The organism is Streptosporangium sp. NPDC023963 (genome assembly GCF_040639135.1).
Classification (GTDB): Bacteria; Actinomycetota; Actinomycetes; order Streptosporangiales; family Streptosporangiaceae; genus Streptosporangium.
Window position 1 is genome coordinate 1 of record NZ_JBEZZK010000007.1, and the last position, 57012, is coordinate 57012.

51 protein-coding genes, 2 tRNA genes and 1 riboswitch (1 of these 54 only partly in view) are annotated in these 57012 nt (G+C 70.3%); of the genes, 26 read left to right on the forward strand and 27 right to left on the reverse strand.

The window, feature by feature from the left end:
- Nucleotides 1-379: 379 nt before the first annotated feature.
- The 6 genes from AB0F88_RS21835 to AB0F88_RS21860 form a co-directional block, all read right to left on the reverse strand.
- The gene (locus AB0F88_RS21835; protein ID WP_362686766.1) at nt 380-2965 is read right to left on the reverse strand and encodes a valine--tRNA ligase; all 2586 of its coding nucleotides are present in this window, start codon (nt 2963-2965) and stop codon (nt 380-382) included.
- A 277-nt stretch (nt 2966-3242) separates the two neighbouring features.
- Entirely contained in the window at nt 3243-4523 is a 1281-nt protein-coding gene (clpX, locus tag AB0F88_RS21840) for an ATP-dependent Clp protease ATP-binding subunit ClpX (protein ID WP_329084422.1), read from the reverse strand.
- 192 nt (nt 4524-4715) lie between these two features.
- Nucleotides 4716-5360 (reverse strand): ATP-dependent Clp protease proteolytic subunit, encoded by a 645-nt coding sequence (locus AB0F88_RS21845; protein ID WP_326642780.1) that lies wholly within the window; start codon nt 5358-5360, stop codon nt 4716-4718.
- A gap of 11 nt (nt 5361-5371) precedes the next feature.
- Nucleotides 5372-5965, reverse strand: coding sequence for an ATP-dependent Clp protease proteolytic subunit (locus AB0F88_RS21850; RefSeq protein ID WP_344749077.1), 594 nt, complete (start codon nt 5963-5965; stop codon nt 5372-5374).
- 571 nt (nt 5966-6536) lie between these two features.
- On the reverse strand, nt 6537-7922 hold the full coding sequence (gene tig / locus AB0F88_RS21855) for a trigger factor (protein ID WP_362686771.1): 1386 nt from the start codon (nt 7920-7922) through the stop codon (nt 6537-6539).
- 209 nt (nt 7923-8131) lie between these two features.
- The gene (locus AB0F88_RS21860; RefSeq protein ID WP_362686774.1) at nt 8132-8998 is read right to left on the reverse strand and encodes a helix-turn-helix transcriptional regulator; all 867 of its coding nucleotides are present in this window, start codon (nt 8996-8998) and stop codon (nt 8132-8134) included.
- Between the two features lie 243 nt (nt 8999-9241).
- On the opposite strand from AB0F88_RS21860, the gene AB0F88_RS21865 reads away from it, so the two are divergent.
- Complete coding sequence (locus AB0F88_RS21865; RefSeq protein ID WP_362686777.1) at nt 9242-9751, forward strand: ATP-binding protein; 510 nt, start codon at nt 9242-9244, stop codon at nt 9749-9751.
- A 244-nt stretch (nt 9752-9995) separates the two neighbouring features.
- Here AB0F88_RS21865 and AB0F88_RS21870 read toward each other — a convergent pair.
- A tRNA-Pro gene (locus tag AB0F88_RS21870) sits at nt 9996-10069 on the reverse strand.
- A gap of 89 nt (nt 10070-10158) precedes the next feature.
- On the opposite strand from AB0F88_RS21870, the gene AB0F88_RS21875 reads away from it, so the two are divergent.
- Nucleotides 10159-10229, forward strand: a tRNA-Gly gene (locus AB0F88_RS21875).
- A gap of 403 nt (nt 10230-10632) precedes the next feature.
- Here AB0F88_RS21875 and AB0F88_RS21880 read toward each other — a convergent pair.
- Nucleotides 10633-11019, reverse strand: a complete 387-nt coding sequence (locus tag AB0F88_RS21880; protein WP_362686780.1) for a RidA family protein — start codon at nt 11017-11019, stop codon at nt 10633-10635.
- A 339-nt stretch (nt 11020-11358) separates the two neighbouring features.
- On the opposite strand from AB0F88_RS21880, the gene AB0F88_RS21885 reads away from it, so the two are divergent.
- On the forward strand, nt 11359-11751 hold the full coding sequence (locus AB0F88_RS21885; RefSeq protein WP_362686783.1) for an AraC family transcriptional regulator: 393 nt from the start codon (nt 11359-11361) through the stop codon (nt 11749-11751).
- A gap of 81 nt (nt 11752-11832) precedes the next feature.
- Nucleotides 11833-12243, forward strand: coding sequence for a VOC family protein (locus AB0F88_RS21890; protein WP_362686786.1), 411 nt, complete (start codon nt 11833-11835; stop codon nt 12241-12243).
- Between the two features lie 176 nt (nt 12244-12419).
- Here the strand turns inward: AB0F88_RS21890 and AB0F88_RS21895 are convergent, their stop codons facing one another.
- Nucleotides 12420-13775: an NAD(P)/FAD-dependent oxidoreductase gene (locus AB0F88_RS21895; RefSeq protein WP_362686789.1), complete on the reverse strand. Its 1356-nt coding sequence runs from the start codon at nt 13773-13775 to the stop codon at nt 12420-12422.
- A gap of 86 nt (nt 13776-13861) precedes the next feature.
- On the opposite strand from AB0F88_RS21895, the gene AB0F88_RS21900 reads away from it, so the two are divergent.
- The 3 genes from AB0F88_RS21900 to AB0F88_RS21910 all read left to right on the forward strand — a co-directional run bounded on the left by AB0F88_RS21900 (nt 13862) and on the right by AB0F88_RS21910 (nt 17888).
- Nucleotides 13862-14479, forward strand: a complete 618-nt coding sequence (locus tag AB0F88_RS21900; protein ID WP_362686792.1) for a TetR family transcriptional regulator — start codon at nt 13862-13864, stop codon at nt 14477-14479.
- Between the two features lie 104 nt (nt 14480-14583).
- On the forward strand, nt 14584-16170 hold the full coding sequence (locus AB0F88_RS21905) for an NAD(P)/FAD-dependent oxidoreductase (protein ID WP_362686795.1): 1587 nt from the start codon (nt 14584-14586) through the stop codon (nt 16168-16170).
- A 44-nt stretch (nt 16171-16214) separates the two neighbouring features.
- Nucleotides 16215-17888 carry a SpoIIE family protein phosphatase gene (locus tag AB0F88_RS21910; protein ID WP_362686798.1) on the forward strand — a complete coding sequence of 558 codons (1674 nt, stop codon included), beginning with the start codon at nt 16215-16217 and terminating at the stop codon, nt 17886-17888.
- Between the two features lie 217 nt (nt 17889-18105).
- Here AB0F88_RS21910 and AB0F88_RS21915 read toward each other — a convergent pair whose 3' ends face one another.
- Nucleotides 18106-19650, reverse strand: a complete 1545-nt coding sequence (locus AB0F88_RS21915; RefSeq protein ID WP_362686801.1) for a choice-of-anchor I family protein — start codon at nt 19648-19650, stop codon at nt 18106-18108.
- Between the two features lie 210 nt (nt 19651-19860).
- Here AB0F88_RS21915 and AB0F88_RS21920 point away from each other — a divergent pair, with 210 nt between their 5' ends.
- A complete protein-coding gene (locus AB0F88_RS21920) occupies nt 19861-20430 on the forward strand; it encodes a TIGR03086 family metal-binding protein (RefSeq protein WP_362686804.1) in 570 nt (189 codons plus the stop codon).
- Between the two features lie 51 nt (nt 20431-20481).
- On the opposite strand, the gene AB0F88_RS21925 is transcribed toward AB0F88_RS21920, so the two are convergent.
- Entirely contained in the window at nt 20482-20643 is a 162-nt protein-coding gene (locus AB0F88_RS21925) for a hypothetical protein (RefSeq protein WP_362686807.1), read from the reverse strand.
- A 201-nt stretch (nt 20644-20844) separates the two neighbouring features.
- Between AB0F88_RS21925 and AB0F88_RS21930 the strand changes: the two genes are divergently transcribed.
- The 4 genes from AB0F88_RS21930 to AB0F88_RS21945 all read left to right on the forward strand — a co-directional run bounded on the left by AB0F88_RS21930 (nt 20845) and on the right by AB0F88_RS21945 (nt 24601).
- A complete protein-coding gene (locus tag AB0F88_RS21930) occupies nt 20845-21441 on the forward strand; it encodes a metal-dependent phosphohydrolase (RefSeq protein ID WP_362686810.1) in 597 nt (198 codons plus the stop codon).
- Nucleotides 21442-21534: 93 nt separating this feature from the next.
- Nucleotides 21535-22335 (forward strand): DeoR/GlpR family DNA-binding transcription regulator, encoded by an 801-nt coding sequence (locus AB0F88_RS21935; protein WP_362686813.1) that lies wholly within the window; start codon nt 21535-21537, stop codon nt 22333-22335.
- The gene (gene galT, locus AB0F88_RS21940) at nt 22332-23411 is read left to right on the forward strand and encodes a galactose-1-phosphate uridylyltransferase (protein ID WP_362686816.1); all 1080 of its coding nucleotides are present in this window, start codon (nt 22332-22334) and stop codon (nt 23409-23411) included. The genes AB0F88_RS21935 and galT overlap by 4 nt, the downstream gene beginning before the upstream one ends.
- A gap of 72 nt (nt 23412-23483) precedes the next feature.
- Nucleotides 23484-23620: riboswitch (cyclic di-AMP (ydaO/yuaA leader) on the forward strand.
- Between the two features lie 42 nt (nt 23621-23662).
- Nucleotides 23663-24601 (forward strand): hypothetical protein, encoded by a 939-nt coding sequence (locus AB0F88_RS21945; RefSeq protein ID WP_362686819.1) that lies wholly within the window; start codon nt 23663-23665, stop codon nt 24599-24601.
- A 294-nt stretch (nt 24602-24895) separates the two neighbouring features.
- Here AB0F88_RS21945 and AB0F88_RS21950 read toward each other — a convergent pair whose 3' ends face one another.
- Entirely contained in the window at nt 24896-27079 is a 2184-nt protein-coding gene (locus AB0F88_RS21950) for an MMPL family transporter (protein WP_362686822.1), read from the reverse strand.
- A gap of 75 nt (nt 27080-27154) precedes the next feature.
- Here AB0F88_RS21950 and AB0F88_RS21955 point away from each other — a divergent pair, with 75 nt between their 5' ends.
- Complete coding sequence (locus AB0F88_RS21955; protein WP_362686825.1) at nt 27155-27823, forward strand: response regulator transcription factor; 669 nt, start codon at nt 27155-27157, stop codon at nt 27821-27823.
- Nucleotides 27820-29223: a HAMP domain-containing sensor histidine kinase gene (locus tag AB0F88_RS21960; RefSeq protein WP_362686828.1), complete on the forward strand. Its 1404-nt coding sequence runs from the start codon at nt 27820-27822 to the stop codon at nt 29221-29223. Before AB0F88_RS21955 ends, AB0F88_RS21960 begins: the two co-directional genes overlap by 4 nt.
- Nucleotides 29224-29510: 287 nt before the next feature.
- Here the strand turns inward: AB0F88_RS21960 and AB0F88_RS21965 are convergent, their stop codons facing one another.
- The 3 genes from AB0F88_RS21965 to AB0F88_RS21975 form a co-directional block, all read right to left on the reverse strand.
- Nucleotides 29511-29873 (reverse strand): nuclear transport factor 2 family protein, encoded by a 363-nt coding sequence (locus AB0F88_RS21965; protein WP_362686831.1) that lies wholly within the window; start codon nt 29871-29873, stop codon nt 29511-29513.
- Between the two features lie 171 nt (nt 29874-30044).
- Complete coding sequence (locus tag AB0F88_RS21970; RefSeq protein ID WP_362686834.1) at nt 30045-30845, reverse strand: L,D-transpeptidase family protein; 801 nt, start codon at nt 30843-30845, stop codon at nt 30045-30047.
- Between the two features lie 172 nt (nt 30846-31017).
- Nucleotides 31018-32163 carry an FAD-dependent oxidoreductase gene (locus AB0F88_RS21975; protein ID WP_362686836.1) on the reverse strand — a complete coding sequence of 382 codons (1146 nt, stop codon included), beginning with the start codon at nt 32161-32163 and terminating at the stop codon, nt 31018-31020.
- A 605-nt stretch (nt 32164-32768) separates the two neighbouring features.
- Between AB0F88_RS21975 and AB0F88_RS21980 the strand changes: the two genes are divergently transcribed.
- Nucleotides 32769-33275 (forward strand): DinB family protein, encoded by a 507-nt coding sequence (locus AB0F88_RS21980; protein WP_362686839.1) that lies wholly within the window; start codon nt 32769-32771, stop codon nt 33273-33275.
- Nucleotides 33276-33508: 233 nt separating this feature from the next.
- Here AB0F88_RS21980 and AB0F88_RS21985 read toward each other — a convergent pair whose 3' ends face one another.
- The gene (locus AB0F88_RS21985) at nt 33509-34030 is read right to left on the reverse strand and encodes a MarR family transcriptional regulator (RefSeq protein WP_362686842.1); all 522 of its coding nucleotides are present in this window, start codon (nt 34028-34030) and stop codon (nt 33509-33511) included.
- Between the two features lie 194 nt (nt 34031-34224).
- Nucleotides 34225-35541, reverse strand: a complete 1317-nt coding sequence (locus AB0F88_RS21990) for a site-2 protease family protein (RefSeq protein WP_362686845.1) — start codon at nt 35539-35541, stop codon at nt 34225-34227.
- 203 nt (nt 35542-35744) lie between these two features.
- On the opposite strand from AB0F88_RS21990, the gene AB0F88_RS21995 reads away from it, so the two are divergent.
- Complete coding sequence (locus AB0F88_RS21995; RefSeq protein ID WP_362686848.1) at nt 35745-36350, forward strand: response regulator transcription factor; 606 nt, start codon at nt 35745-35747, stop codon at nt 36348-36350.
- Between the two features lie 82 nt (nt 36351-36432).
- On the opposite strand, the gene AB0F88_RS22000 is transcribed toward AB0F88_RS21995, so the two are convergent.
- Complete coding sequence (locus AB0F88_RS22000; RefSeq protein WP_362686851.1) at nt 36433-37548, reverse strand: PP2C family protein-serine/threonine phosphatase; 1116 nt, start codon at nt 37546-37548, stop codon at nt 36433-36435.
- Between the two features lie 119 nt (nt 37549-37667).
- Here AB0F88_RS22000 and AB0F88_RS22005 point away from each other — a divergent pair, with 119 nt between their 5' ends.
- Nucleotides 37668-38897 (forward strand): GNAT family N-acetyltransferase, encoded by a 1230-nt coding sequence (locus tag AB0F88_RS22005; RefSeq protein ID WP_362686854.1) that lies wholly within the window; start codon nt 37668-37670, stop codon nt 38895-38897.
- Nucleotides 38898-39105: 208 nt separating this feature from the next.
- The gene (locus AB0F88_RS22010; protein WP_362686857.1) at nt 39106-39303 is read left to right on the forward strand and encodes a hypothetical protein; all 198 of its coding nucleotides are present in this window, start codon (nt 39106-39108) and stop codon (nt 39301-39303) included.
- 43 nt (nt 39304-39346) lie between these two features.
- On the opposite strand, the gene AB0F88_RS22015 is transcribed toward AB0F88_RS22010, so the two are convergent.
- Nucleotides 39347-39814, reverse strand: a complete 468-nt coding sequence (locus tag AB0F88_RS22015; protein ID WP_362686860.1) for a ribose-5-phosphate isomerase — start codon at nt 39812-39814, stop codon at nt 39347-39349.
- Nucleotides 39815-39912: 98 nt separating this feature from the next.
- Between AB0F88_RS22015 and def the strand changes: the two genes are divergently transcribed.
- Nucleotides 39913-40401: a peptide deformylase gene (gene def / locus AB0F88_RS22020; protein ID WP_362686863.1), complete on the forward strand. Its 489-nt coding sequence runs from the start codon at nt 39913-39915 to the stop codon at nt 40399-40401.
- 24 nt (nt 40402-40425) lie between these two features.
- Here the strand turns inward: def and AB0F88_RS22025 are convergent, their stop codons facing one another.
- Together AB0F88_RS22025 and AB0F88_RS22030 are read right to left on the reverse strand one after the other, a co-directional pair.
- Complete coding sequence (locus tag AB0F88_RS22025) at nt 40426-41835, reverse strand: aldehyde dehydrogenase family protein (RefSeq protein ID WP_362686866.1); 1410 nt, start codon at nt 41833-41835, stop codon at nt 40426-40428.
- A 180-nt stretch (nt 41836-42015) separates the two neighbouring features.
- Nucleotides 42016-42636 carry a disulfide bond formation protein DsbA gene (locus AB0F88_RS22030; protein ID WP_362686868.1) on the reverse strand — a complete coding sequence of 207 codons (621 nt, stop codon included), beginning with the start codon at nt 42634-42636 and terminating at the stop codon, nt 42016-42018.
- A 220-nt stretch (nt 42637-42856) separates the two neighbouring features.
- On the opposite strand from AB0F88_RS22030, the gene pepN reads away from it, so the two are divergent.
- Together pepN and AB0F88_RS22040 are read left to right on the forward strand one after the other, a co-directional pair.
- Complete coding sequence (pepN, locus tag AB0F88_RS22035; protein WP_362686871.1) at nt 42857-45424, forward strand: aminopeptidase N; 2568 nt, start codon at nt 42857-42859, stop codon at nt 45422-45424.
- A gap of 191 nt (nt 45425-45615) precedes the next feature.
- Nucleotides 45616-46578, forward strand: coding sequence for a hypothetical protein (locus AB0F88_RS22040; protein ID WP_362686874.1), 963 nt, complete (start codon nt 45616-45618; stop codon nt 46576-46578).
- A gap of 39 nt (nt 46579-46617) precedes the next feature.
- Here AB0F88_RS22040 and AB0F88_RS22045 read toward each other — a convergent pair whose 3' ends face one another.
- From AB0F88_RS22045 to AB0F88_RS22055, 3 genes are all read right to left on the reverse strand, one after another.
- Nucleotides 46618-47211 carry a hypothetical protein gene (locus AB0F88_RS22045; protein ID WP_362686877.1) on the reverse strand — a complete coding sequence of 198 codons (594 nt, stop codon included), beginning with the start codon at nt 47209-47211 and terminating at the stop codon, nt 46618-46620.
- A gap of 81 nt (nt 47212-47292) precedes the next feature.
- Nucleotides 47293-47655: a DUF5130 family protein gene (locus tag AB0F88_RS22050; RefSeq protein ID WP_362686880.1), complete on the reverse strand. Its 363-nt coding sequence runs from the start codon at nt 47653-47655 to the stop codon at nt 47293-47295.
- A gap of 72 nt (nt 47656-47727) precedes the next feature.
- Nucleotides 47728-48027, reverse strand: coding sequence for a hypothetical protein (locus AB0F88_RS22055; RefSeq protein WP_362686883.1), 300 nt, complete (start codon nt 48025-48027; stop codon nt 47728-47730).
- 529 nt (nt 48028-48556) lie between these two features.
- Here AB0F88_RS22055 and AB0F88_RS22060 point away from each other — a divergent pair.
- From AB0F88_RS22060 to AB0F88_RS22070, 3 genes are all read left to right on the forward strand, one after another.
- Nucleotides 48557-49198: an NERD domain-containing protein gene (locus tag AB0F88_RS22060; RefSeq protein WP_362686886.1), complete on the forward strand. Its 642-nt coding sequence runs from the start codon at nt 48557-48559 to the stop codon at nt 49196-49198.
- A 491-nt stretch (nt 49199-49689) separates the two neighbouring features.
- Complete coding sequence (gene ilvD, locus AB0F88_RS22065) at nt 49690-51528, forward strand: dihydroxy-acid dehydratase (RefSeq protein WP_362686889.1); 1839 nt, start codon at nt 49690-49692, stop codon at nt 51526-51528.
- A gap of 81 nt (nt 51529-51609) precedes the next feature.
- Nucleotides 51610-52092, forward strand: a complete 483-nt coding sequence (locus AB0F88_RS22070) for a WYL domain-containing protein (protein WP_362686892.1) — start codon at nt 51610-51612, stop codon at nt 52090-52092.
- Nucleotides 52093-52253: 161 nt separating this feature from the next.
- Here AB0F88_RS22070 and AB0F88_RS22075 read toward each other — a convergent pair whose 3' ends face one another.
- The 3 genes from AB0F88_RS22075 to AB0F88_RS22085 form a co-directional block, all read right to left on the reverse strand.
- Nucleotides 52254-52481 carry a zinc ribbon domain-containing protein gene (locus AB0F88_RS22075; protein ID WP_362686895.1) on the reverse strand — a complete coding sequence of 76 codons (228 nt, stop codon included), beginning with the start codon at nt 52479-52481 and terminating at the stop codon, nt 52254-52256.
- A 32-nt stretch (nt 52482-52513) separates the two neighbouring features.
- The gene (locus AB0F88_RS22080) at nt 52514-53335 is read right to left on the reverse strand and encodes a GNAT family N-acetyltransferase (protein ID WP_362686898.1); all 822 of its coding nucleotides are present in this window, start codon (nt 53333-53335) and stop codon (nt 52514-52516) included.
- Between the two features lie 135 nt (nt 53336-53470).
- Entirely contained in the window at nt 53471-53980 is a 510-nt protein-coding gene (locus AB0F88_RS22085) for an HNH endonuclease (protein ID WP_329084484.1), read from the reverse strand.
- 318 nt (nt 53981-54298) lie between these two features.
- On the opposite strand from AB0F88_RS22085, the gene AB0F88_RS22090 reads away from it, so the two are divergent.
- Both AB0F88_RS22090 and AB0F88_RS22095 read left to right on the forward strand, forming a co-directional pair.
- The gene (locus AB0F88_RS22090) at nt 54299-56371 is read left to right on the forward strand and encodes a prolyl oligopeptidase family serine peptidase (RefSeq protein WP_362686901.1); all 2073 of its coding nucleotides are present in this window, start codon (nt 54299-54301) and stop codon (nt 56369-56371) included.
- 212 nt (nt 56372-56583) lie between these two features.
- Nucleotides 56584-57012 carry the 5' portion of a helix-turn-helix domain-containing protein gene (locus AB0F88_RS22095; protein ID WP_362686903.1) on the forward strand. The gene runs 378 nt beyond the window's last position, so only the first 429 of its 807 coding nucleotides appear in the window; the start codon lies at nt 56584-56586; its stop codon lies beyond the right edge, outside the window.

Here is a 57012-nt window from a genome sequence, read left to right on the forward strand (position 1 = left end):
AGGATTGCGACTGCCCCGTTTCCAGGGCAACCCCTCTAACTTACTCCAACATCCGGTCGTTGTCCAATCGTACGGACACGCCCGATTTGCCGGGAGTTTTGGAAGGGGGTGCAGGACGTTGCCCTGCATGAAGAACTCTAGCAGTCCCTCAGGGCTGTAATGGCCAACTTCCCGGTAAGAACTAGGTCTTCCCTGGGACGCCAGCCCTCAAACACGAGAACCCAGGGTCAAGAGACCCTGGGTTCTCGTCAAAGCGGCTACCGGTCCGGAGCCGTCCTCTACCCGGTGCTCAGACCGGTCCCTGCCTGTGAGGGCAAAGTCCCCGCCCGTCTCACGACCGTCAGGGCAAGGCCCTGTCGTGGGCTCGCACCACCGGAAGTCAGCCGGCCGGCAGCGACGCCAGCTGGGCGAGCAACCGCTCGATGTCCTGGTCAGCCTGTGCCGCCCGGGAGCGCACCTTGGCCACCACATCGTCGGGCGCCTTGGCCATGAACTGCTCGTTGCCGAGCTTGGCCGCGACCTGGGCCGCCTCCTTGCGCGCCACCGCGAGATCCTTCTCCAGGCGTTTGCGCTCGGCGGCCACGTCGATCGTCCCGGCCGTGTCGATCTCCACGGCGATGCCGCCCACGTCAAGGCTGGCGGTCGCGGCGAACGACTCGGACGGCTGGTCGAGCCGGAGCAACGACCGGATCGCCCCTTCGTGGGAGGCGAGTGCCGTACCGGCGAGTGAAAGCCGTGCGGCGACCCGCTGGCCCGGCTTGAGGCCCTGGTCGGAACGGAACCTGCGCACCTCGGTGATCAGCCCCTGCATGGCGAGGATCTCCTCCTCCGCCGAGGGATCACGCAGCGACTCATCGACCGTCGGCCAGGGGGCGACCACGATCGACTCGCGCCCGGTGACCGCACGCCACAGTTCCTCGGTGACGAAAGGCACCAGAGGGTGGAGCAGGCGAAGCAGCGAGTCGAAGACGTGTCCCAGCACGAGCCGGGTGTGCTCCTGCCCGGAAGCGATCTGGATCTTGGCGAGTTCCACGTACCAGTCGCAGACCTCGTCCCAGGCGAAGTGGTAGAGCAGGTCCGAGATCTTGGCGAACTCGAAGCTTTCGAACGCGGTGTCCACCGACGCGACGATCTCCTGGAGCCGGGAGAGGATCCAGCGGTCCGCGGCGGTCAGCTCCTCGGTGGGGAGCTCGCCTGTCACGGCGCCGTTCATCAGCGCGAAGCGGGTGGCGTTCCAGATCTTGTTGCAGAAGTTGCGTGAGCCTCCGGCCCATTCCTCACTGATCGCCACATCGGAGCCGGGGTTGGCGCCGCGCAGCAGCGTGAAGCGGGTGGCGTCGGCACCGAAGCGCTCGATCCAGTCGAGCGGGTCGACGACGTTGCCGAACGACTTCGACATCTTCTTGCCGTACTGGTCGCGGACCATGCCGTGCAGCGCCACGGTCTTGAACGGCGGTTCCCCGTCCATGGCGTAGATGCCGAACATCATCATCCGGGCCACCCAGAAGAACAGGATGTCGTAGCCGGTCACCAGGACGGAGGTCGGGTAGAACCTGGCCAGCTCCGGCGTCTTGTCCGGCCAGCCGAGGGTGGAGAACGGCCAGAGCCCGGAGGAGAACCAGGTGTCGAGGACGTCGGGGTCCTGGACGTAGCCCTCGGGCGCCTGCTCGTCGGGGCCGACGCAGACGGCCTCTCCGTCCGGGCCGTACCAGACCGGGATGCGGTGTCCCCACCACAGCTGCCGGGAGATGCACCAGTCGTGCATGTCGTCGACCCAGTCGAAGTAGCGCTTGGCCAGCTCCGGCGGGTGGATCTTCGTCCGGCCGTCGCGGACCGCGTCGCCCGCCGCCTTCGCCAGGGGGGAGACGTTGACGAACCACTGGAGCGAGAGCCGGGGCTCGACCACGGTCTTGCAGCGTGAGCAGTGCCCGACCGAGTGGAGGTAGGGACGCTTCTCCGCGACGATCCGGCCCTCCGCGCGGAGCGCGGCCACCACCGCGGGCCTGGCCTCGAAGCGGTCGAGACCCTGGAACGGGCCGTGCGCGGTGACCACTCCCCGCTCATCCATGATCGTCATGGACGGCAACGAGTGGCGTCGCCCGATCTCGAAGTCGTTCGGATCGTGCGCCGGGGTGACCTTGACCGCCCCGGTGCCGAAGGAGGGGTCGACGTGCTCGTCGGCGACGATCGGGATGCGACGCCCGGTGAGCGGCAACTCCACCTCGCGGCCGATCAGGTGCGCGTAGCGCTCGTCGGAGGGGTGCACGGCCACGGCGGTGTCGCCGAGCATCGTCTCGGCCCGGGTGGTCGCGACCACGATGGAGTCGTCGCCGTCGCCGTAGCGGATCGAGACGAGCTCACCCTCGTCCTCGCTGTGCTCGACCTCGATGTCCGACAGCGCGGTCAGGCAGCGCGGGCACCAGTTGATGATGCGCTCGGCGCGGTAGATGAGCCCGTCGTCGAAGAGCTTCTTGAAGATCGTTTGGACGGCCCGGGAGAGGCCCGGGTCCATGGTGAAGCGCTCCCGCGACCAGTCGACACCGTCGCCGAGCTTCTTCATCTGGCCGAGGATCCGGCCCCCGGACTCCTCCTTCCACTGCCAGACGCGCTCGACGAACGCCTCGCGGCCGAGGTCGTGCCGGGACAGGCCGTCCTTGGCGATCTCCCGCTCGACGACGTTCTGGGTGGCGATGCCGGCGTGGTCCATGCCGGGCAGCCAGAGCGTCTCCTGGCCTCGCATGCGGGCGCGGCGGGTCAGCGCGTCCTGGATGGAGTGGTCGAGGGCGTGGCCGATGTGCAGGACACCGGTCACGTTCGGCGGAGGCAGGACGATGCTGTACGGCTCGCGCTCGCTGCTCGGGTCGGCGGTGAAGTGTCCCTCCGATACCCAGCGCTCGTAGCTCCGGGTCTCCACGTCGGCGGGTGCGTACTGGGTGGGCAGCTCTGGCGTCGTCACGATGCCCAAGTCTAGGGATGTCCGCGTGCTCCCCGTCCCACGGACCGCCATACGGGCCGCTTCTCCCCGTGTTCTCCCCGTGTTCTCCCCGTGGCTTCCGCCGGTCGGCGAGATGATCCCCCGTCAACGAACACCCGCGGACGCCGGACGAAGGGCGACGAGGGCACCGGCCGGCCGCGAGTATGCCACTGGCAGGAACCGGACAGCCGAAAACGGCGGCGCCCCCCGCGGGAGAACCCGCGGGGGGCGCCGATCGTGCGAACCAGGAAGGGTTCGCGCGGGCTTTCTAGGCCGACTTCTCGCGCGGCGGCCGCTGCTGCTTGTTGAGCTGGTCGCGCGGGACGAGCGTGGGGTTGACGTGCTCCAGAACCGACTCGCGGGTGATGACCACACGTGCCACGTCCTGCCGCGACGGCACCTCGTACATCACCGAGAGGAGGACCTCCTCCAGGATCGCCCGCAGGCCGCGGGCGCCGGTGCCGCGCAGGATCGCCTGGTCGGCGATGGCCTCCAGCGCGTCGTCGGTGAACTCGAGTTCGACGTTGTCCAGCTCGAACAGACGGCGGTACTGCTTGACGAGGGCGTTGCGCGGCTCGGTGAGGATCTGGATGAGCGCCTCACGGTCGAGGTTGTGCACGCTCGTGATGACCGGGAGCCGGCCGACGAACTCGGGGATCATGCCGAACTTCAGCAGGTCCTCGGGCATGACGTTCTCGAAGATGTCGGCGCCGTCGATGTCTTCCTTGGAGCGGATGATCGCGTTGAAACCGATCCCCTTGCGGCCGACCCGGGACTCGATGATCTTCTCGAGACCGGCGAAGGCCCCACCACAGATGAACAGCACGTTGGTGGTGTCGATCTGGATGAACTCCTGGTGCGGGTGCTTGCGGCCGCCCTGCGGCGGCACGCTCGCGGTCGTGCCCTCCAGGATCTTCAGCAGGGCCTGCTGCACGCCCTCGCCGGAGACGTCCCTGGTGATCGACGGGTTCTCGCTCTTACGGGCGATCTTGTCGACCTCGTCGATGTAGATGATGCCGGTCTCGGCCTTCTTGACGTCGTAGTCGGCGGCCTGGATCAGCTTGAGCAGTATGTTCTCGACGTCCTCGCCCACGTAGCCCGCCTCCGTCAGGGCGGTGGCGTCGGCGATGGCGAACGGAACGTTCAGCATCTTCGCCAACGTCTGGGCGAGCAGTGTCTTGCCGGAACCGGTGGGGCCCAGGAGCAGGATGTTGGACTTGGACAGCTCGATGCCGTCGTCACGTCCGCGCTCGCCGGACTGCACCCGCTTGTAGTGGTTGTAGACCGCCACGGAGAGAGCCTTCTTCGCCTGGTCCTGACCGATGACGTAGGCGTCGAGGAATTCGTAGATCTCCCTCGGCTTGGGAAGGCTGTCCCATTTGAGCTCAGAGGACTCGCTGAGCTCCTCCTCGATGATCTCGTTGCAGAGGTCGATGCACTCGTCGCAGATGTATACGCCGGGTCCGGCGATGAGCTTCTTGACTTGCTTCTGGCTCTTTCCACAGAAAGAGCACTTCAGCAGGTCTCCCCCGTCGCCGATGCGTGCCACCCCAGATACTCCTTTGCGTGGGACCGCCCTGGCTGCCGCGGTCCGTTTCTTCCGACCGGCCCGATACCCGATCGAAAAGTCATCCCGCTTAGGTTTCGACGTTACCGTCTTCTGAGCCCTCAGTGAGCCCCCTAGCGGCGAGTCGCACCGGAACGTGCCTGATTCGGCACGGTTCCGGTGCGATATGCCTCGTTAGGAGGCTACGGCCTTCGCGAGTTTCTTGCGGGACGGAATGATGTCGTCGATCAGTCCGTACTCCTTGGCCTCGACGGCGTCAAGGATCTTGTCCCGCTCGATGTCCTTGCGGACCGCCTCCGGCGCCCTGCCCGAGTGCTGAGCGATGATCGTCTCCATCTGCGCGCGCATCCTGAGGATCTCGCGCGCCTGGATCTCGATGTCGCTTCCCTGGCCGCCGCCCTCGGTGGACGGCTGGTGGATCAGCATGCGGGCGTTCGGCAGAGCGAAGCGCTTGCCGGGCGTGCCGCCGGCCAGCAGGACCGCCGCCGCCGAGGCCGCCTGGCCCAGGCAGACCGTCTGGATCTCCGGCCGGACGAACTGCATCGTGTCGTAGATCGCCGTCATGGCGGTGAAAGAACCGCCCGGCGAGTTGATGTAGATGCTGATGTCGCGGTCGGGGTCGAGCGACTCCAGAGTCAGCAACTGCGCCATGACGTCGTTGGCTGACGCGTCGTCCACCTGCACGCCGAGGAAGATGATGCGGTCCTCGAAGAGCTTGGCGTACGGGTTCATCTCCCGCATGCCGTAGGACGTGCGCTCGGTGAAGGACGGAAGAACGTAGCGGCCGTTGATGTCTCCCGGCCGGATCAACTCACTCACCTTGTGCCCCTTCAGGAGACGGCGCCCGTGGAGGGCACCTGTCGAGCGCTGCGCACGACCTGGTCGATGAAGCCGTAGTTCTTGGCCTCCTCGGCCGTGAACCAGCGGTCCCGGTCGGAGTCGGCCTCGATCTGCTCGATGTTCTGACCGGTGTGGAACGCGATGCGCTCGGCGAGGGTCTTCTTGACGTAGAGCATCTGCTCCGCCTGGATGGCGATGTCGGCGGCGGTGCCGCCGATGCCACCGGAAGGCTGGTGCATCATGATGCGGGCGTGCGGCAGGGCGTATCGCTTGCCCCGCTCGCCGGCGCAGAGGAGGAACTGGCCCATGGAAGCGGCCAGACCCATCGCGACGGTGCACACATCGTTAGGGACATATTCCATCATGTCGTAAATCGCCATACCAGCGGTTACGGAACCGCCTGGCGAGTTGATGTAGAGCCAGATATCGCGTTCCGAGTCGTCCGCGGCGAGCAGGAGCAGCTCGGCGCAGATCCGGTTGGCGATCTCGTCGTTGACCTGGGTGCCCAGCACGATGATGCGCTCACGCAGCAGCCGCTGGTAGAGCTGGTCTTCGAGCCTGAACGAGCCGTTCGGCTGGCTCATCGACTCGGGCCCGGAGCCGGTCGGCTGGTAGAAGGTCGGCGGGCTGGTCACAGCGTCACCTTCCGATGCGTCGTAATCGATTGGCTTTGCTTGTGACCTTAACGCGCGCCACCTACCGGACATGCCTCCTCAACGCACTGTTCGCTGACGGCGCATGCTGCCCGCCGCCTTCCCACCACGTCCGCGACCCCCCGCCGCGTACCCCGGTGGAGGCTCCGAGGCCAGAGCCCGTACGGCGTGTCGCGATCGCCGAGGGGCGGAAAAGGAGGGCCGCGGAGGAGAGCGGTGCGGCGGTGCCGCCCCCGGGAGAGAGGCCGACGGCGCTCAGAGGGCTCAGAAGCCCGCGAGGTGCCTCATGGGACGGAAGGCCGGGCAGGGAGGCCGGGGCCCGGAGGCGCCGCTCTGCGGCACGCTCGGCACCCGGAGACCGGGGGCACGCTCACCACGCGGAAGACAAGGACACTCCCGCACACCACCCGTCAGACGAAGACGCCCCCGTCGCGCGGAACGCGGCGGGGGCGTCGGGCGGTGGAGGCGTCGGGCGGGCCCGGTGCCTCCACTCGGCCGGGGACTACTTGGCGGCCTCGACCTCGTCGGCCTGGGCGGCCTCGTCGGTGTCCGAGGCCTCCTCGCCGTTGATCTCGGTGTAGATGGCCTTGAGGTCGACCTCGTTGCCGGCCTCGTCGACCACCTTGGCGGCGTCGCCGATGACGCTCTTGGCCTTGTCACGGACGATCTCGACCATGGCCAGCGTGAGCTGGTCGTTGTCGGCCAGGTGCTGGGCCAGCGTGTTGGGCGCGACGTTCATCTGCATGGCGCGGCGCACCACGAAGTTGGTCAGTTCCTGCTCGCTGACGCCGAGGTCCTCGCTCTTGACGATCTTGTCAAGGACGAAGCCCGTCTTGAGGGCCTTGGCGGCGCTCTCGTCGAACTCCGCGAGGCGCTCCTCCTCGGTGGTCTGGTAGAGGCGGAAGTACGCCTCCTTGCTCAGGCCACTGTCGGCGATCTGGTGCTCGAGGTTGTGCTTGCGGTTGTCGACCTCGGCCTTGAGCGCGCTCTCGGGCAGCGGGATGTCGATCTTGTCGAGCAGGGCGTCGAGGGCGTTCTCGCGAGCCTGGACGACCTGGTCGATCAGCTTGTTGCGGCGGGCCGTCTCGCTGATGCTCGCCTTGAGCTCGTCAAGGGTGTCGAACTCGCTGGCGAGCTGGGCGAACTCGTCGTCCAGCTCGGGGAGGACCTTCTCCTTGACGCTCTTGACGGTGATGGTGACCACGGCCTCCTCGCCGGCGTTCTCGCCGCCGACCAGGTTGGTGGTGAACTCCTTGGTCTCACCGGCGGACAGGCCGACCAGGGCGTCGTCCAGGCCCTGCAGCACCGAGCCGGCGCCGACCTCGTAGGAGACGTCGTTGGCCTGCTGCTCCTCGATGTTGACGCCGTCGATCGCGGCGGCCAGGTCCATGACGACGAAGTCGCCGGAGGCCGCGGGGCGCTCGACGCCGGTCAGGGTGGCGAAGCGCTGGCGCAGGCCGTCCAGCTGGTCGTCGATGTCCTTGTCGGAGACCTCGGAGACCGGGACGGTCACCTCGATGCCCTGGTAGTCGGGGACGTCGAAGCCGGGGCGGACGTCCACCTCGGCGGTGAACTCGACCTGCTGGCCGTCCTCGATCTTGGTGACCTCGATCTCCGGCTGGCTGACCGGGAAGATCTCGCTCTCGTCGACGGCCCGGCCGTACAGCTTGGGCACCGCGTCGTTGAGGGTCTCCTCCAGCACCACGGCGCGGCCGAACCGCTGCTCGATGATGCGGGCCGGAACCTTGCCGGGGCGGAACCCGGGGACGCGCACCTGCTGCGCGACCTTCTTGTACGCCGCCTGCAGGCTCTCGCCGAGCTCCTCGAACGGCACCTCGACGGTAAGCCTCACCCGGGTCGGGCTGAGCTCCTCCACAGCGGTCTTCACGGGGTCGTCTCCTTGATCAAGCTTTGAGTGATCGCGGGCGCGTCAAGTCGTAACGGCTACCGCGGCAAGCTCGCGCGCCGCGCCCACATGAGCGGCACCTGGCACAGCCGTCGAGACACGCGAGATCAGGGCATGCTCCACAGCGGCGGGTGTTCAGCGCCGCTGGCCAGTCTAGGGCAGAGCGACACCATCGAGCGACCAATGGCCGCTCAGTCCTCCTTGATGATCCGCCTCAGGATGTCATTCGTCTCCCCTGGCGTGGTGCTGACCGCGCACAACCGCTCCATGACCTCGCTGTAGCGGTCGACGTCCTCGCGCTTGTCCAGGTAGAGGGCGCTGGCCAGTTGCTCGACGTAGACGACGTCGGGGAGCTCGTGGTCGTTGAAGCGGAGCACGCTGAAGGCCCCGCCCTCCGCGCTGTGGCCGCCGAAGCTGAAGGGCATGACCTGGATGGTGATGTTCGGCTGCCGCATGAGGTCGAGCAGGTGCTCCAGCTGGGCTCGCATGACGTCCGCGCCGCCGATGGGACGCCGTAGCGCGGCCTCGTCGATGACGGCCCAGAAGAACGGGCCGTCGGGCCGCCCGAGCACCTGCTGGCGCTGCATCCGCAGGTCGACGCGGCGGGCGATCTCCTCGGGCGCGAGGCCGGCGCTCCCCGCGGTGATGACCGCCCTGGCGTACTCCTTCGTCTGCAGGAGGCCGGGCACGAACTGCACCTCGTAGGTGCGGATCCGGGAGGCCGCCTCCTCGAGGCCGACGTACGTCTGGAACCACGAGGGCAGCAGGTCGTTGAAGCGGTGCCACCAGCCGGGCTCGTTGGCCCGCAGCAGCAGGTCCATGACCGCAGACCGGGCCTGCTCGTCCTCCACCCCGTAGAAGGTGAGCAGATCCGCCACGTCGCGTTCCCTCAGGCCTACCCGGCCGAGCTCCATCCTGCTGATCTTGGATTCGGATCCGCGGATCAGATGGCCCGCCTCCTCGCGCGAGAGCCCCTTGGCCTCGCGCAGGCGACGCAGTTGGGAGCCTAAGAGGATACGCAGAGCTGTGGGACCCGATCCCGGTTGAACCTGCGTCACTTCGCCTCCCTCTGTACTTGGGCCAGCGCACACAGTGTCACTACTTCCGGCCGCTATGACAAGGTCTCAACTCCCTGCCCGATTCGCCAAGTCGCCGCCTTAACCGCCCATGCGGCTGCACACTGCAACTGCACGTGCATTTGGGTCTTGCAGCAGACGTTCCGGTGACCCATGATGGCTTAGTGCATATTGGGCTTATGGTGCACAAGCTCTGAAAACTCTCAAGTGGTACGGAGACTCACGATGACAGCGGGAGGTACCGGCAGGATGGTGGAGGAGCCAAAATCGGCTGCCGACTACCTGCAGGCGACCCGCCAGGTGGGCTTTGACGAGCTACTGGGGGCCAACCACTCCGGCGCGACCGCGTGTCCCCTGCCCAGCCAGGCCGACTCGGTGAAGACCGCCCGGGACGTGACACGCTCGACGCTCCACGACTGGGGACTGGCGGAGCTCAGCGATGACGCAGCGCTAGTGGTTTCGGAACTCGTCACCAACGCGGTCCGTTACGCGCTGTGTCCGCCCACCCAGACGGAGATCACTCCGATCACGCTCGTCCTGGTGCACCTCTCCCCCCATGTGCTCCTGGCCGTGACGGACCCGAGCGACGAGGTCCCGACCCCCAAGGAGCCCGACTTCATCTCGGAGAACGGCCGGGGCCTCTACATCGTGGAGACCTACAGCCAGGGGTGGGGCTGGGACCACCTCAACTGCGGCGGCAAGGCCGTCTGGGCCTTCTTCAGCCCCCGTCCCTGACCTTCCCCGGCTCTCACCGCCCGGTCCCTGATCTTCCTCGGCCTCCGCCGCCCGCGTTCCCGGCACGGCGGGACCGGTCGCGTACGGCAAGGATCGGCCGCGTACGGCACCTCTCGGCTTACCTCTCGGATTCCACCCAGCGCGTCGGCCCGCGCGGCGTCGCCCGCGCGTCCCGGGCGGCGAAGAGCTCTTGACCCCGTATACGAGGAACCGGGCATCGGTCGGAACCGATGCCCGGCATACGTCGGGGTGACAGGATTTGAACCTGCGGCCCCCTGCTCCCAAAGCAGGTGCGCTACCAAACTGCGCCACACCCCGGTACGTCGAGTGCGCGCATGCTCCGGAACTCCGGTACGCTTACGCCCTGACGAACGGATGAAGTCTAGACCAGACTGACGCCGGCTCGCGCGGACGTAGCTCAATGGTAGAGCCCCAGTCTTCCAAACTGGCTACGCGGGTTCGATTCCCGTCGTCCGCTCAGATGGTGAAAGGCCAGGTCAGCCCATATGCGGCGACCTGGCCTTTCATCTTTTGGCCAAAACTTCAGGAACTTCCGTGTTCATTGCCGGCCCGATGGTTTTCTGACCCGTTTTCCCGGACTTTCTTGAATGCCTTCCCGAGCGCCCGCGCGATGACCTGGTCACGTTCCTGCCCGCGTGCCGGCAGGTGGGCGCCGCCCGAGCGGAGAAGGGCCCGAAACGGGACATCGGCTCCCCGGGACCCGTCCCGCCCTCCGATGCCAAGGTGTTACCGACCTGCCGGAGATCAACGGGGCGCGGGACGGATGACGTCTCCGGCGCAGGAGTGCCTCCGCGCGGGGTTCCCGGCTCGTTTTGCGGCCTGCGCGGCTGTCTCCGGGGGCCTTGCCGGACCAGGCGCCGTCAGCCCGCGGCGATCACCTCGATCTCGACGAGCCAGTCGCTGACGAGCGTCTCGGCGACGATCGCCGTGGTAGGGACGGCGCGGCCACCCAGGGCCGCCACCCGGGCCTTCGCGTTCTCCTCGGCGTAGGACGCGTCCCGCAGGTAGGTGGTGAGCCGCACGATGTTGTCGACGGTCATACCGGCGGAGGCGAGAACGGCCCGAAGGTTCGACCAGATGAGTTCGAGCTGCTCCGCGAGCGTCGCTCCGGGGACTCCCGCGGGATCGAGCCCCATCGTCCCGGCGACGAACAGCAGGCGCTCGGCGCCACGCACCTCGATCGCGTGCACGTAGTCGCCGGTTGCGGCGTAGACGCCCTCGGTCGGGTTGTGTGTCACGGTCTCCATGAAAGTTCCTTCTCGATCGCGCCGGACGGCGGGACGCCCCCGGTGGGATCGGGTGTCGCTGAAGATCGCTACCGAGGCTGTGACGACGAGTCTGACGAACGAACAGGACCGTGTCGACGCGCCCGATGGGTCGTCCCGGCTCCGTACCGGCTTCCGCGGCCGCCCGTCCGCCCGCGCCGGCGCGATGTTCGATCTCGCTCCCCTGTCCCGGATCCGGGGGGATTCCGGATGTCCCGGCGCTCCACCCCCGGTCAGGTGGGGATCCGCCCGATGCGCCGGCAGGGTGGATCGGGCGCCGGAGCCGTCATGGGCGGCGGGAAACCGTGGTGTGATGGCGTCGTGAGCCGCGCCGTCGAAGAGACCAACCGCCGCATGCTACGGGCACGGGACGCGATGGACCGCGCCTACGCGCAGCCGCTGGACGTTCCGGCCCTGGCCCGGATCGCCCATGTGTCTGAGGCTCACTTCACGCGTACCTTCCGGGCCACGTTCGGCGAGACGCCGCACCGCTACCTGCAGCGCCGCCGGGTCGAGCGTGCGATGTCCCTGCTGCGGGACACCGACCGCAGCGTGACGGACATCTGCTTCCAGGTCGGCTTCGGCAGCCCGGGGACCTTCAGCCGCACGTTCCGCGACATCGTCGGCCGGTCGCCGAGGACGTACCGCAAGGAGGCGACGGCCGTGGGCGTACCGACGTGTTTCACGATGGCCTGGACGCGGCCGAACGGCTGACCGCCCGCCCTGCCCGCGCCCTCCGCCAACTCAGCAGTTTTGGATAAGTTTCCCTCCGGCCCGCCCAGTAGCGTGATTCGCATGTTCAACGCCATCACGCACTCGCAGATATACGTCCTCGACCAGGACGAGGCCCTCGACTTCTATGTGGGCAAGCTTGGCCTGGAGGTCAACGCCGACGTCGACATGGGCTTCATGCGCTGGCTGACCGTCAGCGTCCCCGGCCACCCGGAGCGCCAGATCCTGCTGGAGAAGCCGGGGGGGCCGATGATGTCCGCGGAGACGGCGCAGCAGGTTCGCGAGCTGGTGACCAAGGGCGCGACGGGCGGCCAGCTCATCTTCAGCACCGACGACTGCCACAAGACGTACGAGACGCTGCGGGGCCGGGGCGTCGAGTTCACCGAGGAGCCCACCGAGCGCCCGTACGGAATCGACTGCGGCCTCCGCGACCCCTTCGGCAACCGCCTCCGCTTCACCCAGCTGAAGGCCTAGCCCCGTGACCGGCGGGGTCCGCCGGTCCGGCCGTCAGCGCGACCGGCGCCGGCGTGACCGGCCGGACCTGGCCGGTGGTGGCGTCCTGGTGGCGTCCTGCCCACGGGCGCGGGGCGGCCGCGGCCCGGCCACGGTGTGGACGGGGGCGGGCCGGGCCGGGCGAAGGCCGTCCCGGCTCACGAGAAGACCCTGTGCCGCAGGGCCGGGAGGCGCTGGGCGGTGCGCAGGAAGGTCCTGAAGCCGGCCCGGGCCACCGGGTTCTCGTCCACGAACTGCCGGGCCGCCCTGAGGGAGTCGCGCACGGCCGCGAAACCGTACTCGCGCATCTCCGCCTCGTAGGCGGCGATGGCCGCGACGGGGTCGCCTCCGCCGCCGAGGGCGCCGGTGAGAGCCCGGCAGAGTGACCGGGCGTCGCGCAGGGCGACGTTGGCGCCGATGCCCCGCATCGGGGTCATGCTGTGGATCGCGTCGCCGAGCAGGGTGATGTTCGTGGCGGGCCAGGGGCCGATCGGCACCGAGGTGCGGATCGGCAGCAGCGAGACGGTGGCGGGGTCGGAGGTGGTGACCAGCGTGCGCAGGTCCGGGTGCCAGCCGGTGATCATCCGGGCCACGGTGTCCCTGAGCCGCTCACCGTCCATCGCGGCGAGGTCGCCGGGAAAGCGGCCGGTCGCGGCGCCGAAGGCCCACATGACGTAGCCGGCGGTGTTGTCGAACAGGGCGCCCTCCCGTTCGGTCCTGCCGATCCCCGACGGCAGGACCGTGCTTCCTGCGTTCCCTGTGTTCCCTGTGTTCCCTGTGTTCCCTGTGTTCCCTGCGTTTCCGGCGTTTCCGGCGCCTCCGAGGTCGTGCGGCGCGGTGAACATGCCGAGACCCCTCGGTGGGATGATCATGTTGACGGCCTCGTACAGGGCGGGATCGACCAGGGCCCGGGTGGCGGCGGTGAGCGGGAACTTGCCCGCGACCGTGACGATGCCGGTGTCGACGCGCCGCGCGTGCGGCAGGTACCGGTGCCTGACGCGGGAGTTGCCGCCGTCGGCGGCGACCACGATGTCGGCGGTCTCGGTGGTGCCGTCGGCGAAGCGCAGGGTGACGGTGCCGCCGGGGGCGGCGGGGGCGCGACTGTAGCTCTCGAAGGTCTTGCCGAACCGGACGACGCCGGAGGGCCCGTCGAGCCCGGACAGCAGGACCTGCCGCAGGGTGATCCGGCTGACCGAGTGGTGGGCGTCCACCGGGTCGGCCACGGGCCGGCTCTCCAGGGTCAGCAGCGGCCTCATCCGGTGGTCGAGGAAGCGGAAGTCCTGGGCGCCACGGCCGGAGGTCGCCAGGAACGCCTCCCACAGCTCGGGCGGCAGGCAGTCGCGCAGGGCCCGGGAGCCGTCGGGGTCGATGTGGACGCGGTAGCCCTGGAGCCGGTCGGAGGGGGTGCGGTCGCGCTCGTAGACCGTCACGTCGACACCCGCGCCGCGCAGCCCTTGCGCCAGGCAGAGGCCGCCGATCCCGCCTCCGACGACGGCAACTCTCGAATTCGTCATGGCACCACTATCATCCAGTTGGATGAAATTATCAACCACACGGTTGATAGATTCATCCCGCTGGTTGGCCGGTGTTACCGTGAGGCATGGACAAAACCCCTCGCCGCGCCCCCGCCGAGCGCAGGCGCGATCCCGAGCGCACCAGGAGGCGCATCGTCGAGGCGGCCAAGGCGGAGTTCTCCGCCAAGGGATTCGCCGGGACGAGGGTGAGCGAGATAGCCGCCAGGGCCGGGGTGAACAAGCAGCTCATCTCCTATTACTTCGGCGGGAAGGAAGGGCTGCTCAAGGCGCTCACGGCGGAGTGGCAGAGCAAGGAGAGCGCCTTCGCCGGGACGTCACCGCCGCCGTCGCTGCCCGAGCTGGTGCGCGGCTACGTCACCGGGACCGTGCGCGAGCGCGACCTCACCAGGATCCTCATCTGGGGCGGGCTGCAGGACGACGGCGAGGAGGACTCCTCGCTGGTCAAGCAGATGCGGAGCGACGTCGAGGACCTGCGCAGGCGGCAGGCGGAGGGAGAGTTCCCCGACGACCTGGACCCCGCCTGCCTGCTCCTGATGCTCTTCGCCGCGGCCGCCGCCGGGGCGATCTTCCCCCAGCTGGTCCGCGCGCTCTGCGGGCAGGATCCGGCGTCCGAGGAGTTCGGGGAGCGGTACGGGGAGCAATTGGCGCGGTTGCTCGGCCATCTCGGCACCGCGAAGTCCTAGTTCGTCTGGAAATATCTACAAATCTCTGTTAAACACGAGGTTCGTATATAGATCATTCTTTACAATCCTCCATACCAGCAGTCAGAGTGCCCCCTGGAGGGAAAGTGGCGGAGTTCGACGGCGTCATCGTGGGCGGGGGCCATAACGGCCTCACGTGTGCCGCCTACCTCGCGAAGGCGGGGTTGTCGGTCGCGGTCGTCGAGCGCAACGATGTCGCGGGCGGCGGTTGCAGCACCCAGGAACTCACGCTGCCCGGGTTCCGGCACAACACCCACAGCAGCTACCACTTCCTGGAGGAGGGCCCGGTCCCCGCCGACCTGGAGCTCCAGCGTTACGGCCTGCGCTACATCTACCCCGAGACCCAGCACGCCACGGTCTTCAGGGACGGCCGGGCGATCACGGTCTACACCGACCCCAAGCGCACCGCCGAGTCCTTCGCCCGGTTCTCCAAGGCCGACGCCGCGCGCTGGTTGGAGCTGTACGAGCGCTACGCCGAGGCCGCCAGGGGCCTGATGAACGGCTTCCTGTACTCCAGGCCGCTGCCGCCGCCGGTGCTCGCCGAGCGCGTCGGGGGCGACCTCGGCCGCGACATGATGAGCTACATGCCGCTGTCGCTGTACGAGGCAGTCGACAGGAACTTCGAGAGCGACCAGGTCAGGGTGCTGTTCAAGTCCTTCCTGCACGCGATCTCCATCGAGAACGTGCCCGGCACCGGCGGTTTCTTCCCCCGGCTGCTGTCGCGCATCGCCAGGCTCGGGGTGCCCGTGGGCGGCGCGGGCAACGTCGCGAGCGCGCTGCGCGCCGTCGTCGAGGAGCACGGCGGCACCGTGGTCACCGGCGCCCACGTCGAGCGGATCCTGGTCGACGACGGGCGGGCCACCGGGGTGCGGCTCGCCACCGGCGACGTGCTCACCGCCCGCCGGTTCGTGGCCAGCGCGGTGGACGCCCCGCAGACCGTGCGGCTGGCGGGCCCGGAGAACTTCGGCGCGGAGATCGCGGCCAAGGTCGAGGGCTACAAATGGGCCGGGCACAGTCTCGTCACCCTCCACCTGGCGCTCGACGAGGCGCCGCGCTACCGGGCCGCCGAGTTCGAGCCCGACGTGGACCGGGCCTTCCTCGTGGTGCTCGGCGCCGACGACAGCGAACAGCTCGGCCGCACCTTCGACCAGATCCACCAGGGACGGCTGCCCGACCGGCTGGCCGGCAACGGCGCGTGCCCCTCGCTGTTCGACCCCTCGTACGCGCCGGACGGCAAACACGTGGCGTTCTGGTGGCCGTGGGCCCCGTACGACCTCGGCGGCGACCCGGCGAGCTGGGACGCGCGGCGCGAGGAGGTCGGGGAGCGGCTGCTCGCCGAGTGGGCCGAGTACGCCCCCAACCTGGCCGGCGGCGCCGTCCTGGGGAAACGGGTCTTCACACCGCTCGACATCGAGCGGCACTGCGTCAACATGGTGCGCGGCAGCCACCACGTGGGGGCCTACGAGCCGTCCCAGCTGGGCGGCAACCGGCCGGTCCCCGAGATGGGCCAGTACCGCACCCCCGTCGACGGCCTCTACCTCTGCGGCGCCAGCAGCCACCCGGGCGGCTCGGTCTCCGCGGCGCCCGGATACAACGGCGCCAACGCCATCGCAGAAGACCTCGAACTGGAAACCTGGTGGACGCCGGTTCCCGCACCCCGGTGGAGCGAGTGAAGTCCCGTTTCGTCACCAAGAATCCAGCGACGCCAGGGTTCAGGATGGGCAGTCCCGCATCCATGCACGAGCAGCTGTCCCTGCTCAACGCCGCCAGCAAACGCATCGGCAGCACGCTGGACATGTTCGAGACCGGCAGGGAGCTGATGGACGTCGCCGTGCCGCGCTTCGCGGACGCGGCGGGCATCCTCGTCCAGGACCGGCTGGTGACCGAGGGGGAGTTCCCCCAGGAGACCACCGACGGCTCGGCGCTGGTGCGGCGGATCGCGGTCGGCGTGGCCGACCCCTCCCCCGACGAGTACGCCAAGGCGTTCCCCGTGGACGAGGTGGCTGTCTACGAGGCCTGGACCCCCTACGCCCGGTGCATGGCCACCGGCAACCCGATCCTCTACCCCCGCCTGGGACGCAGGACCGCCGAGGAGATCGGGCGGTTCTGGAAGCGTGACTCGGTGTCGAAGGTGCTGGAGGACAGCTCGTTCCTGGTGGTCCCGCTCAAGGCGCGCGGCCGGGTGCTGGGCTTCGTCATCTTCACCCGCAGGCCGACCAGCCAGCCCTTCGACGAGCAGGACGTCAACCTGGCCGAGGAGCTGGCGGCCAGGACCGGCGTCTGCCTCGACAACGCGCGGCTCTACAACCGCGAGCGCCGCACCGCGCTCACCCTGCAGAGCAGCCTGCTGCCCGTCGACCTCTCCCAGCCGCTGGGCCTGACGATCGCCTCCCGCTACCTGCCGGCCAGCGACCTGGTCGGGGTGGGCGGCGACTGGTACGACGTGATCCCGCTGCCCGGCTGCCGGGTCGCCCTCGTCGTCGGCGACGTGATGGGGCACGGCATCAGGGCCGCCGCCACCATGGGCCAGCTGCGCACGGCCGCGCGCACGCTGGCCAGCCTGGACCTGAGCCCGGCCGACGTGCTGTTCCGGCTCAACCTGATGAGCCAGGACCTGGACGCCAGCCAGATCGCCACGTGCGTGTACGCCACCTACGATCCGGTCACCCGGCGGTGCGCGATGGCCTGCGCCGGGCACGTGCCGCCGATCCTGGTGCGGCCCGGCGGCGAGACCGAGCTGCTGGAGCTGCCGCCGGGGCTCCCCCTGGGCATCGGCAACGAGCCTGCCGAGATGCGGGAGTTCACACTTCCCGGCGGGACCGTGCTCGCCTTCTACACCGACGGCCTGGTGGAGAGCCGCGACCGGGACATCGAGGAGGGGATCGGCGCGCTGCGCGGCCTGCTCTCCGGCCCCGACCACGATCTGGAGGAGGTCTGCGACCTCACGATCAGGGCCCAGCGGCCCGGGCACGAGCGTGACGACATCGCCCTCCTGCTGGCCAGGGTGTCGGAGCTGACGGAGAACGAGTTCGTCGAGACGTCGCTGCCCTCCGACCGCCGCTCCGCCTCCCAGGCCCGCCGTTTCGTCCGGGACACGCTCGACAAGTGGGAGCTGTCCTCGCTCTGCGACAACACCGAGCTCATGGTCAGCGAGCTGGTCGCCAACGCGGTCGAGCACGGTCAGGGCGAGGTCGAGCTGCGGCTGCTGCGCGGGCCCACGCTGGTCTGCGAGGTGTCCGACAGCTCCGCGTCCGAGCCGGTCATGCGGGAGGCGTCCACCACCAGCGACACCGGCCGCGGCCTGCATCTCATCAACTGGCTCGCCCACCGCTGGGGGTCCCGCCTCACCCCGAAAGGCAAGATCGTCTGGGTCGAGCAGCGGCTGCCCTAGCCCGGCGACCCTGCCGGGCCGTCCGTACGGGCCGCGGTGCCGCCTCCCGCGTCATCGCGGCCGCACGGGGCCTTGCGCCTCACGCGCCCTCGGATCCCGTACGGCCAGGCCCCGTCCCTCGCCCCGTCCCCGCTTCGTCCGGGCCCGTACGCGACGAAGCCCCACGCCGCGCGGGTTCTCGCGGCGTGGGGCAGGCGTGCCGGGGTCCGGCGGAGGTTCAGCGGATCTCGTAGACGGCGGTGGTACCGCTGATCTCGTTGCCGACCACCAGGAGCGGGCGGCGGGTGGGGCTGTCGGAGGCGGGGACGAACAGCACGCCCTCGGGGCCGACGTCCCCGGCGGTGCCCTCCTCGATGGAGCCGCTGAGGTCACGGGTGTTGACGTACCCGGCCAGGCGCGGCGCCCGCGGGTCGCCCAGGTCGTAGGCGACGATCCCGCCGACCCGCTCCAGCCCGGCGAAGGCGTAGGTCCGGCCGCGCACCTCGCCGACCGCGACCCCCTCGGGCTCGGGGCCCTTGTTGTCGCTGCGGCTGTCGAAGGAGTCGTCCTCCTCGTTGTCGGCGTTGAAGGCGTCGGGCAGCTCCTTGGCGACGAGCCGCTCCAGCTGGTCGCCGGAGTCCCAGACGAGCGCTCCCGAGGTGGACCTGATCGAGATCGAGCGGGCGCCGAACGCGTGCAGCTCGGTGTAGGCGCCGCTCGCGTCCCTGGGAGAGTCGGCGGCCACGTTCAGCCGGCCGAGCTCGGTGTCCTTCTTGAGGTTCGCGGCGTCGGGCAGCGCGAGGTCCAGGTCCTTGACCCTGACCTCGTCGGCGTGGCAGTCCCAGTCGCGCCCGTCGCCCTCGTTGGCGGTGACCAGGTAGGTCCGCCCGCGGTCGCGGAAGTGCGCGATCGCGTCGGGCTGGTACATGCCCTTCACCGGCCGGGGCCTGATGTCGATCTTCCCGTCCTTGTCCGAGGCGTCGAAGCCGGTCTTCGACCAGTCCTTCAGCCCCAGCGGGACGACGTCGCGGACCGCCGCCCGGTCCAGGTCGACGATCGCGAGCGCGTTGTTCTCCTGGAGGGTCACGTAGGCGGTGTCGCCCTCGACGGTGACGTACTCCGGCTCCAGGTCCCGGGCGGCGGTGGCCCCGGGTCCGGTGATCCGCACGCCCCCGGCCCGCAGCCGCTCCGCGTCGAACCTCGCGAACCCCGCGGTCCGCACCGTCCAGCGCTTCAGGTCGACGACGCTCACCGAACCCTCGGGGTCGGCCACCTCGCCCTCGCAGTAGGAGGACGGCTCCCCCTCGTTGGCCACGACCACCCGATTGCCGTCCGGGGTGAAGGTCAGCATGTCGGGCAGCGCGCCCACGGTCACCTGCCTGAGCTTGCGCCCGCTCCTGGCGTCGAAGAAGGCGACGGTGCCCGGGTCGGTCTTGACCGCGGCCTGCTGGGCCACGGCGACCAGGCCGCGGCGCACCGCGACGCTGTTGGCGCCGGGGGTGGCCAGGGTGGCGACCTTGCGCGGCTTGCGCGGGTCGCGGATGTCGAGCACGTCGACGGTGCCGGCCTGCGCGTTCACCACGAAGACCCGGCGGGTCGAGGCGTCGTACGCGGTGATCTCCGAGGCGCCGGCGGCGACGGTACCGGTGGTGTAACGACCGAGGAAGGTCAGCTTGACGCCCCCGTGGCCGGACTCGGCGGCGGCCGGGACCGCGGAGACGGGCATGAGGAGCAGGCCGGTGACCGCCGCGGCGGCCGCCCGGGTGAAAGTCGTGGTGCGCATGAGACGAATTTTCACGAAATATCGTGACTTCAACCTGACGCCGAGATGACCGCGGGATGAAGCCCCACGGTCAGGTGTACCCGGACCGATCCCCTAGGCAACCCCGGGCATGCCGGTCATGTCCGTTGACGCGATGACTACTGGCGGTTCAGGGGTTACGGTCGAGATGAGAGCCGGGAGGAAACCCGGGAGGGCATCGGGAGGGGCATGATGACCATCGACATACCCGAGGCTTACCAGCGCGCGCTGGACGACTTCGGCGCTCTCGTCCACCGGGTCGGCCCCGACCAGTGGGAGAACCCGACGCCGTGCGTCGACTGGAGCGTGCACGCCCTGGTCAACCACGTGGTCGGCGAGAACCTGTGGGCCCCCGTGCTGCTCGCCGGGGGGACCTCCGCGGAGGTCGGCGACGCCTTCGAGGGGGACCTGCTCGGCGACGACCCCATCAAGGCGTTCGACACCTCGGCCATGCCCGCCATCCAGGCGGCGACGGACGTCCACGCCCTCGACCGCCTCGTCCACCTGCCGTTCGGCGACGTGCCCGGCCGGGAGTACGTCACCGAGCTGTTCGCCGACGCGCTCATCCACACGTGGGACCTGGCCCGCGCCATCGGCGCCGACGAACGGCTCGATCCCGAGCTGGTCGAGGCCTGCGCCGCCTGGTTCAGCCACGCGGAGCCCGGCTACCGGCAGGCCGCGCCCCCCAGAGGGCACCGGGAGACGCCCTCCGGCGCCGACGCGCAGACCCGGCTGCTGGCCTCCTGGGGCCGTCGCGCCTGACCGTCCGCTCCCCGGGCGCTCCCGCCCGGCTCACGGGGGAGGTCCGGGCCGCTAGGCCGGCCGCTTGCCGTGATTGGCCTTGCGCTTCTTGCGGGCCTTGGCCTTACGCGCTCGCCTGCCCATGCCGACCACCCCTTCACTGAGGTTCTCCGAGGTCCCGCCGAGTCCCGCGAGGTCTGGCCCCTCCCGGGGCCGTACGGGGCTCGATCTCACCGGCTCAGACCTTCACATTCCTCCCGGAACGCCGGTCGCACAAGGCCCGGACGACGATCCGTCCAACTCCGGTGGACCGCGTTCCCCCGGATTTCCCCGGCCTTTTCCTTGTCCTGACGTTCCGCCCGGCACGTGGACGCGTGATCGATTCCGCGCCCCGTCCCTCCGGCCCGGCACCGGCCGGGTTCTAGGCTCCGTCCCATGAGCGAGAAGCTGATGGCCCGCTGGCGATCCCTGGCCGGCCTCGGGGCCGATCCCCTCGGCGGCGAACTGATCACCCGGTACGACGAGCCGCACCGCAGATATCACACGACCGCCCACCTGGAGGCCGTACTCGACCACGTCGACGCCCTGGCCGGCCACGCCGAGCATCCGGACCTCGTACGGCTGGCGGCCTGGTTCCACGACGCCGTCTACGACCCCCGGCGCGGCGACAACGAGGAGCGGAGCGCGGGGCTGGCCGAGCGCGCGCTGCCGGAGATGGGACTGTCCGCGGAGGCCGTGGCGACGGTCGCCCGGCTGGTCAGGCTGACCGTCACGCACGACCCCGCGCCCGGCGACGCGGACGGGGCCGTGCTGTCCGACGCGGACCTGGCGATCCTGGGCGCGTCCCCGGAGGTCTACGCCGGCTACGCGGCGGCCGTGCGCGAGGAGTACGGCTTCGTCCCCGACGACGCGTTCAGGGCAGGGCGGGCCGCCGTGCTGCGCTCGCTGCTCGACCTCCCGGCGATCTTCCGCGTCGCCGATCTGGAGGAGGCGGCGAGAGCGAACATCGCGGCGGAGCTTGAGCGACTGTGAGCGGTTAGCCACCAATACTCAACAACGTATCCTGGTAATGCCGTAGTATTTTGGTGGAATCTGGTGGATTCAGGGGAGCGAGGGGAGCGAGGCATGCTTGCCCAGCAGCGGCAGCAGGCGATCCTGGAAAGGGTGCGCAGTAGCGGCGGGGTCAGGGTCGCCGATCTCGTCCGGGAGCTCGGCGTGTCCGACATGACGATCCGGCGTGACCTTGAGGTGCTCTCCGAGCGCGGCCTGGTGGAGAAGGTCCACGGCGGCGCCACCGCCGCCGGGCCCGGCTCGACCGAGGAACCGGGCTTCGCCGCCAAGTCGGCGCGCCAGCAGGCGGAGAAGGAGACGATCGCCCAGCACGCCGCCGGGCTCGTCCGGCCCGCCACGGCGATCACGCTCTCCGCGGGGACCACGACCTGGACGCTCGCCCACCACCTGGTCGACGTGCCCGAGCTGACCGTGATCACCAACTCGATCCGGATCGCCGACGTCTTCCACCGCTCCCCCAGGGCCGACCGCACGGTCGTGCTCACCGGCGGGATCCGCACCCCCTCCGACGCCCTGGTCGGCCCGGTCGCGGTCTCGGCGATCCGCGGGCTCCACGTCGACACCCTCTTCCTCGGCGTGCACGGGATGAGCGCCCGCGCCGGGTTCACCACCCCCAACCTGCTGGAGGCCGAGACCAACCGCGAACTGGTCGCCTCCGCGCACCGCCTGGTGGTGCTCGCCGACCACACCAAGTGGGGCACGGTCGGCATCAGCACCATCGCCCAGCTGGCCGAGGCCCACATCGTGGTCACCGACTCCGGCCTGGCCGGGGAGGCCCGCGAGGAGCTCGCCGCCTCGGTGGGCGAACTGATCATCACGGAACCCCAGTCAGAGAGCGAGATCGCCGGCCGATGAAACGCACGATCACCCACCTGGCCGACGGCCGGGAGCTCATCTACTTCGACCGGCGCGACGACGCCGACCGCGGAGCGGTCGACCGGCGCGACCTGCTGCCCCGCCCCGCCGCCTCCGAGCTGCGCTACGACCCGCTCACCGAGGAGTGGATCGCGGTGGCCGGGCACCGCCAGGGCCGCACCTTCCTGCCCCCGGCCAGCGAGTGCCCGCTCTGCCCCTCCACCCCCGGCAACCTCACCGAGGTGCCCGCCGCCGACTACGACGTGGTGGTCTTCGAGAACCGGTTCCCGTCGTTCTCCGCCCAGCCGGGCGAGCACCGGGAGATCGGCGGGCTGAGCGAGGTCCGGCCGGGGATCGGCAGGTGCGAGGTGGTCTGCTTCACCTCCGAGCACGACTCCTCATTCTCGCGGCTCTCCCCCGAGCAGGTCGAGCTGGTCATGGAGGCCTGGGTCGACCGTACGGCGGAGCTGTCGGCGACGCCGGGCGTGGAGCAGGTGTTCTGCTTCGAGAACCGGGGAGCGGAGATCGGCATCACCCTGGCCCACCCGCACGGCCAGATCTACGCCTACCCCTACGTGACCCCGCGTACCAGGCTGACCCTCGGGGCGGCCGAGCGCCACCGGGCGCGGACCGGCGGCAACCTGTTCGCCGACGTCCTGGCCGCGGAGCGGGAGGCCGGGATCCGGGTGGTGGGCTCGAACGAGCACTGGACGGCCTTCGTACCGGCCGCGGCGCGCTGGCCGGTGGAGGTCCACCTCTACCCGCACCGCCAGGTCCCCGACCTGGTCGCGCTGGAGGCCGAGGAGCGCGCGGCGTTCGGCCCCCTCTACACCGACGTGCTCCGCCGCCTCGACGGGCTGTTCGGCGTGCCCATGCCGTACATCGCGGCCTGGCACCAGGCGCCGGTCTCCACCGGCCGCGATCTGTCGTACGCGCACATGGAGCTGTTCAGCATCCGCCGCGCGCCGGACAAGCTGAAATACCTTGCCGGGTCGGAGTCGGCCATGGGCGCCTTCGTGAACGACGTGTCCCCCGAGGCGACAGCACAACTTCTGCGCTCTGTTGTCACGAACTGATTACCGCTCGGTCTCGTCTTGAGGTCGCATGACCTGCTGTTTACCACTACTATCCTTCCCACATCGGCTGTAAACGCTGATTTGCCTAATCCTGGGCGCCTCGCTCAGGAACCGGGGAACCACCGCACCTGGGGTGAAACCACTTCGGTGGAAGGGCTTCCTCCAGCCCGAACCCGTCAGCTAACCCGGTAGGCGGAAGGAGAGGAGAGTTCGTGGCGGCTTCGTCCCCCACGTTCCGTCGGCATGCCGCTGTGGTCCTCTGTCTGAGCTCGATCGCGGCGTTCACCATCGGTACTCCCACCGCGGGAAGCGCGGAACCCAAACCGACCGAGGCCAAGCTCCGTGCCGACCTGGCCAAACTCGGCAAGAAACTCGACGGGCTGATCGAGACCTACGCGGCCAAACGCGAGTCCCTCAAGAAGGCGCAGAAGGCCGAGGCCGTCGCCAAGCAGAACCTGGGCAAGGCCGAGGAGGTCTACGTCGAGGCCAAGAGGCAGGTCGACTCCATCGTCCAGCTCCGCTACCAGACCAGCAGCAGCGGAGGGCTGCCCGCGCTGATGTTCTCCGGCGACATGGGCGCCGCCGCGGTGATGGAACAGCTCACCGCCCAGCAGAGCGCCTATCTGGAGGGCTTCGCCGGCAGCCTCGAGCGCAGGAAGAAGGCGTCGGAGACGGCATCCAGGCTCACCGACGAGATCCGCGAGGAGGCCAAGGAGGTGGAGGGGCGGCGCGAGGAGGCCGAGGACGTGATCCGCGACGTCAAGGACAAGCTCGACCGGCTCGCCCCCACCGGTTCCGGCCGCCGCTCCGACGGCAGCTGGGCCCCGCAGCTCCCCACCGGTGCCGACAACATCACCGACCGCACCCGGATCATGCGCGACGCCGTCATGCGGCGCTTCAGCCTCCCGTACTCCGTGGGCTGCTACCGGTCCGCCAACGACGGCGGCGAGCACCCCCTGGGCCGCGCCTGCGACTTCATGATGAGCACCGGCGGCACGATGCCCTCGGCCGCCAACCTCGCGCTGGGCGACGAGATCGCCGCCTGGGCCCTCAAGAACAGGACCAGACTCGGCGTGAAGTACGTGATCTGGCGCCAGCGCATCAACCACGGCTCCGGCTGGCGCTTCATGTCCAACCGCGGCGGCATCACGGCCAACCACTTCGACCACCCGCACATCTCGATGTACTAGGACCCGTACGGACTTCGGATCTTCAGATGGGTTGATGGCGCTGCGGAGACGAAGACCGGCGAGGTGGCTCTCGGGAGTCATGCCGAAGCTGCTCGCCGAGCGGCCGTCCACGGCCGGGGCAGATGACCGGCGCGTGCTGATCCGATGCCAGACCGGGGGCGGCGCGGTCATCGAGGATCCTCCTTCGTCCAGGAGGCACATCACCGAACGCCGCGCACGCTCCGCCTCCGGGATCTTGCTGACACCAGGTCCTGCCGTACGGACTGCAGGCGACCCCGGCACCGCGCCGCCGGCCTACTCGTGGACCCGTCGGCCCTGCCCCGCGGGATCGGGCTCAGGCTGCGGTCCAGGCGTACGAACCGGGACCGGAATGTCCGGCCTCCGACCGGCGAGCACCCGTACGAGCAGGGCCGGCCGGCCGGGCAGCCACCAGTTCCATCGGCCCATCACCGCGACGAACGCCGGCAGCAGCAGCGCCCTGATCACGGTCGCGTCCAGCAGCACGCCCAGCCCGAGCCCCGTCGCGAACATCTTGATCTCCGGCTGCGGGGCCGCCGCCAGTGACCCGAACGCCAGGAACAGGATCAGCGCCGCGCTGGTGACCAGCCGTCCGGTCCGCCCCAGGCCCTCGACGACCGCCTCGTCGGTGGAGCCGGTCCGGTCATACGCCTCCCGCATCCTGGCCAGGATGAACACCTCGTAGTCCATCGACAGCCCGTACAGGAACGCGAAGATCATGACCGGGATGAACTCGGCGATGGAGCCCGTGCCGGCCAGCCCCCAGATCGGCTCGGAGCCGTAGCCGTACTGCCAGACGAGCACCACCGCGCCCATGGTGGCGCCGAGGGGGAGCACGTTGAGCACGATCGCCTTGACCGCCAGCAGCAGCGAGCGGAAAGCCCGTACGAGCAGCAGGAACGTCAGGACGGAGATGAGTGCGAGCACGGCGGGGAAGCCGCCGTAGACCGCGGCCACGAAGTCGAGGCTCTGCGGCCCCTCACCGGAGACCTGGGCGCCCGCGGGCACGGCCGCGCGGACCCGGGCGATCGTGGCCCGGCCCGCCTCCGTGCCCGTCTCGTCCGAGGGGACGACCGTGATCAGCGACGTTCCGCCGCTCCGCCAGCCGGGCGGGGCCACCGCCGTGCGCACGCCGGGCAGCTCCGCCAGGCGCGCCGCCCGCACGGCGGGATCGTCGCCGGGGGGAAGGATCACGTCGAGCGGGGTGAGCACCCCGGAGGGAATGCCCGCCCGCCGCAGCTCGGACAGCCCCTCGTAGGCGGGGCCGGTGCGGGGCAGGGAGTCGCTCACCGGCTGGCCGAGCTGAAGCGAGAACGCCGCGTAGCCGAGCGCGGCGAGCAGCGCGCCGGAGGCGGCCAGCCCGGCCCAGCGGAACCGGACCACGCCCCGGGCCCAGGCCTGCCACCGGCCGGTTTCTGCGGGGAGCCGACGGCGGGGCCAGTCGAGTCGCGCCCCGCCCTTGGCCAGCAGGACGGGCAGCAGGGTCAGTACGGCCGGCACGCTGACGAGCGGCACCATGATGCCGCCGTACCCGACGCTGCGCAGGAACGGCACCGGGATGACCACCATGGCCAGCAGGCCGATGCCCACGGTGACCCCGCTGACCACCACGGAGCGGCCCGCCGTCGCCATGGCGCGCTCGACGGCCGCCTCGCCCTCGTACCCGAGCGCGCGCTCCTCCCGCCAGCGGGTGATGAGCAGCAGCGAGTAGTCGATGGCCACGCCCAGCCCCACGAGGGAGACGATGAATTGCACGATCGTGTGCACGTCCGTCACACCGGTCAGGCCGTACACAGCCAGGAAGGTGACGGGGATCGACACGGCCGCCACCAGGAGGGGCACCAGCGCGAGCACCGAGCCGAACACGAACGCGAGCACGACCAGCGCCCCCACCCCGCCGATGAGCGTCTCGGCGAGCACGTCGACGCCCTTCGCCTCGGCTTCGGCCAAGGCCTCCATGCCGGTGACGCGCAGCGTCGCGCCCGGCATCAACGCCGGCCGTAACGCCTTCTCTAGCGGCTCGCTCAGGTCGGCGTTCATCCCGCGCGTGGGTTCGGTGAACACCAGCCCGTACGTGGTCCGCCCGTCGTCGCCGACGAATCGCGGGTCGGCCGTGTCGGCGTACGACACGACGCGCACGTCCATGGCCGAGACGGCGGCCGAGAACAGTCTGCCGATCTCCGCGCGCTGCCGGGCCGCCGTGCCGCCCTCCGGCAATGTGACGACGACGACGAGGGGCGGGTCGTCGCCGCCGGTTCCGTAGAGCCGGTGCATGGCCTGGTTGGCCTCGTACCCAAGTTGCCCGGGCTGGGCGAAGTCCTCCGTCAGCCGGTCGCCCACGGCGACGGTCGCGAACACTCCCGCTACCGTGACCGTCAGCCAGGCCAGCACCACCACCAGCTTGTGCCGCAGCACGAACCGTCCGAGCCGCGCGGTGAACCGGTCATCCAGATGATTCATGCGCCCAGTGCAGCAGCGTACTCTTCAGTTCCTCTGTGACAGAGTTCCTTGAGAACTCCACGGCAGACTGGCCGGATGAACGCTCGCATCCTTGTCGTGGACGACGACCCCCATCTCGCCGACCTCGTGGTGATGGCCATGCGTTACGAGGGCTTCGAGGCGGAGGCCGCGGGATCGGGGGGCGAGGCGGTCTCCCGGGTGGCCGTGAACACGCCGGATCTGCTCGTCCTGGACATCGGGCTACCCGACGGCTCCGGGCTGGACACCTGCAGGCGGCTGCGGCGGCTGGGACATCGGTTCCCGATCATCTTCCTGACCGCGATGGGCCGTACCGAGGACAGGATCGCCGGTCTCAGGTCGGGCGGGGACGACTACCTGACCAAGCCGTTCAGCCTGGAGGAGCTGATCGTGCGGACCCATGTCGTCCTGCGCCGCACGATGTCCGCCGACCGGCTCTCCTACGCGGGCCTGGAGATCGACGACGGCCCCCGCGAGGTACGCCGCGAGGGCCGCCTGATCGAGCTGAGTCCGAAGGAGTACGCGCTGCTGCGCTACCTGCTGGTCAACGCCGGGCGGGTGCTCACCAAACAGCAGATACTCGACCACGTCTGGGAGTCCGAGAACGGCGGCAGCGAGGGCCTCGTCCACACATACGTGAGCTACCTGCGCAGGAAGATCGGCGACCCGCCGCTCATTCACAACGTCCCGCGCGTCGGCTACATGCTGCGCCTGCCGCGATCGTGATCCGCACGCGGTCGCTGCGGGCGCGCCTGACCCTCACCGTGCTCGCCCTGCTGACGACGGGACTCATCGGCGTGCCTCTGGTGACGTGGGGCATCACCAGAGACGCCGGCGCGGAACGCGCCCGCGACCGGCTCGACCGCTTCGCCGCGGCCGTCACCCCGTTCCTCGCCGAGGACCGCTCGCCGGACGAGGGGACGGCCCGGTTGTTCTCCGCCGCGACGACCCCGGTCCTTCTCCAGGTGCGGGACACCCGCGGCAACGTGATCAGGACTGTTCTCTCCGCCGACGTGCACATCGGCGCCACCTCGCCCCGCCGCCCGACCGCCGCCGACCCGGACGGGGCCGTCTATGTACGCGAGGACGCCGCCCCCGACCTGGGCGGTCCTTTCGCGAGCGAGGACCAGTGGTGGCTGCGCCACTCCTGGCTGCCGGACGGCCGGATCCTGGTCACCGGGATCCGCACGACCGAGTACGACGCCGTCACGAAGCGGCTGACCGGCGTCTTCGCGGCCATCACGCTGCTCGTGCTCTGCGTGCTCGCCCTTGTCGCCTTTCGAGCGATCCGCCACGCGCTGCGCCCCCTGGACGACATCGCCGAGACCGCCCAGGCCATCGGCGGCGGCGATCTCACCCGGCGGGTCGAGCCGGCCGAGCCGCACACCGAGGCGGGCAGGCTCGGGCTGGCACTGAACGCGATGCTCGGCCAGATCGAGGCCGCCTTCCGCGAGCGCACCGCCTCGGAGGAACGGCTGCGCCGCTTCATCGCCGACGCCTCGCACGAGCTGCGCACGCCCGTGGCCTCCGTACGGGGGTACGCGGAGCTGTTCCGGCGGGGCGCCGCGAACCGCCCCGGTGACCTGGCCAAGACCATGGCCAGGATCGAGGCCGAGGCCGAGCACATGGGCGTCCTCGTGCACGAGCTCCTCCTGCTGGCCGAGCTCGACGAGCGGCGCCCGCTGGAACGAGAGCCGGTCGACCTCGCGGATCTCGCCGCCGAGGCCGTCGCCGCCTCCGCGGCCGTGGACCTCGGCCGTCCTCTCACCCTCCGGGCGACCGGACCCGTCCTCATCCGCGGCGACCGCACGCGCCTGCGCCAGGCCCTGGACAACCTGCTGGTCAATGTACGCGCGCACACCCCGGCGGGCACGGCGGCGACGGTGACCGTCCGGGCGGAGGGCGACGACGCGGTCGTCGAGGTGCGCGACGAAGGTCCGGGGCTGAGCGCCGTGCAGGCGGTGCGCGCCTTCGAGCGTTTCTACCGCGCCGACCCCGCCCGCCGCTCCGGCACCGGCCTGGGGCTCGCCATCGTCGCGGCTGTCGCCGCCGCGCACCACGGGCACGCCCGAGCCCTGCCGTCCGACTCGGGCGCCGTGTTCGAACTCCGGCTCCCGCGCGGGTGACCACCGAACCGGGCCGGCTCCACTGCCCCTGTTTCGTGGCCGCCCGTGGGAGCGCCGGAACCAGGTCACGTCCAGCGAGATGTCCGCGCGCTTCGCGGGCTTCCCGCTCGATGGTCTTCGGCCGGTACGCGATGGAAGGTGGGGCGGGCGTGTGCCCGGAGAACTGCGGTTGACGTGGCCTTCGACCGGGCCGGAGCTCCAGGGCACGGTGAGACCGGCGGTGACGGCGTCCTGGTCGCGGCGCAGGCGGCGAGCGTGAGACCTGCGGATACGGTCTCGCCGGAGCCTCAGACCGCGTAGACGGGTGCGAGGTCGACGAATATGCGGTAGTCCGAGATCAGGCCGTCGTCACGGGTGCGCCAGATCGACACGGCCACGACACCGGCGTCCTTGCCGTCGAGCCGCCGGTAGGTCACCTCGGTCTCGGCGATGATGTCGGCGTCCACCTGCCAGTTCCTGACGATCCGGTGCCGCAGGCCGCCGATGGTGGAGAAGAACGCCTGCAACCCGGCGGCGATGGTCTCACGTCCCTTCATCGGCTCGCCGTTGCCGAACACCAGCGTGGCGTCCTCGGCCAGCAACCGCACGAACTCGTCGGGGTCGAACGAGTCGACCGCCTGGAAAACGCGTCGCACCACGTCGTCGGTCATGCCGATCTTTCCTCACGCGGTCGGGATCACTGGTGGGGACGATACGGGGCGAAGAACGACGCGCAACTATCTCGAAGGTGGGTATCTCATCGCCGAAGGCTCGAATACCTACGAACCGTGACCTCGCGGCAGGATCCGGCACGGTGGCCATGCTGATGCACCGGGCCGGTATCAGAGCTCCTTCGGCCGGTCCGCGTCCTGTCCGGAGAGTCCGGGGGACTCACGGGACTCAGGGGACACGGGCCGCCCGGAGGACCTCGGGTGCTCGGGAGACGTCGCACGGTCCGGAGACGTCGCACGGTCCGGAGACGTCGTACGGTCCCGAGGCTCGGGAGCCGCGGGACGGCGGACGTAGACCGGGGTTCCCGTCGGGGTCATGTCGTAGAGCGCCTTGGCGTTGTGGAGCGGCACCCGGATGCACCCGTGGGACGCGGGATGCCGCGGGACCCGCTCCGAGCCGTGGAAGCCGATGCCCTCGTTGAAATAGATGGTGTAGAACTGGTCGCCCAGCGGCCCGCTGGTCCATCCGGGCGTCCGGAACCAGGCGCGGAAGTCTCCGGTGGGCGTGACGGCGACCCCGCAGTTGCCCTTCTTGCAGTAGTGCTCGCCGTTGCCGGTCGAGATGTGGGAGACCAGCGCGGGCTTGCCGTCCTGCCACGCGGTGAGCAGCTGGCGGCGCAGATCGATCTCCACCCTCGTGGGCTCCCCGTACGACACCAGCGGCTTGAGGCGCGCCGGGCGGGAGAGCGCCCGCCAGGTTCGCGGGTCGATCTGGTCGGCGGGAGGCAACCCGTTCGCCTTCTGGAAGGCCCACACGGCCGCGCGCAGCGCGGGACGGTACTCGTCGCCGGCCTCTCCCGGCCCGAATCCCAGCCGGTCGAGGCGCCGGTGGACCTCCTGGACCTGGGTCCCCCTGTCGCCGGGGCGAAGGAGGGGAAACCGCGACAGCGGGGTGTGCTCGGCACGAGGCACGGGAGGGCGTTCATGGGGAATGGGCGCCCCGGAATGCCGTGACGACACGCCCCCGGTGTTCGCGATACCGAATGGCAGGCACGCGGTGAGCGCGAGGGTCGAGTTCGCGATCAGGAGGCACGTGATGGTTCTCCGCATTTTTTAACGCCTATCCGCTCTCGGACGAGATCCGCTAGAAGGAATACGAGTACTTGCGATCCTCTATGGCCGCACGCACCAGACCGACGGCCTCCTGGGCGCAGCCCCAGGAGAAACTGAATCCGGCTCCGCCGTGCGCGAAGTTGTAGACGACCTGTTCTTCGTCGTCCCATTCAAGACAGACGTTCTCGTTCCGGAACGGCCGCAGCCCCACCCGTACCGGCTCGTCGGGATCCAGCCTGGCGTGCCGCAGCGCGGGCATGAAGGCCAGGCACCGCTCGTACATCTCCCGTACGGGCGCGTGGTTCTCCAGGTCGATCCCGGTGTCCCACTCGTCCTTCTCCGCCAGTCCCCCGAGGACGAGGAGCCTCGGATTGCGCGGCACGATGAAGACGATGTCCTGCTCGTCCTTGTTCTGCTCGTCGTGGGAGACGCAGTGGGCCTCACGGATCCGGCGGCCGCGCAGCCCGTCGTTGCGGACCCGTACCAGCGCGCCGCGCAGCGGATACATGCCTATGCCGCGGAGCCCGGCGGTGCCGAGACCGGCGCAGCAGACGATCACCTCGGCGCCGAAGCGGTCGAGGAGCTCGGCCTTGCGCTCGGCGAGCAGTCCCTCGACCCGGTACCGCTCGACCCGCACACCGTGGATTTTGACCTGCCGCATCAGCCACGCCATGTACTGATCGGTGTCGATCATGGGTGCCATGTGCGAGTACGCGTCGACCACGCCGTAGTCGGGACTGACGCCGTTGCGTTCGGCGAGCGACCGGTCGCGGACGAAGCCGCGTACCTTCCCCGCGAGTTCCTGCATCTTGTGGAGATCGTGCGGACTCGCCTCGACGGGGTGCTTGAAATAGAAGTTGGACCTTCGCATGGCCACCCCGGGAACCTTGGCCCGGGCCAGCCTCTCGAACATCTCGTACGAGGTGACACACCAGTTCTTGGAGCGGGCGAGGGAGATCTGGTCGTGGTGGTAACCGCACACCGCCGGCGGCCACTCCCACAGCGCGCCCGCGACGACCGAGACGATGTCGGGCGCGAATCTCTCCGCGATGACGGTGACGCGAAACCCTTCCCTGGCCAGGCACAAAGCAGTGGTCAACCCGCTTACCCCGGCCCCGACGACAAGTATCTTCTCTGAATTCGCGCGCACCTGGGAACGCCTTCTTTCCGGATCCATCCAGCTCGATCACTTTCCGGCGCGACCGACCGCGGGAGGCCGTCACGACGAACACCGAAACCCCTCCACAGTAAATCGGGAAACCGGCGAATCCCGGAATGGCGGCGAACACGAAACGGGAGAGGACCGGCGGCGGGCCGATGGAAAACCATTACCGACCGAGGAAACAATCTGGATTGAACGGGGAAAAGCCGCACTCGCCCTGAATCATCCGATGACAAATTTTTGGCCGCGTGCCGGATTTTCATCACCAATCCACCGATCGACCCGGGCGAATATTGACACCTCCTTAGTCGAGTCCGGGTCGCCGGGGCGGGCCGGCCGGGGTCATGGCGGGTTGGATTGCCTGCTTTGCTCTGCGGACTCGCCTATATGCCCTCGGTGGGATTGTTGAGGGCAGGTGGACGGCCGAGTCTCACTTGTTGTAGAACGTGGTGACTGAACGGCGAGTAGTACCGACATATACCGATGCGTAAGTGTCCTCCGGTACGCGGCGACGCTGTCCTCAGGTACGCGGCGACGCGCGGACGCCTCGCGATCAGCCGGGAGGAAACCGGGAGAAAAAGGTATGACAGCGGGCCCGCGCGCCGACAGGATGGGACTCCATGACCGACACACGCGTTGACCCCGCCTTCATCGCCGACGAGAGCACCATGTTGCACTCCTGGCTGGACTGGCACCGGGAGACCCTGGCCGTGAAGTGCGCCGGGCTCTCGGACGAGCAGCTTCGCCTGCGTTCCGCCGAGCCGTCCACGCTCTCCCTGCTGGGCCTGGTCCGCCACATGGCCGAGGTGGAGCGCAACTGGTTCCGCAACGTCCTCAACGGCGAGGGCGTCGCCCCGTTCTACTATTCCGACGACGACCCCGACGGCGACTTCGACACCCTGGAGACGAGCACGGCGGAGCAGGCGTTCGCCCGCTGGCGGGGCGAGATCGCGCACGCGCGCGAGCTGTCCGCCGGGCTTCCCCTGGACACCGTGGGAAAGACGCGACGCCACGACCATGACGTCTCCCTGCGCTGGATCCTCGTCCACATGATCGAGGAGTACGCCCGGCACAACGGCCACGCCGACATCATCCGCCAGCGGATCGACGGGGTCACCGGGGAGTAGTGCCGACCTTCGGGACGCACACCTCCACCGGGGCGGACAGGTGACGTACGCCTCCACCGGTGTGGAACAGCCTCCACCCGCGTGAACAGGCGACGTACGCCCCCACCGGGGCCGGCAGGCACGGAGCGCGGGCGGATCCCGTGGAGAACGGGCCGGTCCCGTGGAGAACGGGCCGGTCCCGTGCAGGACGGGCCGGTCCCGTGCAGGACGGGCCGGTCGCGGCGACGGCCCGATCAGCCCGGGGTGGAGGTCTCCACGAGCGTCTCGGCGATCATCCGGTCGAGGTTGGCCAGGTTCGCCGGACGGGCGACGGCGGCCTCGGCGAAACGGTCGAGAAGCCGGGCGAAGACCTCGCGGTCCGGCTCGTCCCAGTCGGCCATCAGGCCGTCAAGGTAGGTGCGCCGGTGGCGGACCACCACCTCCAGCACGCGGCGGCCCCGCTCGCTCAGCACGAGCCGGGCTCGCCTGGCGTCCACGGCCGACTCCTCGCGCTCCACGAACTCCGCGCCGACCGCGTCGTTGACCAGTCTGCTGGCCGTGGAGGGGTCGACGCCCAGTTGCTCGGCGACGGCGCCCACGGTCACCTCCGGCACGTCCAGGCTCAGCTTGTGCACGGCGTGCACGACCATCACGTTCGACATGTGCACCGGTCGCTGCGGCTCCCCGGCCTTGCGCGCGCGCAGTGGCCGCGACCAGATCCGGCGCAGCCGGAACAGGGCCACGTCGATCATCGCTCCAGGCGTTCCCTCGTTCACGGCGTCACACTAACCCCTGTGCGCGGATGTGCCGTGTCTCCCCGTCGTCTCCCCGTCGTCTCCCCGTCCCCGGCCCCCGGCACGCCGCGCGGGCCGCGCCACGCCGGAGGTCACCACCCGTGGACCCGTGGCGGGCAGCGCGGCGCGTACGGCACGACGGTCCGTGCGGAACCGGGGCGAGGGGTGGGGAACGGTCAGCCGGACAGGCGGACCGGGTTGACCAGGTCGGCGTACATCAGCAGGCCCGCCATGATGATCATCAGGAAGGCGATCGCGTAGGTGAGCGGAAGCGCCTTGGCGATGTCGACGTGGCCGGGCGCAGGGCGGCGGGCGACGCGGGCGAAACCGCGCTTGAGCCCTTCCCACAGACCGCCCGCGATGTGGCCGCCGTCCAGGGGAAGCAGCGGGATCAGGTTGAACAGGCCGATCGCCAGGTTGAAGCCCGCCAGCAGGTTGATGAAAACGACGATCTTGTTTTCCAGCGGGATCGCGGCGGCGGCGATCTCACCGCCGATGCGGCTGACGCCGATGACACCGATCGGGCCGTTCCTGTCGCGCTCGTCCCCGGAGAAGGCGGCGTGCCAGACGCCCACCATCTTCTCGGGGAACCTGAGCAGCGAGGCGGCGGTGGCCGAGGTGAGGTCCCCCATGTGCGCGGCCACGGCGCCGAAGCTCTGCTGCTCGATGACGATCTTCGGGCTCACCCCGAGGTATCCGACACCCTTTTCGATCTTTCCGGGCTCGTCCAGCGACTCGCGGTCCTGGGCGATGAGGCTGGCGTTGACGGTCAGATCCTGACCGGCCCGCCTGACGCCGATCGCGATCGGGCCCGCGCCGTGGTCGCGGATGGCCCGCGTCGCGGCGTCCCAGCTCGTGGCGGGCCTGCCCGCCACGGACACGATGACGTCTCCCGGCCTCAGCCCCGCCGCGCTGGCCGGGCTGGGCTTGTCGGCCGCGGTGCACTCGGGGTTCTTCTCGTATTCGGCGGCGGTCTTCACGCACTGCGGGATCGAGGCGATCTCGGTCTTCTGCGTGGGGATGCCGAAGCCCATGAGCACGACGCCGAACAGGATGAACGCCAGCACGAAGTTCATCGCCGGGCCGCCGGACATGATGATGACCTTCTGCCACCAGGGCTTGCGGTAGAACACCCGGTTCTCGTCGCCCGGCCGCACCTCTTCCAGGGCGACGTCGCGGGCGTTCTCGATCAGGCCCTGCCAGGGGCCGGTGGAGACCGAGCGCACCTTGCCGGGGGCGTCGGTGGGCCGGGGCGGCAGCATGCCGATCATGCGGATGTAGCCGCCGAGCGGGAGCCACTTGATGCCGTACTCGGTGTCGCCTCTGCGGCGCGACCACATCGTCGGGCCGAACCCGACCATGTACTGGGTGACCTTGACACCGAACAGCTTGGCCGGCACCAGGTGGCCGATCTCGTGCAGCCCGATCGACACCATCAGTCCCACGAGAAAGACGATGACCCCGACCACGGAGAGCCAGCTCACAGGATTCATACCCCCATCGCGGTTTCACCGACAATGCCCCATAAGAGGTTAGCCCAAGTATCCGGCCCCCACGCCGCCGCGGAAAGTGGCGTTCCCGGCCGCTCCCCCGGCCGGGCCGTTCGGGGCCCTTTGCCGATTGGACACACTCCGTTGACATTCAGCGATCGCACGAACACTCTTTGATGAAGGTGAGGGCGGGAGAGAGGAGCGTTTTGATCGGGATCCTGGTTGCCGAGCATCTTCCCCTGGTCCGGCGCGGACTGGTGGCGACGCTGCAGAACGAGAACGACATGAAGGTGGTGGCCGACGTGGCCGCCGGGGAGGACGTGCTTCCCGCCGTGCTGCGGCACGCGCCGGAGACGGCGGTCATCGATCTCGACCTGCCGGACGTCGGCGGTCTCACCACCGCGCTCCGGCTGCACGAGGAGGCTCCCGGCTGCCGGGTCCTCCTGCTGTCGCGCGACCCCAGCCCCGGCCAGGTACGCCGGGCCTTCGCCGCCCACGCGCTCGGGTTCATGGGCCTGGAGGTCGGCCCCGAGCAGCTGGCCCACGGCGTCCGCCAGGTGGCGGCCGGCCGGCGGGCGGTCGACTCCGAGCTCGCGGTGGCGGCCCTGAGGTCGGCGGAGAACCCTCTGACCCGCAGGGAGCTCGACGTGCTCCGGCTGGTCGCGCAGGGGGCCAGGTCCGGCGAGATCGCCGACCAGCTGTTCCTCTCCGTGGGAACGGTCCGCAACCACCTGTCGCGGATCATGTGCAAGACCCAGGCACGCAACCGTCTCGACGCCGTACGCATCGCCGGCGACTCCGGGTGGCTCTGAGCCCTCCCTCGTTCCCGGGAAGTCCCCGATCTCTCGTTCCCGAGGAGCCTCCCCGGGGAGACGCGCCTTCCCCAGGCGCCTCTCAGGGACGCCAGATGAGGATGAGGGCACAGTCGTCGTTGTGGCCCGACGACATGGAGGCCACCAGGTTGCGGGCACCGTCACGGAACCCCGAGGGCACCAGGCGCTCGGCCTCTCCCAGCAGGCGGTCGAGACCGGCGTCGATGTCGCGCCCCGGCTGCTCGATCAGGCCGTCGGTGTAGAGCATGAGGGCGTCGCCCTTGCGCAGCATCCCCCGGTCGGCCTCGCAGTGCAGGTCGGGCACGACACCCAGCACGACCCCCTTGGCCGGGGAGACCCGCCACGTCCCGGTGCCCGACTCGAACTTGACCACCGGGGGGTGACCGGCCGAGGTGATGACGTACTCGCCCGTCACGAGGTCGAGCCGGAGATGGACCGCCGTGACGAAGCCCTCGGCCTCGCGCTGGCGGTGCAGGTAGGTGTTGCAGGCGGGCAGGAAGTCAGCGACCGAGCCGAGCAGCCCGCCGAAGGTGCCCGACAGCAGCAGCGCCCGGGTGCCCGCGTCGACACCCTTGCCCGACACGTCGACCAGGGCGAGCTCCAGCGTGTCGTCCTCGCGCATGGAGACCAGGAAGTCGCCGCCGAAGGAGGAGCCTCCGGCCTGCTTGAGAACCACCTTGGAGCCCCACCCCTTGGGCAGCGGGGGCAGGTCGCTCTGGCTCTTGAGACGGTCGCGCAACTCCAGCAACATCACGTCGCCGCGCAGACCCTGCACACCGAGCTTGCCCCGGGTGCGGGCCATCAGCGCGGCCAGCACCGCGGTGAAGCCGAAGGTGACCAGCAGGCCGGGGCCGATGTGTCCCACCCCGCGCACCACGGCCACGTAGACCAGGGAGACCGCGACCGCGCACAGCAGCTTGGCGAGACTGTTCAGCCTCAGCTGGAGCCCCGCCACGAGGGTGACCGGGATCATGAGCGCCGGGGAGAACCACTCCATGGACACCCTGGCGGCCAGCCCGCCGATCAGCAGGGTCAGCAGCGTCAGGGTGATGAGCAGGTTCCGGTCGCGCGCCAGGGGGCCGCGCCGCAGGAAGCGCACGATGGGGACGAGAAGCGGGACGCGGACCAGGAACGCGCGGAGCGCCGGAGGGAGCAGCGGCACCGGACGGGAACTCATGATGCGCTCGACTGTATCTGGCCGCCCTCCCTTTGGGCAGCCCACTTGACCAACGCCTTGATCATTAAGCAGGGATATTAGATGGCCGGAACCGTTTGTCCCCTACTAGCGTTTGGAAGATGACTCTCAGCCTACGTCCGATCGGCGAAGCCGAATGGTCCGCTTGGAACACCGTGGACGAGGAGGCGTTCGGCTCCGCCACCCCGGAACACCGGCAGGAGATCTTCAGGCGCAACCTCGAGTTCGACCGCTCGATCGGCGTGTTCGACGGCGACCTGCTCGTGGGCACCGCCGCGGTGTACAGCTTCAGCATGACCGTGCCCGGCGGGCCGATCCCGGTCGGCGGCGTCACCGCGGTCGGCGTGCTGCCCTCGCACCGCCGCCGGGGCATCCTCTCCTCGCTGATGACCCGCCAGCTGTCCGACCTCCACGAGCGGGGCGAGGCCGTCGCCGCGCTCTACGCCGCCGAGGCCGCGATCTACGGTCGCTACGGCTACGGCAGGGCCGCGGACTGCATGGTCTTCCGGATCCCCACGGCGAGCGCGGCCTTCGCCCGGCACGCCCCGGCCGATCCCGCCCTGCGGCTGCGCGTCGTCAGGCCCGCGGAGGCCAGGTCCACCTTCGAGAAGATCTACGAGTCGGCGTTCGAGCAGCGTCCGGGACTGTACGCCCGCACGCCCGCCCGCTGGGACACGGTGCTGACCGACCGGGAGTCCGACCAGGGCGGCGCCGGTCCGCTGCGCGCCGTGGTCGCCGAGGACGACGGCGGCCCGCGCGGTTACGCGCTCTTCCGGATCAAGGCCTCCTTCGACGACCACGACCTTCCCGCCGGCGAGCTGCGGCTCAAGGAGCTGTTCGGTCTCGACCCCGCCGCCTACGCGCTGCTCTGGCGGCACGTCCTGGACCGCGACCTGGTCTCGCACGTCTTCGCCCAGAGCAGGCCCTCGGACGACCCGCTGATCCACCTGCTCGCCGAGCCGCGCCGGCTCCACGCGCTCTGGCTGGACGACCTGTGGGTCCGCGTCGTGGACGTCGACCGGGCCCTCGTCGCCCGCCGCTACAGCGCGCCGGTGGACGTGGTGATCGACGTCGAGGACACCCTGTGCCCGTGGAACGCGCGCCGCTGGCGGCTGACGGCCGACACCTCCGGCGCCCGCTGCGCGCCCTCCGACGACCCCGCCGACCTGACCCTGCCCGTCTCCGTGCTGGGCGCCGCCTACCTGGGAGGGCGGCCGCTGGCGGCGCTGCTGGCGGCGGGGGTGGTACGCGAGTCGCGCGCGGGGGCCCTGCGGGAGCTGTCCACCGCCATGTCGTGGGGCCCCGCCCCCTGGGGCGGCCTGGTCTTCTGACGACTCCTCGGTCTTCGGACGATCTGGACGATCTGACGGCTCTCCCGGCGACGGCCCCGGCCACTCCGGGCGGCCGGGACCGTTCAGGCCGGAACCGTTCAGGCCGGAACCGGTCGGGCCGGGACCGGTCGGGCCCGAACCGGTCAGGTTGGAGCCGGTCCCGAGCCGTTCAGGCCGGGGCGGGCCGGAGCGGGTTATGGTGGCCGGCATGGCACTGCAGAGCTTGCAGATCAACGCGATCACCGCGATGCGGGCGCGAGACGTCTCGCGCCCGTCACGGGAGCAGCAGGAGGCCGCGGACCGCCGCCCCCTGCGCGACGAGGCGCCCCGCAAGGAGCCGGCGCGCAGCGGGACACGCAGGGAGCCGCCGCGCGGGGAGGTTCCACCCCGCGAGCGCCACCGCTGAGGGCCTCTGAGGGATTCTGAGGGCCGCTGAGGGCCGCTGAGGGCTACGGCAGCGGCGGGAGCTGGCCGATGGTCTCGTACGAGGCGAGCTGCGCGATCCTGCGGTTGTGCCGCTCGGCCCCGGAGTAGGAGGTGCCGAGGAAGATCTCGACGAACCGGATCGCCTCCTCCGGCTCGTGCATCCGCGAGCCGACGCTGATGACGTTGGCGTTGTTGTGCTCGCGGGCGAGCCTGGCGGTCTCCTCGCTCCAGGCCAGGGCGGCGCGGACGCCGCGCACCTTGTTGGCCGCGATCTGCTCGCCGTTGCCCGAGCCGCCGATGACGACGCCCAGGCTGCCCGGGTCACCCACGACGCCCTCGGCCGCGCGCAGCACGAACGGCGGGTAGTCGTCCTCCGCGTCGTAGACGAAGGGACCGCAGTCCTCGACCTCGTGGCCGTGCTCCTTCAGCCAGGAGACGACGTGGTTCTTGAGCTCATAGCCGGCATGGTCGGCACCGATGTAGACGCGCACCCGCACAGTTTCGCAGGTGTACGCGGGCGGCTCCACCCGGCCCCCGGATAGAGTAATAGCCGCAATGCTTACAGAACCCTTACAGAGAGAGCCCCCACATGCGTGACATCCGAGTGGTCGGTGACCCTGTCCTGCGCACGCCCGCCGAGCCGATCATCGACTTCGACCGCGACCTGCGGCGCATGATCGACGAGATGTTCGCCGTGATGTACGCCGCCCAGGGCGTCGGCCTGGCCGGTCCGCAGATCGGCGTGTCGAAGCGGATCTTCGTCTACGACTGCAGCAACCGCAAGGGCCATGTGATCAACCCGGAGCTGACCGTGGACGACGACACCGAGGTCCTCGACGAGGAGGGCTGCCTGTCCGTCCCCGACCGCGGGACCGGCACCCCGATCTACGCCAGGACGCCCCGGGCCGCGGGGGTCACCGTGAGCGGCCTGGACCGGCTGGGACGGCCGATCCGGATCAGGGCCCGCGGCATGCTGGCGCGCTGCTTCCAGCACGAGACCGACCACCTCGACGGCAGGCTCTACGTGGACAGGCTGGCCAGGGACGCCGCCAGGAAGGTCCTGCTCCAGGCCCCCTGATCCCGGCGACGGCCGAAGCGGCCGTCAAAGCTGGACGGCTTTGATCTCCAGATACTCCTCGAGCCCGAACTCGCCCAGCTCGCGGCCGAGGCCCGACTGCTTGTAGCCGCCGAAGGGCGCCCGCGGGTTGAACTGGCCGCCGTTGACCGCCACCTGGCCGGTGCGCAGCCGCCGGGCGACCGCGACCGCGCGCTGCTCGTCGCCCGCCCACACCGCGCCCGCCAGGCCGTACGGCGTGCCGTTGGCGATGGCGACCGCCTCGTCCTCACCCCGGAGGTAGGGGATGATCGTGAGGACCGGGCCGAAGATCTCCTCCTGCTCGATCACCATCCCCGGCTCAACCCCGGCGAACACCGTGGGCTCGACGTAGAAGCCGCGCGACAGGGGCCGGTCGGTGCCTCCGGCGACCAGCCGGGCGCCCTCCTCCTGGCCCCGGTTGATGTAGCGGACGACCCGGTCGCGCTGGGCCGCGGAGACGAGAGGGCCGAGCCTGGTCCCCTCGTCGAAGGGGTCGCCGACGGTGTATCTCCCCGCGGCCTCGACGGCGAGGCGGACGGCCTCGTCGTACCGGTCGCGATGGACGATCATGCGGGTCCATGCCGAACAGGTCTGGCCGGAGTTGATGAAGGCGTTGGCCACCGTCGCCTTGACGGCCGTCTCCAGGTCGGCGTCCGGCAGGACCAGGCTGGCGGACTTGCCGCCGAGTTCCAGGGCCACCCGCTTGATCGTCTCGGCCGCGAGCGCGGCCACCCGGCGCCCGGCCCGGGTGGAGCCGGTGAACGACACCATGTCCACCTCGGGATGGGTGACCAGCGCCTCGCCCACCACCGGGCCGTGGCCGCTGACCATGTTGAAGACCCCGGCGGGCAGCCCGACCTCGTCGAAGATCCCGGCGAGCGCGAAGGCCGCCAGCGGCGCCACCTCGCTGGGCTTCAGCACGACCGTGCAGCCCGCGGCGAGCGCGGCGCCCACCTTGCAGACGACCTGGTGGAGCGGGTAGTTCCAGGGGGTGATGGCGGCGACCACCCCGACCGGCTCCCTGAAGACGCGGGAGTTGCCGACCTGCCCGCCCTCGAAGTCGTAGGTCTCGGCCAGCTGGGCGTACGAGGCCAGCACCCCGGCCGGCATCAGCGTCTGCACCCTCATCGCCAGGCCGTACGGGGCGCCCATGTCCGTGGCGATGATCCTGGCTATCTGGTCGGAGCGTTCTCGTATCAGGTCCGCGGCCGCGGCGAGGATCGCGCCCCGCTCGGCGGGGGGCGTCGCCGACCAGGAGGGGAAGGCCGCGCGTGCGGCGGCCACGGCGGCCTCGACGTCGGCGGGCGCTCCCGCGGGAACCCTGTCGATCAGTTCCTCGGTCGCGGGATTGATCACGTCGATGCTCTCGGCCGACGCGGACGGCTGCCAGGCTCCGTTCAGATAAAGGTGACGCATGTCCCTCATCCTTGCGTGCGTGCCGTTGTTATGCGAGGGCGAGCCGGACGCGGCTCCCGTACAACGATGATCTCTGTACGGGAGCACAGCGGGGCCGTACGGCGGCTCGGAGAGACCGGCGGGCCGCCGGCCGCGGTCGCGCGGGACGGGCAGGCGGGCGCGGGCGGCGGGAGGAACGGGTCAGTCGAAGATCGGCTGCCGGGTCCTGGAGCGCTTGAGCTCGAAGAAACCGTCGGTGCCCGCCACCAGGCGCACGCCGTCCCAGAGCCTGCCCGCCTCCTCGCCCTTGGGGGCCGGCGAGATGACCGGGCCGAAGAAGGCGACGCCGTCGACGGAGATCACGGGGGTGCCGACCTCCTGGCCGACCCGGTCGATGCCGTCGTTGTGCGAGGCGCGTACCACCTCGTCGAACTCCGTCGAGTCCATCGCGTCGGCGAACGCGCGGTCCAGCCCCGCGGCCTCCAGCGCCTCCTCGACGGTCTCGCGGAGCGTGTCGAGCTCCTTGAGCCTGCCCTGGTTGTGGAAACGGGTGCCGAGCTCGGTGTAGAGGCGGCCGACCGTCTCGGAGTCGTACTTCTCCTGCACGGCGGCGACCACCCGGACCGGCCCGATGGCCTGGGCGATCATCTCGCGGTAGGTGTCGGGGACGTCCTTGTCCTCGTTCAGCACGTTGAGGCTCATGATGTGCCAGCGCGGCTCGATCGACCGCACCTTCTCCACCTCCAGCAACCAGCGGGAGGTCATCCACGCGAACGGGCAGAAGGGGTCGAACCAGAGATCCACAGGGGTGCGCTCAGTCATTTTCTCCGGCTTCCTGGTCGTGAGGCATGTTCGGTAGCGACAACCCGGACGACGGAGTCTCCTATTCCGCAGGCTTATTAATACCTTGACATGCCTCTTTATTCTCGAATCCGGGTATCAGTCCGCAGGCTGATGCGAAGCGGCGGTCCGCGCCTTTACGTGGCAGGATTCAGTCACCCCTTAGCAATGGAGCGGGGGAAGTTGTGAAGAGGGAGCGGTAGTGGCAGGCAATCTGACCCGTGACGAGGCGCGCGAGCGCGCACGGCTGCTCAGCGTGCAGTCCTATGCGGTGGAGCTCGACCTGACCGAGGGTGAGGAGCGCTTCGAGAGCGTCACCACGGTCCGCTTCACCAGCACCCGGCCGGGTGCGGAGACGTTCGTCGATCTGGCCGGCGCCAAGGTGCGCAAGGCCGTCCTCAACGGCGTCGAGCTGGACGTGAGCGGCTACGACCCGGAGACCGGGCGGCTGCCGCTGCCGGGCCTGGCCGAGACCAACGAGCTGCAGGTGGACGCCGACTGTTCCTACAGCCGCACCGGCGAGGGCCTGCACCGCTTCGTCGATCCGGTCGACAAGAGCGTTTACCTGCACAGCCAGTTCGAGACGGCCGACGCGCACCGGATGTACGCGTGCTTCGACCAGCCCGACCTCAAGGCCTCCTTCGAGCTGACGGTGCTCGCGCCGTCCCACTGGGAGGTCATCTCCAACGCGGCGCCCGACGCGGCCGAGGAGCTGCCGGAGCACCGCGGCAAGCACGGCGCGCTCCAGGCGGCCAAGCGCTGGCACTTCCCGCCCTCCCCGGTGATGTCGACCTACATCACCGCGCTGTGCGCCGGGCCGTACCACAAGGTGACCTCCGAGCACGACGGCATCCCGCTGGGCCTGTACTGCCGGGCCTCGCTCGCCGAGCACCTCGACGCGGACAACCTCTTCGAGGTGACCAGGCAGGGCTTCGACTTCTTCCACAGGGTCTTCGGCGTCCGCTACCCGTTCGGGAAGTACGACCAGCTCTTCGTGCCCGAGTTCAACGCCGGGGCGATGGAGAACGCGGGCTGCGTGACCTTCCTGGAGGACTACGTCTTCCGCTCGCGCGTCACGGACGCGGTGATCGAGCGCCGCGCCGAGACGATCCTGCACGAGATGGCGCACATGTGGTTCGGTGACCTGGTCACCATGCGCTGGTGGGACGACCTGTGGCTGAACGAGTCGTTCGCCACCTACGCCTCGGTGCTCTGCCAGGCCGAGGCCACCCGCTGGGGCCAGGGCGCGTGGACGACCTTCGCCAACGTCGAGAAGGCCTGGGCCTACCGCCAGGACCAGCTGCCCTCGACCCACCCGATCGCCGCCGACATCGTCGACATGCACGCGGTCGAGGTCAACTTCGACGGGATCACGTACGCCAAGGGCGCCTCGGTCCTCAAGCAGCTCGTCGCCTACGTGGGGCTGGACAACTTCCTGGCCGGGGTCCGCGACTACTTCAACGAGCACGCCTGGGGCAACACCACGCTCGCGGACCTGCTCGGCGCCCTGGAGCGCACCTCGGGACGCGACCTGTCGTCCTGGTCGAAGGAGTGGCTGGAGACCTCCTGGGTCAACACGCTGCGCCCGTCGTTCACCGTCGACTCCGAGGGCCGTTTCCTGGAGTTCGACGTGCTCCAGGAGGCCCCGGCCGACTACCCGACGCTGCGCTCGCACCGCGTCGCCATCGGCCTGTACTCCCTGCGGGACGGCGAGCTGGTCCGCGTCAAGCGGGTCGAGCTGGACGTCGTCGGCGCGCGCACCGCGGTTTCCGAGCTGGTCGGCGAGGTCCAGCCGGACCTGGTCCTGATCAACGACGACGACCTGACGTACGCCAAGGTCAGGCTCGACGAGCGGTCGTTGCGGACCGTGACGGAGGGCGGCATCGGCGCCTTCACCGAGTCTCTGCCCCGCGCGCTGTGCTGGTCGGCCGCCTGGGACATGACCCGCGACGCCGAGATGTCCACCCGCGACTACCTCACCCTGGTCGTCTCCAACATCGAGTCGGTCACCGACATCACGGTCGCCCAGACCGTGCTCCGCCAGGCCCGGCTGGCCGTCCAGCAGTACGCCGACCCCGCCTGGCGCGCCCAGGGCCTGGCCCGGCTGGCCTCCGCGCTGCGCGGCCTGGTCACCGCGGCCGAGCCCGGCTCCGACCACCAGCTCGCCTACCTGAACGCGCTGGCGGCCGTGGCCGCCTCCACCGAGGACCTGGCGTTCCTGAAGGGGCTGCTGGACGGCGAGACGGTGCTCGAAGGCCTCACCGTCGACACCGACCTGCGCTGGACGCTGACCGGCGCCCTGGTCTCCGGCGGCCTGCTCGGCGAGGAGGACGTCGCCCAGGAGCTGCTGCGCGACGCCACCGCGACGGGCGAGCGCTCCGCCGCGCTCTGCCGCGCCGGGATCCCCACGGCCCAGGGCAAGGCGAACGCCTGGGCCGCGATCACCGAGGGCAGGCTGAGCGGCGCGCTGCTCCGCTCGACGATCGCCGGTTTCATGGACCCGCGCCACCCGGACCTGCTGGAGCCGTACGGGGCGAAGTACTTCGAGGAGATCGGCAGGATCTGGTCGTCCTGGAGCTCCGACAGCGCCCAGAACTTCGCGAACGGCTGCTACCCGGCGCTGAACATCTCCCCCGAGACGGTCGCCGCCACCCAGGACCTCATCTCGTCCACCCAGCCGCCGCACGCCCTCAAGCGCCTGCTGCTCGAAGGTGCCGACAGCATCGGCCGCGCCCTGCGCGCCCAGGCCAAGGACGCCTCGGCGGCCTGAGGCCGGTTCACCCCGCGAGGCCGGTCCCGGTCACGAAGAAGCCGGACCGGTCTCGCGGGGGCCCGGGACGAAGCCTTGGCTGATTCCCGGCAAATGCTGGTAGAAATAGTCACCAAGCGAGGGAAGTGCTCCGCGCCTCGTTTTGCGTAGGCAACAATCCTGTCGTTCGTGGGTCGTGAGAGGGTAATCACGTGGAATCGGCGCGTGACCTGCTCGTCTCCCTGGCCCGCAGATACGCCTTCGGTGACGTCGGGGCCCTCGCCTCGGGCGTGGTGAAGGACGCCGGCGACATCGAGGCGGCATGCGAGTTCGGCCAGCGGCTGCTCTCGCTCGACGCGGAGGACTTCGCCGCCGAGGCGCGGGCCGTGCCGAGCGATCTACGACGGCGGGCGCGGGCCTGCACGATGCCGCAGACGCCCCGCGAGCAGCCGCGCGGCGCGCTGGAGTCGCTGCGGCCCGCGTACGGGCTGCTTCTGGAGGTCATCGCGGTCAGGTGGCACCGCCGCGAGCTGAGTCCCATGGTCGCCGCCCTGCACATCGCCAGCGAGTATCTCCCGCTGCTCGCCTTCGAGCCGGTGCTCGGCAGCGCCGGTGACCCGGCGCGCTGGCCGGAGGGCCTCACCGCGCCGGGCAGCAGGTTCGGGGTGATCGGCGACCGCGACTGCGACCACACCAGGGCCGAGCAGTCGGCCGTGAACCGGACCCTGCGGGTGGCCGGGGAGCCGGCCGAGGGGTGGCGCGCCTACTTCGACCGCCAGCACAGCCAGGTGGCCGGGGCGCTGGCCACCTGCGTCGCCGACTGCCGCAACCCCTGCACCGCGATGGACTGGGTGGACCCGGACCGCCGTGACGACCTCGCGCTGCGTTCCCGGGTGGCCCTGGCCTTCGCCGACACCCCGCTGGTGCGGCTGCGCCACGCGGCCCCGGTGGGCCACGGGTTCGGCGTGCCCTCCCCCGAGGAGGTCACCGAGGCGTGGGAGCGCAGCCGGACCGTGCTGGCCAAGAACGGCGTGGGCGGCGAGGCGTCCGAGGACGACGGCTTCCCGCTGCCGGGATTGCCCGCCCTGTTCTCCGCCGTGGCGGGCGTCCCGGTGACGCCCTCGACGCTGCTGACGGACATCAGCACGTACCTGGTGAAGCTTCTCCAGTCCTGATCGGCCGGGCCCGGCCCGGCCCCGACGAGGCTCAAAGGCTCAGAGCGAGCCGTCGATGAGCAGCGACAGCGCGCAGCAGGCGATGGAGAACGTCATGAGCAGGACGCTCCGGCGGATGTAGCGCTGTTTGGCGTCCCCGACGGCGTTGAGCCTCCTGATCTCCAGGACGGCGAGGTCGACCCTGGCCTCGGCGTCGCCGCCCGCGGGCGGTGCCACCCGGTACCCCAGGCGGGGGTCCGGTGCCGGCGGCGGGTCGTCGGCGAACCCCCCGGGGTAGAAGCGGCGCCGCTCCAGGGCCCTGCCCGCGAGGCCGGCCGTACGGCGGTAGAGGGCTCCGGCGAGCACGAGCATCCCCATCAGCCAGAAGAACATGCTCGTCCACCAGAGCCACTCGATCCTGCTGGACAGGTCGCCGGGTCTCCAGTGGCCGTTCAGCAGCCCGACGGCGACGGCACCGGCGGCGGCCCCCGTCGTGAACAGCAGGATGGCCGCCGTCTCGTCCTCCCTGCGGACCTTCCGGCGGGCGTCCGCGAGCGTCGCCTGGACGTAGTCGAGGATCCTGTCCGGCTCCCGTTCCGCCGCGGACCTCCTGCGAGAGCGACCCGGCAGCGCGTCCCACATGATCCTCAGCACGAGCCGATTATCCGGGAAAATCATCCTCTTCCCGCCTGAACGGGCCCTCCTGAAGATCATTTACTTGGTGGGACCACGGGATCACCTGCGCCGCGACGCCTGGTCCGCGAGCAGCAGGACCCCGGTGACCAGCCCGCCCACCAGGTCGCCCAGGCCGAGCACCGCGGCCATCGAGGTCGCGGCCACCCGGCACTCGGCGTCGGGCAGCCACTCCCTGGCCAGCGAACCCGTGACGATCTCCAGCGCCCTCCCCCGCTGGTCCACGAAGACGAGCACGGCCCTGTCGGCGTCGGCGCCCAGCGCGGCGTGCAGCCGCTCGGAGAAGTGGCGGCGCGGCCCGATCGCCGGCCCGAGGTAGGCGGCGAAACGCAGCCCGGTGTTCCGCTCCGCGGTGCGCAGGGCCCCGCGGACGTCGTCCCCCTGTGTCGGGGTCAGAGTGAGCATCTCCGCCACCTCGCCTTCACCAGTGCCTTCACCAGTGCCTTCACCGGTCCGGTGATTCACCGGTCGGCCGGTTCACCAGGCCGCCGACGCCCCTCCGGTGTGCCGTCCGGGCTCGGAGGTCTCCGCGAGCGCGACCCAGTCGACCTCCGGCGCCGGTGGCCCGGCGGGTCGCCCCCCGGTCAGCACGAGGACGGAGCCGGTGATCCCCCGCTCACTGCCGAGCGGGCCACCCAGCCAGACCGCACCCGCCGAGGTGCTCCTCGCGGCCTTGTCACGCAGCCTGCCGGGCATCGTCACGAGCAGGGCGATGAGCAGGAACAGGCCGCCGGAGACTCCGACGAGAAAGCCGAAGACCTCGATCGCACTGTCCACATCTCAAAAGTAACCCGGCGTCGACCCCCCGTCGAGGGCTACCGGACGGCGGGTCCGTACTCGCTTCGTAAACCTCCGCGGGCGGCTCGATCTGCGACGACACGGAGATCGGCGCGCCGGCGGGTGGGATCTCCCCGTGCCGCACGGCCGCCGCCGCCCGCTCCGGAGGTTAAGATCATGAACGTGGGTCACGCCCCGCGCGGCAGGCGCGAAGCACGCGGTCATCCAGAGCGAAAAGTTCCTAAGGTACCCGGTTCATAGCAGTGCCAAGCGGGTGACGGCGGTCACAAAAGTATGAGATACGCAATACTAGGCACCCCCGAGGACGTCAGCTACCGTGAGTTACGTGGATTCCGGTCAGGTACCAGAAGACGGTAACACTACGTCACCGATTTGGGTCAGTGACCGACAGGCCGAGGACCGGCCGACGTCTCGACCCGCCGCGCCAGCGTCTACGTACGCACCTGTCGAGCGCGCCTCGCTGCGCAGCCTGCTCGACCACCCGAAGTACCGCCACCTGCGCCGACGTGTGCTCATCTCGGTCGGCGTGGGCGTGCTCGCGGGCGTCCTGCTGGCCAGCTGGCCGCTGGGCCTCAGCGCCGCCGTGGTGGCCGCGATCGTCGACACGGTGCTTCGCGCCCGCTCCAACTCGTCGGTGCCCGCCTGGCGGCGCGCCTCGGTCGCGGAGCGGCGCACGGAGATGCAGCTGAAACGGCTGGAGCGCGGGGGTTACCGCACCCTGCACGCCCGCGCGATCCCCGGCAGCGAGGCCCAGATCGACCATCTGGTCGTGGGCCCCACCGGCGTCTACGCGGTCGACTCCGAGAAGTGGGACAAGCGCCTGCCGGTCCGCGTCCAGTCGCACCGCAAGCTGTTCCACGGCCCGTTCAGCCAGAAGCCCCGCCTCGACGAGGCCCGCTGGGAGGCCTCCCAGGCCGGAGAGCTGATCGGCGCCGAGCTGGGCCGCGAGGTCACGATCGTGCCGTCCCTGGCGATCTACGGCCCGGCCATCCCCTGGAAGGTCCTCAACGTCCGCGAGGTCGACGTGTTCGACGGCAGCCGTGTCCGTAAATGGATCACCAAGCGGGAACGCTCACTCACCGACGCCGAGATCGACAGGATCTTCGAGGCCGCCCAGCAGGTTCTGCCCGCGCGCTATCCGGAGAACTGATCCCGGCCGTCCCGCGAGCCCGTTCTCGACCGACCGCGCCTCCCCCGTCGGGACCGACGGGAGTCCGCCCCGCCACGGCGCCCCGGCCCGGCGACTCCCGTCTCCCCTCCCTCCTCCGCTTCCGGCGCGGGCGTCGCCGTAAGCGGTGGGTGACCGGGGCCCCTTCGGCGCGGGCGTCGCTCGTCCCGGGTTCGCCGGGCACGGAGACCTTCGGTAGTGTCGGGGAACACCCTGGGCCTGTCGGGCCCACCGGCCGCCGCCCCGGTGCCCACCCCGCACCCCGTCGGCGTTCCGGAACCGTCCCGGACACCGGCGCGGCGCCTCGCCGCCCCCGGCCCCGTCTGCCCCGTCTCGTACGTCGATCATGCTCGTGCGGTGTCGGCGGAACCTGTGGTCGCCGGCCGGACGTCTCGCGGCGTGGACAGGCGTCTCACGCACCGGGCGGTAGCCGTACCATTTGTAGACACGGTTTCGATGATGGGAGAAGCCTCATGCCCGCCCTCAGGTCTCGTACGGTCACTCACGGCAGGAACATGGCCGGGGCCCGGGCCCTGCTCCGGGCGACGGGCGTAGCCGGCGAGGACTTCGGGAAACCGATCATCGCCGTGGCCAACAGCTTCACCCAGTTCGTCCCCGGGCACGTCCACCTCCGCGAGGTCGGCGACGTCGTCGCCGGCGCGATCCGCGAGGCGGGCGCGATCCCGCGCGAGTTCAACACGATCGCGGTCGACGACGGCATCGCGATGGGCCACGGCGGCATGCTCTACTCGCTGCCCAGCCGGGAGCTGATCGCGGACGCGGTCGAGTACATGGTCAACGCGCACTGCGCCGACGCCCTGATCTGCATCTCCAACTGCGACAAGATCACCCCGGGCATGCTGCTCGCCGCTTTCAGGCTCAACATCCCCACGGTCTTCGTCTCCGGCGGGCCGATGGAGGCGGGCAAGACCCCCAACGGCAAGCTCGACCTGATCGACCCGATGATCGCCGCCGCCAACGACGCCGTCTCCGACGCCGAGCTGCTGGAGATGGAGGAGAACGCCTGCCCGACCTGCGGTTCGTGCAGCGGGATGTTCACCGCCAACTCGATGAACTGCCTCGCCGAGGCCATCGGCCTCGCGCTGCCGGGCAACGGCACGATCCTGGCCACCCACAAGGCGCGCAGGAAGCTGTTCGAGGACGCCGGGCGCCAGCTGGTGGAGATCACCCGCCGCCACTACGAGCAGGACGACGAGACGGTCCTGCCGCGCGCCATCGCGACCAAGGACGCGTTCGAGAACGCCATGGCGCTGGACGTGGCGATGGGCGGCTCGACCAACACGATCCTGCACATCCTGGCCGCGGCCCGCGAGGCCCAGGTCGACTTCGGGCTGAAGGAGATCAACGAGATCTCGCTGCGGGTGCCCTGCCTGTGCAAGGTCGCCCCCGCCACGGCGAAGTACCACGTCGAGGACGTGCACCGCGCAGGCGGCATCCCGGCGATCCTCGGCGAGCTCGACCGGGCGGGCCTGCTCCACCGCGACGCCTACACCGTCAATGGCGGCACCCTGGGCGACTACCTCGACGACTGGGACCCGCAGTCGCCGCAGGTGCTGCCCGAGGCGCTGGAGCTGTGGCACGCGGCCCCCGGCAATGCCCGCACGATCAAGCCCTTCTCCCAGGGCGCCCGCTGGGAGGAGCTGGACCTCGACCGCTCCGAGGGCTGCGTGCGCGACGCCGAGCACGCCTATACCCGCGACGGCGGCCTGGCCGTCCTGTACGGCAACATCGCCACCGAGGGCTGCATCGTCAAGACCGCCGGGGTCGACGAGTCGATCTGGAGGTTCGAGGGCCCGGCCGTGGTCTTCGAGTCGCAGGACGACGCGGTCGAGGGCATCCTCAACAACAAGGTCAAGGCCGGCGACGTCGTGGTGATCCGCTACGAGGGGCCGAAGGGCGGGCCCGGCATGCAGGAGATGCTCTACCCCACCTCGTTCCTCAAGGGCAAGGGGCTGGGCAAGGACTGCGCGCTGGTCACCGACGGCCGCTTCTCCGGCGGCACGAGCGGGCTGTCCATCGGCCACGCCTCCCCCGAGGCGGCCGAGGGCGGCACCATCGCCCTCGTCGAGGACGGCGACCTCGTCGCGATCGACATCCCCGGCCGTTCGATCGAGCTGAAGGTCGCCGAGGAGGAGCTGGCCGCCCGCCGCGAGAAGCTCCTCGCAGACCTGGGCGGCTACCGGCCGCGCGACCGTCAGCGCCAGGTGAGCGCCGCGCTCCAGGCGTACGCCGCGCTCACGACCTCTGCCTCGACCGGCGCCTCGCGCGACCTGTCACAGCTGTCCCGCTGACCTGGGCTTCCTATCGGGTAGAGATGCCTTACCCGATAGGAAGTTCGAAAAAATGTCGGTGCTCGGACGTATTATCAGGGTATGGCTGATGTCATGAAGCTCACCGCCCCGCTGACGACCGCCGAGATCGCCGCCCTCGCCCTGTCGATGGCGCATCTGGGGTCGGGTCCGCAGGCCAACGCCGCCCGCAGCGGCCTGCGCCACGCCTTCGAGCAGATGGAGCTCGACGACGACATCGTCGCCACCACCCTGGCGACCCTCACCGAGCCGATGTCCCCCCAGATCGCCGACCGAGCCCGCACGATCGCCACCGCCATCACCTCGGGCCTCGTCATCCGCCTCCACTACCAGGACGTCTCCGGGCGGGTCACCGTCCGCGACGTCGACCCGGTGACCTGCATGGTCCACCGCGAATACTGGTATCTCGTCGGGATGTGCCGCCTGCGTGGCGCGATCCGGGCGTTCAGGTTCGACCGGATCATCGCCACCGAGCCCACCTTCGTGCCGGCCCGCCCGCACCGGGCCGAGGCGTTCCTGCCCTTCCAGGGCAAGCGCGCCGCCTGACCGGTCGCACGCGGCCGGTCACGGAGCAGGCCCGGAGCGGCCGTGTGTGTCCGACGTGCGTCCGATCCGTCACCCGGCGGTGCGAGCCGGCCCGGGTGGCGGATCCCGGCGGGGATTCCCCGCCGCGGCGGTTCCGGGCCGGGACTCCGCCGGCGGCGGGGCTAGCCGCAGCAGCCTCCCCCGCAACACCCGCCACCGCCGCCGGAGGGCCGGGACGCGGCGGCGGAGCCCGAGCCCGCGGAGCCGCCGGTCATGGCGACCGTGGAGAGCAGTTTGACGGTGTCGTCGTGGCCGTCGGGGCAGAGCGCGGGCTCCCCGGAGCGGGCCATCGGGCGGGAGATCTCGAAGGTGGACCCGCAGGCGCGGCAGCGGAAGTCGTATCGGGGCATGACCCCAAGGTTACCCAGGTTGCCCGGATCGCTCACGCGAAGGTGATGGAGGCGTAGTCGCCGACCGGCCGGTAGCCGATCGCCTGGTAGATCGAGTTGGACGTGGAGTTGGACAGGTCGGTGAAGAGCAGCACCTCGGTGGCGCCCTCCGCGCTCACCTTGGCGCTCACCGCGTGCGAGATCGCGGTGCCGTAGCCCTTCCCGCGAAACTCCTCGGGCGTGTAGACCGGGCCGACCCGGGACATCCCCCCGAGGGGCACGGAGGCCCCGGCGAACGCGACGGGCCGCCCGCCCGCCTCCCACACGATGAGCTCCCGCCTGGCGATCCGGCTGGCCACCAGCGCGGTCAGGTCGAGGTAGGCGATGCCTTCCGCCTCGGCCTGGAACTCCTCGCCCCACCGGACCAGGAGGTCGAGATCGGCGGGGCCGGCGACGCGGGAGGCCCCGTCCGCGAGGGGTTCCGGGGAGACGAGCGCGTCGAGCCGGTAGAGGCGTTCGGCGCGGCGCCCCGCCTCGGGCCGCCACCAGGAGGCGGCGAACGCCTCGGCCTGCGGGAGCGGCCCGCTCACCCCGGAGATCGCCCTCTCCGCCTCGATCAGGCGGGCGGCCAGCTCGGGCACGACGTCCGCGGGGATCGCCGGGAGCAGAAGGAAGTGGGGAGGCGTCTGGATGGCCGCCGCCACGACCTCGCCGTCGCGCTCCAGCCGCCCCAGCAGCGGGTCGTCGCCCCACAGGCCGTTGCGTACGGCACGCAGGACCGTGAGGGGGACGGTGTTGCGAACCGGGTCCCGCAGCAGCCACGGCTCCACCACGCCCGTGTACGCCTCGACATCGGAGGTGAAGATCCATGTCATGAGGTGATTGTGCCGATCGTAGATCTTCCGCACCAGCGGACAGGGCCCGGCGCGCGGGCACGGCAGGCGTCCGTGGCCACCGCGGCCGCCTTCGGGAAGGCGGCCACGGCGGGCCCCGTCATCGGATCCCGGCCCTCAGGCCGCGCTCTCCGCGAGGTAGGGCGCCCACTGGGGGTCGCCGACGATGTGCGCGCCGATCAACCGCCAGTGGACGCCGCGTGGCACCACCGGGGCGACGTTGAGCGTCCACCCCAGTTCCTCCAGCATGCGGTCGGCCTTGCGGTGGTTGCACGTCGTGCACGACGCGACGCAGTTCTCCCACGTGTGGGGGCCGCCTCGCGAGCGCGGGATGACATGGTCGATGGTCTCGGCCCGCTGGCCGCAGTAGGCGCACCGGTAGTCGTCCCGGCGCATCAGCGCGGTTCGGGTCAGCGGGATCCGCGACCGGTAAGGGATCCGGACATATCTTCGAAGCCTGATCACCGAGGGAACGTCGAGCGTGCGGCTCGCCGAGCGGAACACGGCGCCCCGCCCGTCACGGTGCACGACGTCCGCCTTCTCCCTGAGCACGAGCACGACGGCCCGGTGCAGGGAGAGCGTGGTCAGGGGTTCGTAGGTGGCGTTCAAGAGCAGGACCTGGCGCATCAGCGAGCCTCTCCCGCCGCACGACACGTCAATCGAGGGGGCACGCCGATGCGTGCCCCGGCTGGCGGCCCCTCCTGGGGCCCGGGCGCTTCCGTCACGAGGACCTCCGCCGGACGGCCCAGCGGATGCTCACCACGGCACCGTCCTTCACCAAGTTTGGCTGCTGCAACGTAGTTCTCGCCACCCATAAATGACTGGAGAGACACCTGATACGTTTTATGCCCGCATTACCAGTTCTTAACTCCTCCCGTCGCAGATCAGATACGCCCCCCGCGCAATGAGCCCGTCCCGCGGCCCTGACGTCGTAGGGTTCCAGCCATGACGCGACAGCCGTACCCTCCTGCCAGCCGTCTCGAGCTCGTCGAGGAGCTCCACGGTGTGCCTGTTCCCGACCCCTACCGATGGCTTGAGGACCCGGACGACCCGGCGACGAAGGACTGGCTGGTGGGGCAGGAGAGACTGCTGGAGACCGAGCTGGACGCCCTTCCCGGGCGTGAGGGCTTCAAGGCCCGGATCGCGGAGCTGCTCGGCTCGGGGTCGATCGGCGCGCCGACGTGGCGCGGGGAGCGGCGGTTCTTCATGCGGCGCACCCCCGGGCAGGAGCACGCCGTCCTCTACACCGTGGATCCCGGCGGCGCCGAGCGGGCTCTGCTCGACCCGATGGCGCTCGACCCGACCGGGTTGACCACCCTCGACTCCTGGCAGCCCGACAAGGAGGGCCGCCTGCTCGCCTACCAGGTCTCGGTGGGCGGTGACGAGGAGTCGAGCCTCTACCTGATGGACGTCGCGTACGGTGACCGGATCGAGGGGCCGATCGACCGCTGCCGCTACTCCCCCGTGGCGTGGCTGCCCGGCGGCGAGGCCTTCTACTACGTGCGCAGGCTGCCCGCCACCGAGGTGCCCGAGGGTGAGGAGCAGTACCACCGCCGGGTCTACCTGCACAGGGTCGGCACCTCCACCGAGGAGGACGTCCTGATCTTCGGCGAGGGCCTGGAGAAGACCAACTACTACGGCGTGGCGGTCTCCCTCGACGGCCGCTGGCTGCAGATCTCCGCCTCCAGGGGTACGGCGCCGCGCAACGACCTGTGGGTGGCCGACCTCCAGGCGTCCTCCCACTCCTCGCCCGAGCTGGTCGTCGTCCAGGAGGGCGTCGACGCCCAGAGCGCTCTGCACTTCGGCCGCGACGGCCGCCTGTACGTCTTCACCGACCGGGAGGCCCCGCGTGCCCGCGTCTGCGTGACCGACCCGACCGACCCGCGGTTCGAGAACTGGCGCGACCTGATCCCGCAGGACCACGAGGCCGTGCTGACGGACTTCGCGATCCTCGACGGCCTCGACAGCCCGGTCATGCTCGTCGGGTGGACCCGCCACGCGATCAGCGAGATCTCGGTGCACGACCTGGTCACCGGCGAGCGCGTCGGCGAGGTGCCGACCCCGGGGCTGGGCACCATCGGCGGTATCAGCGAGCGTCCCGAGGGCGGCCACGAGGCCTGGTTCGGCTACACCGACAACACCACGCCGCCGAGCATCCAGCGCTACGACGCCCGCACCGGCGAGACGACGCTCTGGGCCGCCTCCCCCGGCGCCGTCGAGGTGCCCGCCGTCGACACCGAGCAGGTGACCTACCGCTCCGCCGACGGCAGCGAGGTCCACATGCTGGTGATCTCCCCTCCCGGCGTCGAGGGCCCGCGCCCCACCGTCCTGTACGGCTACGGCGGCTTCGGCATCTCGATGACCCCCGGTTACTCCGCGTCCATCCTGAGCTGGGTCGAGGCGGGCGGCACGTACGCCATCGCCCAGCTGCGCGGCGGCGGCGAGCAGGGCGAGGAGTGGCACCGGGCCGGGATGCTCGCCCACAAGCAGAACGTCTTCGACGACCTGCACGCGGCGGCCGAGCACCTGATCTCCACCGGCGTGACCACGTCCTCGCAGCTGGCCATCTCCGGCGGCTCCAACGGCGGCCTGCTGGTCGGCGCGGCCCTGACCCAGCGCCCCGAGCTGTACGCCGCGGTGGTCTGCTCGGCGCCGCTGCTCGACATGATCCGCTACGAGCTGTTCGGCCTGGGCGCGACGTGGAACGTCGAGTACGGCTCCGCCGAGAAGCCCGACGAGTTCGCCTGGCTGCACTCCTACTCTCCCTACCACCACGTGCGGGAGGGCGTGTCCTATCCGGCGACGCTGTTCACCGTCTTCCAGTCCGACACCCGGGTCCACCCGCTGCACGCCTGGAAGATGTGCGCCGCCCTGCAGCACGCCCAGGCCTCGGACCGGCCGATCCTGCTCCGCAACGAGGCGGAGGCCGGTCACGGGGCCCGCGCGGTGAGCAAGACCGTCGAGCTCGCCGCCGACCAGCTCACCTTCCTCGCTTACCACACCGGGCTGACCTCCTGAAGGCGCGGCAGGGCACGGTTTGAGGGCACGGGTCGAAGGGGCACGGGTCGCGGAGGCACGGGTCGCAGAGGCACGGGTCGCAGAGGCACGGGTCGAAGGGGCGCGGTCGCAGAGGCACAGGCGCATCCGGGACTCCGGGTGCGCCCCCGGCGGCCGCGACCGCCGGGGGCCGCGGCGGCCGGATTGTCGGAGGCGGCGGCTATGGTCGGGGCGTGAACGACGCGGTGGTGGCCGAGGGCCTGACCTTCACGGAGAGTGACCCGGGGGCCTTTCTGCGGCCCCACGTCACCCACCTGTCGGCCTACACCGAGCGTCACGCCGATCCCATGGTCCAGCGGCGGCCGCCGTTCGCCGGGGTCGTCATGATCTTCGGGTTCGGTGCGCCGCTCGCGCTGAGCGGCCCCGAGGGGTCCCGGCTGCTGGCCTCGTTCGCCGGCGGCCTGCACGACACCTATGTCGACACCACCACGGCCGGGATCGCCGAGGGCGTGCAGGTCAACCTCACGCCGCTCGGGGCCAGGCGGCTGCTCGGGGTGCCCCTGCGGGAGCTGGCCAACCGGGTGGTCTCCCTGGAGGAGGTGCTCGGCGGCTGGGCCACGACCACGATCGAGCGGCTGGCCGAGGCCCCCGGCAGGGCCGCC

Coding starts and splice junctions, on each gene's coding strand:
- AB0F88_RS21850 (WP_344749077.1), bottom strand. CDS start 5,965: ATGAGCCAGCCGAACGGCTCGTTCAGGCTCGAAGACCAGCTCTACCAG.
- AB0F88_RS21865 (WP_362686777.1), top strand. CDS start 9,242: ATGACAGCGGGAGGTACCGGCAGGATGGTGGAGGAGCCAAAATCGGCT.
- AB0F88_RS21880 (WP_362686780.1), bottom strand. CDS start 11,019: ATGGAGACCGTGACACACAACCCGACCGAGGGCGTCTACGCCGCAACC.
- AB0F88_RS21890 (WP_362686786.1), top strand. CDS start 11,833: ATGTTCAACGCCATCACGCACTCGCAGATATACGTCCTCGACCAGGAC.
- AB0F88_RS21895 (WP_362686789.1), bottom strand. CDS start 13,775: ATGACGAATTCGAGAGTTGCCGTCGTCGGAGGCGGGATCGGCGGCCTC.
- AB0F88_RS21900 (WP_362686792.1), top strand. CDS start 13,862: ATGGACAAAACCCCTCGCCGCGCCCCCGCCGAGCGCAGGCGCGATCCC.
- AB0F88_RS21910 (WP_362686798.1), top strand. CDS start 16,215: ATGGGCAGTCCCGCATCCATGCACGAGCAGCTGTCCCTGCTCAACGCC.
- AB0F88_RS21915 (WP_362686801.1), bottom strand. CDS start 19,650: ATGCGCACCACGACTTTCACCCGGGCGGCCGCCGCGGCGGTCACCGGC.
- AB0F88_RS21920 (WP_362686804.1), top strand. CDS start 19,861: ATGACCATCGACATACCCGAGGCTTACCAGCGCGCGCTGGACGACTTC.
- AB0F88_RS21930 (WP_362686810.1), top strand. CDS start 20,845: ATGAGCGAGAAGCTGATGGCCCGCTGGCGATCCCTGGCCGGCCTCGGG.
- AB0F88_RS21935 (WP_362686813.1), top strand. CDS start 21,535: ATGCTTGCCCAGCAGCGGCAGCAGGCGATCCTGGAAAGGGTGCGCAGT.
- galT (WP_362686816.1), top strand. CDS start 22,332: ATGAAACGCACGATCACCCACCTGGCCGACGGCCGGGAGCTCATCTAC.
- AB0F88_RS21950 (WP_362686822.1), bottom strand. CDS start 27,079: ATGAATCATCTGGATGACCGGTTCACCGCGCGGCTCGGACGGTTCGTG.
- AB0F88_RS21955 (WP_362686825.1), top strand. CDS start 27,155: ATGAACGCTCGCATCCTTGTCGTGGACGACGACCCCCATCTCGCCGAC.
- AB0F88_RS21965 (WP_362686831.1), bottom strand. CDS start 29,873: ATGACCGACGACGTGGTGCGACGCGTTTTCCAGGCGGTCGACTCGTTC.
- AB0F88_RS21975 (WP_362686836.1), bottom strand. CDS start 32,163: ATGGATCCGGAAAGAAGGCGTTCCCAGGTGCGCGCGAATTCAGAGAAG.
- AB0F88_RS21980 (WP_362686839.1), top strand. CDS start 32,769: ATGACCGACACACGCGTTGACCCCGCCTTCATCGCCGACGAGAGCACC.
- AB0F88_RS21990 (WP_362686845.1), bottom strand. CDS start 35,541: ATGAATCCTGTGAGCTGGCTCTCCGTGGTCGGGGTCATCGTCTTTCTC.
- AB0F88_RS22000 (WP_362686851.1), bottom strand. CDS start 37,548: ATGAGTTCCCGTCCGGTGCCGCTGCTCCCTCCGGCGCTCCGCGCGTTC.
- AB0F88_RS22005 (WP_362686854.1), top strand. CDS start 37,668: ATGACTCTCAGCCTACGTCCGATCGGCGAAGCCGAATGGTCCGCTTGG.
- AB0F88_RS22010 (WP_362686857.1), top strand. CDS start 39,106: ATGGCACTGCAGAGCTTGCAGATCAACGCGATCACCGCGATGCGGGCG.
- def (WP_362686863.1), top strand. CDS start 39,913: ATGCGTGACATCCGAGTGGTCGGTGACCCTGTCCTGCGCACGCCCGCC.
- AB0F88_RS22025 (WP_362686866.1), bottom strand. CDS start 41,835: ATGCGTCACCTTTATCTGAACGGAGCCTGGCAGCCGTCCGCGTCGGCC.
- AB0F88_RS22030 (WP_362686868.1), bottom strand. CDS start 42,636: ATGACTGAGCGCACCCCTGTGGATCTCTGGTTCGACCCCTTCTGCCCG.
- AB0F88_RS22050 (WP_362686880.1), bottom strand. CDS start 47,655: ATGCTCACTCTGACCCCGACACAGGGGGACGACGTCCGCGGGGCCCTG.
- ilvD (WP_362686889.1), top strand. CDS start 49,690: ATGCCCGCCCTCAGGTCTCGTACGGTCACTCACGGCAGGAACATGGCC.
- AB0F88_RS22070 (WP_362686892.1), top strand. CDS start 51,610: ATGGCTGATGTCATGAAGCTCACCGCCCCGCTGACGACCGCCGAGATC.
- AB0F88_RS22075 (WP_362686895.1), bottom strand. CDS start 52,481: ATGCCCCGATACGACTTCCGCTGCCGCGCCTGCGGGTCCACCTTCGAG.
- AB0F88_RS22080 (WP_362686898.1), bottom strand. CDS start 53,335: ATGACATGGATCTTCACCTCCGATGTCGAGGCGTACACGGGCGTGGTG.
- AB0F88_RS22085 (WP_329084484.1), bottom strand. CDS start 53,980: ATGCGCCAGGTCCTGCTCTTGAACGCCACCTACGAACCCCTGACCACG.
- AB0F88_RS22090 (WP_362686901.1), top strand. CDS start 54,299: ATGACGCGACAGCCGTACCCTCCTGCCAGCCGTCTCGAGCTCGTCGAG.